At 37.5% G+C, this 57,671-nt stretch carries 53 protein-coding genes and 3 tRNA genes (2 of these 56 cut by a window edge); 23 read left to right on the top strand and 33 right to left on the bottom strand.

Features of this window, described 5'->3' with window-relative positions:
* The 10 genes from P8P68_RS07340 to P8P68_RS07295 form a co-directional block, all read right to left on the bottom strand.
* Positions 1–2,825: the 5' portion of an SIALI-17 repeat-containing surface protein gene (locus tag P8P68_RS07340; RefSeq protein WP_278275832.1), read on the bottom strand. The gene continues 163 nt to the left of window position 1, outside the view; the window shows 2,825 of its 2,988 coding nt (coding positions 1–2,825); the start codon lies at positions 2,823–2,825; the stop codon falls past the left edge of the window.
* 116 nt (positions 2,826–2,941) lie between these two features.
* Positions 2,942–4,063 (bottom strand): CHAP domain-containing protein, encoded by a 1,122-nt coding sequence (locus P8P68_RS07335; RefSeq protein WP_278275831.1) that lies wholly within the window; start codon positions 4,061–4,063, stop codon positions 2,942–2,944.
* Positions 4,064–4,162: 99 nt separating this feature from the next.
* Positions 4,163–4,429, bottom strand: a complete 267-nt coding sequence (locus P8P68_RS07330; RefSeq protein ID WP_001278165.1) for a Veg family protein — start codon at positions 4,427–4,429, stop codon at positions 4,163–4,165.
* Position 4,430: 1 nt separating this feature from the next.
* Positions 4,431–5,783: a replicative DNA helicase gene (gene dnaB / locus P8P68_RS07325; RefSeq protein WP_000852476.1), complete on the bottom strand. Its 1,353-nt coding sequence runs from the start codon at positions 5,781–5,783 to the stop codon at positions 4,431–4,433.
* Positions 5,784–5,826: 43 nt separating this feature from the next.
* Positions 5,827–6,279: a 50S ribosomal protein L9 gene (gene rplI, locus P8P68_RS07320; protein ID WP_000864208.1), complete on the bottom strand. Its 453-nt coding sequence runs from the start codon at positions 6,277–6,279 to the stop codon at positions 5,827–5,829.
* Positions 6,276–8,249, bottom strand: coding sequence for a DHH family phosphoesterase (locus P8P68_RS07315; RefSeq protein WP_278275830.1), 1,974 nt, complete (start codon positions 8,247–8,249; stop codon positions 6,276–6,278). The genes rplI and P8P68_RS07315 overlap by 4 nt, the downstream gene beginning before the upstream one ends.
* A 156-nt stretch (positions 8,250–8,405) precedes the next feature.
* On the bottom strand, positions 8,406–9,584 hold the full coding sequence (locus tag P8P68_RS07310; protein WP_000656057.1) for an acetyl-CoA C-acetyltransferase: 1,179 nt from the start codon (positions 9,582–9,584) through the stop codon (positions 8,406–8,408).
* 81 nt (positions 9,585–9,665) lie between these two features.
* Complete coding sequence (gene raiA, locus P8P68_RS07305; protein WP_000599111.1) at positions 9,666–10,214, bottom strand: ribosome-associated translation inhibitor RaiA; 549 nt, start codon at positions 10,212–10,214, stop codon at positions 9,666–9,668.
* A gap of 79 nt (positions 10,215–10,293) precedes the next feature.
* A complete protein-coding gene (locus P8P68_RS07300; protein ID WP_000995720.1) occupies positions 10,294–10,956 on the bottom strand; it encodes a ComF family protein in 663 nt (220 codons plus the stop codon).
* Entirely contained in the window at positions 10,953–12,251 is a 1,299-nt protein-coding gene (locus P8P68_RS07295; protein WP_278275829.1) for a DEAD/DEAH box helicase, read from the bottom strand. Before P8P68_RS07295 ends, P8P68_RS07300 begins: the two co-directional genes overlap by 4 nt.
* Positions 12,252–12,307: 56 nt before the next feature.
* Between P8P68_RS07295 and P8P68_RS07290 the strand changes: the two genes are divergently transcribed.
* The 3 genes from P8P68_RS07290 (at position 12,308) to cysK (ending at position 14,425) form a co-directional block, all read left to right on the top strand.
* A complete protein-coding gene (locus tag P8P68_RS07290) occupies positions 12,308–12,943 on the top strand; it encodes a YigZ family protein (protein ID WP_278275828.1) in 636 nt (211 codons plus the stop codon).
* 15 nt (positions 12,944–12,958) lie between these two features.
* A complete protein-coding gene (locus P8P68_RS07285; protein WP_278275827.1) occupies positions 12,959–13,402 on the top strand; it encodes a PH domain-containing protein in 444 nt (147 codons plus the stop codon).
* Positions 13,403–13,498: 96 nt separating this feature from the next.
* Complete coding sequence (gene cysK, locus P8P68_RS07280) at positions 13,499–14,425, top strand: cysteine synthase A (RefSeq protein WP_278275826.1); 927 nt, start codon at positions 13,499–13,501, stop codon at positions 14,423–14,425.
* 88 nt (positions 14,426–14,513) lie between these two features.
* On the opposite strand, the gene tsf is transcribed toward cysK, so the two are convergent.
* From tsf to P8P68_RS07215, 13 genes are all read right to left on the bottom strand, one after another.
* Complete coding sequence (gene tsf, locus P8P68_RS07275) at positions 14,514–15,554, bottom strand: translation elongation factor Ts (RefSeq protein WP_278275825.1); 1,041 nt, start codon at positions 15,552–15,554, stop codon at positions 14,514–14,516.
* Between the two features lie 79 nt (positions 15,555–15,633).
* Complete coding sequence (gene rpsB, locus P8P68_RS07270) at positions 15,634–16,413, bottom strand: 30S ribosomal protein S2 (RefSeq protein WP_000268475.1); 780 nt, start codon at positions 16,411–16,413, stop codon at positions 15,634–15,636.
* 278 nt (positions 16,414–16,691) lie between these two features.
* On the bottom strand, positions 16,692–17,903 hold the full coding sequence (locus P8P68_RS07265) for an aminoacyltransferase (protein WP_268705790.1): 1,212 nt from the start codon (positions 17,901–17,903) through the stop codon (positions 16,692–16,694).
* A gap of 205 nt (positions 17,904–18,108) precedes the next feature.
* Positions 18,109–19,320 carry a CHAP domain-containing protein gene (locus P8P68_RS07260; RefSeq protein WP_278275824.1) on the bottom strand — a complete coding sequence of 404 codons (1,212 nt, stop codon included), beginning with the start codon at positions 19,318–19,320 and terminating at the stop codon, positions 18,109–18,111.
* Between the two features lie 93 nt (positions 19,321–19,413).
* Positions 19,414–19,908, bottom strand: a complete 495-nt coding sequence (gene mreD / locus P8P68_RS07255; protein WP_278275823.1) for a rod shape-determining protein MreD — start codon at positions 19,906–19,908, stop codon at positions 19,414–19,416.
* Positions 19,908–20,726: a rod shape-determining protein MreC gene (mreC, locus tag P8P68_RS07250; protein WP_278275822.1), complete on the bottom strand. Its 819-nt coding sequence runs from the start codon at positions 20,724–20,726 to the stop codon at positions 19,908–19,910. Before mreC ends, mreD begins: the two co-directional genes overlap by 1 nt.
* Positions 20,727–20,786: 60 nt before the next feature.
* The gene (locus P8P68_RS07245; protein WP_278275821.1) at positions 20,787–21,581 is read right to left on the bottom strand and encodes an energy-coupling factor transporter transmembrane protein EcfT; all 795 of its coding nucleotides are present in this window, start codon (positions 21,579–21,581) and stop codon (positions 20,787–20,789) included.
* Positions 21,574–22,413, bottom strand: a complete 840-nt coding sequence (locus P8P68_RS07240) for an energy-coupling factor transporter ATPase (RefSeq protein WP_278275820.1) — start codon at positions 22,411–22,413, stop codon at positions 21,574–21,576. The genes P8P68_RS07245 and P8P68_RS07240 overlap by 8 nt, the downstream gene beginning before the upstream one ends.
* Positions 22,398–23,225, bottom strand: a complete 828-nt coding sequence (locus P8P68_RS07235; RefSeq protein ID WP_278275819.1) for an energy-coupling factor ABC transporter ATP-binding protein — start codon at positions 23,223–23,225, stop codon at positions 22,398–22,400. The genes P8P68_RS07240 and P8P68_RS07235 overlap by 16 nt, the downstream gene beginning before the upstream one ends.
* Positions 23,222–23,767, bottom strand: coding sequence for a CDP-diacylglycerol--glycerol-3-phosphate 3-phosphatidyltransferase (gene pgsA / locus P8P68_RS07230; protein WP_000712145.1), 546 nt, complete (start codon positions 23,765–23,767; stop codon positions 23,222–23,224). Before pgsA ends, P8P68_RS07235 begins: the two co-directional genes overlap by 4 nt.
* Before the next feature lie 10 nt (positions 23,768–23,777).
* Entirely contained in the window at positions 23,778–24,599 is an 822-nt protein-coding gene (gene rodZ, locus P8P68_RS07225; protein WP_278275818.1) for a cytoskeleton protein RodZ, read from the bottom strand.
* Positions 24,600–24,635: 36 nt separating this feature from the next.
* Positions 24,636–25,919 carry a pitrilysin family protein gene (locus P8P68_RS07220; RefSeq protein ID WP_278275817.1) on the bottom strand — a complete coding sequence of 428 codons (1,284 nt, stop codon included), beginning with the start codon at positions 25,917–25,919 and terminating at the stop codon, positions 24,636–24,638.
* Positions 25,916–27,166 carry a pitrilysin family protein gene (locus tag P8P68_RS07215; protein ID WP_278275816.1) on the bottom strand — a complete coding sequence of 417 codons (1,251 nt, stop codon included), beginning with the start codon at positions 27,164–27,166 and terminating at the stop codon, positions 25,916–25,918. Before P8P68_RS07215 ends, P8P68_RS07220 begins: the two co-directional genes overlap by 4 nt.
* 158 nt (positions 27,167–27,324) lie before the next feature.
* Here P8P68_RS07215 and yaaA point away from each other — a divergent pair, with 158 nt between their 5' ends.
* Both yaaA and recF read left to right on the top strand, forming a co-directional pair.
* Positions 27,325–27,693, top strand: coding sequence for a S4 domain-containing protein YaaA (gene yaaA, locus P8P68_RS07210; protein WP_000455886.1), 369 nt, complete (start codon positions 27,325–27,327; stop codon positions 27,691–27,693).
* A gap of 2 nt (positions 27,694–27,695) precedes the next feature.
* A complete protein-coding gene (gene recF, locus P8P68_RS07205; RefSeq protein ID WP_278275815.1) occupies positions 27,696–28,787 on the top strand; it encodes a DNA replication/repair protein RecF in 1,092 nt (363 codons plus the stop codon).
* 58 nt (positions 28,788–28,845) lie between these two features.
* Here recF and guaB read toward each other — a convergent pair whose 3' ends face one another.
* Both guaB and trpS read right to left on the bottom strand, forming a co-directional pair.
* The gene (guaB, locus tag P8P68_RS07200) at positions 28,846–30,324 is read right to left on the bottom strand and encodes an IMP dehydrogenase (RefSeq protein ID WP_278275814.1); all 1,479 of its coding nucleotides are present in this window, start codon (positions 30,322–30,324) and stop codon (positions 28,846–28,848) included.
* A gap of 162 nt (positions 30,325–30,486) precedes the next feature.
* Positions 30,487–31,512 carry a tryptophan--tRNA ligase gene (gene trpS / locus P8P68_RS07195; RefSeq protein ID WP_000165481.1) on the bottom strand — a complete coding sequence of 342 codons (1,026 nt, stop codon included), beginning with the start codon at positions 31,510–31,512 and terminating at the stop codon, positions 30,487–30,489.
* Between the two features lie 195 nt (positions 31,513–31,707).
* Between trpS and P8P68_RS07190 the strand changes: the two genes are divergently transcribed.
* Together P8P68_RS07190 and P8P68_RS07185 are read left to right on the top strand one after the other, a co-directional pair.
* Complete coding sequence (locus P8P68_RS07190; protein ID WP_000958796.1) at positions 31,708–33,330, top strand: ATP-binding cassette domain-containing protein; 1,623 nt, start codon at positions 31,708–31,710, stop codon at positions 33,328–33,330.
* A 61-nt stretch (positions 33,331–33,391) separates the two neighbouring features.
* Positions 33,392–35,944, top strand: coding sequence for a YfhO family protein (locus P8P68_RS07185; RefSeq protein ID WP_000834499.1), 2,553 nt, complete (start codon positions 33,392–33,394; stop codon positions 35,942–35,944).
* A gap of 21 nt (positions 35,945–35,965) precedes the next feature.
* Here the strand turns inward: P8P68_RS07185 and P8P68_RS07180 are convergent, their stop codons facing one another.
* A complete protein-coding gene (locus P8P68_RS07180; RefSeq protein ID WP_278275813.1) occupies positions 35,966–38,620 on the bottom strand; it encodes a YhgE/Pip domain-containing protein in 2,655 nt (884 codons plus the stop codon).
* A gap of 128 nt (positions 38,621–38,748) precedes the next feature.
* Between P8P68_RS07180 and P8P68_RS07175 the strand changes: the two genes are divergently transcribed.
* A complete protein-coding gene (locus tag P8P68_RS07175; protein WP_049477913.1) occupies positions 38,749–39,291 on the top strand; it encodes a TetR-like C-terminal domain-containing protein in 543 nt (180 codons plus the stop codon).
* 33 nt (positions 39,292–39,324) lie between these two features.
* Here the strand turns inward: P8P68_RS07175 and P8P68_RS07170 are convergent.
* The 7 genes from P8P68_RS07170 to rlmH all read right to left on the bottom strand — a co-directional run bounded on the left by P8P68_RS07170 (position 39,325) and on the right by rlmH (position 42,502).
* Positions 39,325–39,398 (bottom strand) — tRNA-Asn (locus P8P68_RS07170).
* A gap of 5 nt (positions 39,399–39,403) precedes the next feature.
* Positions 39,404–39,475, bottom strand: a tRNA-Glu gene (locus P8P68_RS07165).
* A 51-nt stretch (positions 39,476–39,526) separates the two neighbouring features.
* Positions 39,527–40,279, bottom strand: a complete 753-nt coding sequence (comE, locus tag P8P68_RS07160; RefSeq protein WP_000866079.1) for a competence system response regulator transcription factor ComE — start codon at positions 40,277–40,279, stop codon at positions 39,527–39,529.
* Positions 40,276–41,595: a competence system sensor histidine kinase ComD gene (gene comD / locus P8P68_RS07155; protein ID WP_049490808.1), complete on the bottom strand. Its 1,320-nt coding sequence runs from the start codon at positions 41,593–41,595 to the stop codon at positions 40,276–40,278. Before comD ends, comE begins: the two co-directional genes overlap by 4 nt.
* A gap of 20 nt (positions 41,596–41,615) precedes the next feature.
* Positions 41,616–41,741: a competence-stimulating peptide ComC gene (gene comC, locus P8P68_RS07150; RefSeq protein ID WP_000799678.1), complete on the bottom strand. Its 126-nt coding sequence runs from the start codon at positions 41,739–41,741 to the stop codon at positions 41,616–41,618.
* A gap of 164 nt (positions 41,742–41,905) precedes the next feature.
* Positions 41,906–41,979, bottom strand: a tRNA-Arg gene (locus P8P68_RS07145).
* A gap of 43 nt (positions 41,980–42,022) precedes the next feature.
* Complete coding sequence (gene rlmH, locus P8P68_RS07140; protein WP_042903084.1) at positions 42,023–42,502, bottom strand: 23S rRNA (pseudouridine(1915)-N(3))-methyltransferase RlmH; 480 nt, start codon at positions 42,500–42,502, stop codon at positions 42,023–42,025.
* Positions 42,503–42,687: 185 nt separating this feature from the next.
* Here rlmH and P8P68_RS07135 point away from each other — a divergent pair, with 185 nt between their 5' ends.
* The 15 genes from P8P68_RS07135 to ftsH form a co-directional block, all read left to right on the top strand.
* A complete protein-coding gene (locus P8P68_RS07135; protein ID WP_042903085.1) occupies positions 42,688–43,884 on the top strand; it encodes a S1C family serine protease in 1,197 nt (398 codons plus the stop codon).
* A 57-nt stretch (positions 43,885–43,941) separates the two neighbouring features.
* The gene (locus P8P68_RS07130; RefSeq protein WP_049478005.1) at positions 43,942–44,700 is read left to right on the top strand and encodes a ParB/RepB/Spo0J family partition protein; all 759 of its coding nucleotides are present in this window, start codon (positions 43,942–43,944) and stop codon (positions 44,698–44,700) included.
* Between the two features lie 216 nt (positions 44,701–44,916).
* Complete coding sequence (gene dnaA / locus P8P68_RS07125) at positions 44,917–46,278, top strand: chromosomal replication initiator protein DnaA (protein ID WP_000660625.1); 1,362 nt, start codon at positions 44,917–44,919, stop codon at positions 46,276–46,278.
* A 158-nt stretch (positions 46,279–46,436) separates the two neighbouring features.
* Positions 46,437–47,573: a DNA polymerase III subunit beta gene (gene dnaN / locus P8P68_RS07120; protein WP_000581146.1), complete on the top strand. Its 1,137-nt coding sequence runs from the start codon at positions 46,437–46,439 to the stop codon at positions 47,571–47,573.
* Positions 47,574–47,637: 64 nt separating this feature from the next.
* Positions 47,638–47,832: a DUF951 family protein gene (locus P8P68_RS07115; RefSeq protein ID WP_000285184.1), complete on the top strand. Its 195-nt coding sequence runs from the start codon at positions 47,638–47,640 to the stop codon at positions 47,830–47,832.
* Positions 47,833–47,916: 84 nt separating this feature from the next.
* Entirely contained in the window at positions 47,917–49,032 is a 1,116-nt protein-coding gene (gene ychF, locus P8P68_RS07110) for a redox-regulated ATPase YchF (protein ID WP_001218702.1), read from the top strand.
* A gap of 72 nt (positions 49,033–49,104) precedes the next feature.
* Positions 49,105–49,674 (top strand): aminoacyl-tRNA hydrolase, encoded by a 570-nt coding sequence (gene pth / locus P8P68_RS07105; RefSeq protein ID WP_278275812.1) that lies wholly within the window; start codon positions 49,105–49,107, stop codon positions 49,672–49,674.
* Positions 49,675–53,178 carry a transcription-repair coupling factor gene (gene mfd, locus P8P68_RS07100; RefSeq protein ID WP_278275811.1) on the top strand — a complete coding sequence of 1,168 codons (3,504 nt, stop codon included), beginning with the start codon at positions 49,675–49,677 and terminating at the stop codon, positions 53,176–53,178.
* 57 nt (positions 53,179–53,235) lie between these two features.
* Positions 53,236–53,502: an RNA-binding S4 domain-containing protein gene (locus tag P8P68_RS07095; protein WP_278275810.1), complete on the top strand. Its 267-nt coding sequence runs from the start codon at positions 53,236–53,238 to the stop codon at positions 53,500–53,502.
* Positions 53,495–53,863 (top strand): septum formation initiator family protein, encoded by a 369-nt coding sequence (locus P8P68_RS07090; protein WP_000041922.1) that lies wholly within the window; start codon positions 53,495–53,497, stop codon positions 53,861–53,863. Before P8P68_RS07095 ends, P8P68_RS07090 begins: the two co-directional genes overlap by 8 nt.
* A gap of 4 nt (positions 53,864–53,867) precedes the next feature.
* Positions 53,868–53,990 (top strand): SP_0009 family protein, encoded by a 123-nt coding sequence (locus P8P68_RS07085; RefSeq protein ID WP_277619921.1) that lies wholly within the window; start codon positions 53,868–53,870, stop codon positions 53,988–53,990.
* Entirely contained in the window at positions 53,983–55,251 is a 1,269-nt protein-coding gene (locus P8P68_RS07080) for a class A beta-lactamase-related serine hydrolase (protein ID WP_278275809.1), read from the top strand. Before P8P68_RS07085 ends, P8P68_RS07080 begins: the two co-directional genes overlap by 8 nt.
* Positions 55,248–56,525, top strand: a complete 1,278-nt coding sequence (tilS, locus tag P8P68_RS07075; RefSeq protein ID WP_278275808.1) for a tRNA lysidine(34) synthetase TilS — start codon at positions 55,248–55,250, stop codon at positions 56,523–56,525. The genes P8P68_RS07080 and tilS overlap by 4 nt, the downstream gene beginning before the upstream one ends.
* A 4-nt stretch (positions 56,526–56,529) precedes the next feature.
* Positions 56,530–57,072, top strand: a complete 543-nt coding sequence (gene hpt / locus P8P68_RS07070) for a hypoxanthine phosphoribosyltransferase (protein WP_268721524.1) — start codon at positions 56,530–56,532, stop codon at positions 57,070–57,072.
* A 15-nt stretch (positions 57,073–57,087) separates the two neighbouring features.
* Positions 57,088–57,671, top strand: partial view of an ATP-dependent zinc metalloprotease FtsH gene (ftsH, locus tag P8P68_RS07065; RefSeq protein ID WP_084937447.1) — the beginning only. It continues 1,375 nt past the right edge of the window; only the first 584 of its 1,959 coding nucleotides appear in the window; its start codon is at positions 57,088–57,090; its stop codon lies beyond the right edge, outside the window.

Below are 57,671 nucleotides of genomic sequence, written 5' to 3'. Positions count from 1 at the left end.
GTAGGGTTTGTAGCCAAAGGAGCTACACTGCCAGTGTATTCCGGAACTTCATTTACTGCAGGTTCAATCTTTTCAGCATAGGCTGGAATAGTAGTCACTGCCGGAGCACCACTTTCTGCATAAACTGGAACATTTGCTACGGTTGGGGCACCGCTTTCTGCATAAGGCAGAGTGTTGTTTACTACTGGTATACCACTTTCTCCGTAAGCTGGAACATTTGCTACGGCTGGGGCGCCACTTTCTGCATAAGGCAGAGTGTTGTTTACTATTGGTGTACCGCTTTCTCCGTAAGCTGGAACATTCGCTACGGCTGGAGCGCCACTTTCTGCATAAGGCAGAGCATTGTTTACTATTGGGGCACCGCTTTCTCCGTAAGCTGGAACGTTCGCTACGACTGGAGCGCCACTTTCTGCATAGGCTGGGAGTTCATTTACAGCAGCTTCTACCGCGTTTGCACCTTGCTTGTATTCTGGCAACTCTGCAGTTGCAGCTTCTACTGCGTTCACCCCACCTTTAAAGTCTTCAATTTCAAGAACAGCTGACATGACACTACTTAGAGTCTTAATAGCATCCTCATAGTCTGCTAAAGCTTGTTGCAAGTCTTTGACTTGACTATTCTTGTCACCAGAAACTTGTAAACTTGATAATTGCGCTTTAATCTTAGCAACTTGCTCTTCTAATTTACTCAGCTCAAGTTTTTTCGCATTACTATTTTCTTCTGCTGCTTCCTTGTCGGCTGCAGCGAGTTTAGCTTGGTCTTGACTTGAGAAATCTTCTTGGCTCTTCACTTCGGCCGGTGTCACCCGATCGCTGTCTTTTGCCAAGAAATCATCTAACAAATCTGACGCATCAATGTCACCTTCTTCGATAGCTTTCAAGATGCCGTCCTTGCCAATCACTTCTTTAGCTGCCTTAATCACCGCTTCCTTATCAGTGATAGTGACATCTTTGTTGATGTCGTCGATGGTCTCTTTTTCAATTTTTTCTAAGGTAGCGATTAAATCTGAGCGAACTTTTGCTGCCTCTTCTGCTGCTTCCTTGTCGGCTGCAGCCAGTTTAGCTTGGTCTTGGCTTGAGAAATCTTCTTGGCTCATCGCTTCGGCCGGTGTCACCTGATCGCTGTCTTCTGCCAAGAAATCATCTAACAAGTCAGATGCTTCAATATCTCCATCTTCGATAGCTTTCAAGATGCCGTCCTTGCCAATCACTTCTTTAGCCGCCTTAATCGCTGCTTCCTTATCAGTGATAGTGGCATCCTTGGTGATGTCGTCGATGGTCTCTTTTTCAATTTTTTCTAGGGTAGCGATTAAATCTGAGCGAACTTTTGCTGCTTCCTCCGCTGCTTCCTTGTCGGCTGTAGCGAGTTTAGCTTGGTCTTGGCTTGAAAGTTGAGATTGAGTTTTTGCTTCGGCTGGTGTTACCTGATCGCTGTCTTCTGCCAAGAAATCTGCCAGTAAGTCGGACGCTTCGATATCGCCTTCTTCGATAGCTTTCAAGATAGCATCCTTGCCAATCACTTCTTTAGCTGCTTTGATCGCCGCGTCCTTATCAGTGATAGTAGCATCTTTGTTGATGTCGTCGATGGTTGATTTTTCGATACCTTCAAGCGTTGAAAGCAATTCGCTGTGAGCTTTTTCTTCCGCTGCTTGCTTAGCTTCTTCCTCTTTCTTGGCTTCCTCAGCCGCTTCCTTGTCCGCTGCAGCGAGTTTTGCTTGGTCTTGACTTGAGAAATCTTCTTGGCTCATCGCTTCGGCTGGTGTTACCTGGTCACTGTCTTCTGCTAAGAAATCATCTAACAAGTCTGAGGCATCAATGTCGCCTTCTTCGATAGCTTTCAAGATGCCGTCCTTGCCAATCACTTCTTTAGCCGCCTTGATCGCTGCTTCCTTATCAGTGATAGTGGCATCCTTGTTGATGTCATCTATGGTTGATTTTTCAATTTTTTCTAAGGTAGCGATTAGATCTGAGCGAACTTTGGCTGCATCAACCTGAGCCTCTTTATCAGCTTCATCTAACTTAGCTTGGTCTTCATCTGTGAATTCTGATACAGGTTCAGCTACTGTTTTATGCTCGCTTGTATCTGCTGGCCAGTCTACAATAACATCACCAATCTCCAAATCCTCATCTGCGATAGCCTTCAAAAGATTTTCTTTACCAATCTCTTCTTTGGCTTCTTTGATGGCCGTTTCTTTATCGGTGATTGAAGCGTCTTTTTTAATATCTTCAATTACAGCATTTTCAAGAGATTCTAGGGCTTGAACCAGAGCATCCGTCGCTTGAGAAACTTGTTCTTTGGCATCTTTTTCAGCCTGGTCTAGTAGAGCCTTCTCCTCAGTAGATAATTTTTTATTAGTTTGAACTTCAGGACCTGTTACCACAGCCTTATCTTCTGCACCTTCTGGCAATTCAGCGATGATATTATCTAAGCTAAGCTCTCCAGACTCAAGAGTATCTGAAATATACATCTTACCGATATATTCCTTCACAGCTTCAGCTGCATCCTCTTTGTCCTCAATCGCTTCCTTATCCTTAATATCACTAATAGCCTGTTCCTCAAGTTCATCCAAAGCCTTCATCAACTCTTCTTTGGTCATTTTAGCTGGATTTGTCGCACCAGGATTAGCTGGACTAGCGTTTTCTGATCCCTTTTCAGTTTGAGCACCGCTCTCCCCTTCTGTTCCAGCTTGTGGTTGTGCAGGAGCAACTGCCTGCTCTTCTGCTTTCCCTTCATCTGCCTTAACTACTGAAGGCTGTGAAACGAGTACACTAGCACCCAATACAGCTGCACTTGCTAAACTTGTTAAAATAACTTTCTTCTTGTCCATTAGACAAAGCCCCTTTTATAGTTTTTAATGTTATTATATTATACTATTCAAAGAACGTCAACTAATTCGATATCCATTTTAAAATTTTATCAACAAGAAGAAAGCTTGTATAATGTTTAAGAAACACTTCCTATTCTTACCCCATCACTGTCTAGTCTGTAGCCATCAATAATCGTATTAACAGCTAAGGCTCCCGAAGCATCGACATAGTAATGTTTACCCGAGACTTGGAACCATTGACTAGCTTTCATCCGACCAGATTCCTCTAAGTAATACCAAGTTCCCTTGTCTTTAACCCATCCCGTCTGCATCTCACCCGAAGCCTTTAGATAATACCAGTGAGAGTCATCCTTAATCCAGCCAGTTGACATGGCCCCATTTTCTTTTAAATGATACCAATTGCCATTAACTTTTTTCCATCCTGTCGCTAGCTTACCATTCTCTCTGTAATACCAACTCCCTCCTTCTTTTTTCCATCCATTCTCTGTATTGCTTAACTCTGCATACTGCACATATCTTCTAGAACCGCTATAAGACAAATAACCGAGCCACTTATAACCGTCCTTTTCAAGAACTTGATCATAACTCACACTCTCACCAGCATAATAGTAGTCAATAACCTGTCCTGTACTCGACGGTTGGTCCATAATCGGCGATTCCCCCGTGAATACTATTGTCCCACTGGACGGAAGCTCTGAGTTACGAGTATTCTCACCTGCACTATGGCTAGTAGATAAATCCTTGAAATGAATAAAACCTGTCATCGAACTAGCCTTGACTTTTCGACGGTTATACTTTTCTCGAACCCCATAGTTATACTCTTCGATTTCAATCGTATCCCCTGATACATTTGATACCCAGGCCACGTGCCCATAATATCCTTCTGTCGACCAAGCAATAGCCCCAACTTCTGGCTTAGTATCCACACGGTAGCCTTCTCGCCTTGCACGATGTCCCCATTCATTCGCATTTCCGTAGGCAGGAGGAATCTCAAAGCCATTTACACTACTCAAACGAAAGGCCGCAAAAGAGGTACACTGGCGAGAATACATCCGCCACTGATCGATTTCAACACTACCATTTTTGTAGTGAAGCGGATAGTCATCTCCACGCGCTACACTGTCGGCCTGAACTGATTCTCCACCAAACAAAAAGGTACTCGTAACGAACAAAGTAGCCAGCCCTACACTCAACTGAGTACATCCACTCTTCTTAACTCCTGATTTTAAAAACGTCATTCATTCTCCTTAATAATATAAATTTTCGAGGTTACCCTCGTTTATACTATTCGGGAGAAAAAGAAAAAAGTGAGCAAAGCTCACTTCATTTTAGGATTCTTAGTCTAGATAGCGAATCAAGTTCTTTTCTGTCAGGATATCTGAGTAGGTGAAGGATTCAACGTAGACATTGGCTTGTTTGTCTCCTTCAACATCCCCAAATTCAACGATAAATAGAGATGGATAAACCTCAATTAGCTTACCCAATCTATTTTTTTGGCGCTTACGGCCATTTTCCAAAGTCATTTCAACGACTTGTCCCTCATGTGCCTTGATTTCTTCTTTGATTTTTTTCATCTTGGCTACATCTGTAAATGCATCTGACATCTTATGCCTCCCTCTTTGAGATACTTGAAAATTTATTGTATTCTTTTTGGAAAATCAATTCCACCGTTCCACGAGCTCCACTACGGTTTTTCTCGATGATAACCTCAACCTTGTTATTTGGAATTCCTTCCTCTTCTTCACCCGCACGATCGTAGTAGTCGTCACGGTATAGAAAAGCTACGATATCCGCATCCTGCTCGATAGAACCCGATTCACGAATATCAGACAAGACTGGTCTCTTATCCTGACGCTGTTCCACTCCACGGGATAACTGACTGAGAGCAATGACTGGAACTTTCAATTCCTTGGCTAGAATTTTTAGCTGACGAGAAATTTCAGAAACTTCTTGTTGACGGTTCTCACGACCAGTCCCTGTAATAAGCTGTAGGTAGTCGATCAAAATCAAGCCTAGATTGCCTGTTTCTTGAGCTAGTTTGCGTGAACGCGAACGAATTTCCGTGATTCGAATCCCTGGCGTATCATCGATATAGATACTCGCGTTAGCTAGGTTCCCTTGAGCAATGGTATACTTTTGCCACTCCTCGTCAGTCAATTGACCCGTACGGATAGAATGAGACTCCACCAAACCTTCTGCTGCCAGCATACGGTCTACTAGGCTTTCTGCACCCATTTCCAGTGAAAAGATGGCAACCGTCTTGTCCAACTTGGTCCCGATGTTCTGAGCAATATTTAAGGCAAAGGCTGTCTTACCAACCGCTGGACGCGCCGCTAGGATAATCAGCTCCTCCTCGTGGAGACCTGTCGTCATATGGTCCAAATCACGATAGCCTGTAGCAATACCTGTGATATCCGTTGTTTGTTGTGACCGAACTTCTAGGTTCCCAAAGTTGATATTCAGAATATCTCGAATATTCTTGAAACCACTACGATTGGCGTTTTCACTGACATCAATGAGTCCCTTTTCTGCTTGAGCGATGATTTCATCTGCAGGCTTAGAAGCTTCATAGGCTTGGTTGACAGACTCTGTCAACTTGGAAATCAAGCGACGAAGCATAGCCTTTTCGGCAACAATTTTAGCATAATACTCCGCATTAGCTGAAGTTGGTACTGAGTTGACAATTTCAACAAGATAAGACAAGCCACCAATATTTTGGAGATCCCCTTGGCTATCCAAAATCGTCCGAACTGTTGTCGCATCAATCGCTTCTCCACGATCCGACAAGTCTACCATCGCTTGGAAAATCAACCGATGAGCATACTTAAAGAAGTCACGAGAATCAATGTATTCTCGGACAAAAACGAGCTTACTCTCATCTATAAAAATAGCTCCCAGAACAGATTGTTCTGCTAAAATATCCTGAGGTTGAACTCGCAGTTCCTCTACTTCTGCCATCCGACTTTCCTTCCTTTTACAATCTTGTCAAGAAGTTGTAAACTTAACCTTCTTTTACACGAAGATTGATGATACTTGTAACATCTTGGTAGATCTTCACTGGTACATCAATCAAACCTACTGCTCGAATTGGTGCTTGCACTTGAATATTGCGTTTGTCAATCTTGATACCAAATTGCTTAAGCAATTCTTCTGCAATCTTCTTGTTGGTGATGGATCCAAATGTACGACCATCTGGTCCAACCTTTTCAACAAACTCTACAACCGTTTCTTCTGCTTCTAGCTTAGCCTTGATGGCTTTTGCTTCAGCAATCATTTCAGCATGAGCCTTTTCTTCTGATTTTTGTTTTCCACGCAACTCACCCACTGCTTGAGCAGTCGCTTCCTTGGCCAAATTCTTTTTAATCAGGAAGTTTTGAGCATAGCCAGTTGGCACTTCCTTAATTTCGCCTTTTTTTCCTTTTCCTTTAACATCTGCTAAAAAGATTACTTTCATTCTTCTTTCTCCTTTTCCTTTAGTTCTTCCAGGATTAGTTGAGTCAATTTTTCTCCTGCTTCCGACAAACTCATATCCTCGATTTGCGCAGCTGCTAGATTAAAGTGACCACCACCACCCAGCTCTTCCATAATGCGTTGCACATTGATTTTACTACGACTTCGAGCCGAGATAGAAATAAATCCTTGTGTATTTTTTGCCAGAACGAAGCTGGCTTCAATGCCAGACATAGCCAGCATAGCATCGGCAGCCTTACTGATAACAACTGTGTCATAAGACATTGAGTCCCTAGCTTGGGCAATCAAGATATCTGAACCTAACTTACGACCTTGTAAAATGAGTTCATTTACCTCACGGTACTCTTCAAAATCTGTCGCAGCAATCTCCTGGATAGCAATACTGTCACTTCCCCGTGTTCTCAGATAGCTAGCCACATCAAAGGTTCGACTCGTCACGCGAGATGTGAAATTCTTGGTATCCAGCATCATACCAGCCATCAAAACACTGGCCTGCATACGACTCAAACGATTTTTCTTAGAATTTTGGAACTGAATCAATTCTGTGACCAGCTCACTGGCACTACTTGCCCCACTTTCAATATAGGTGATGACTGCATTCTCTGGGAAATCCTGATCACGTCTATGATGGTCAATAACAATAGTTTGAGTGAACAAATCATAAAAATCTTTTGACAAGGTCAAAGCCGTCTTGGAATGATCCACCAGAATCAATAATGAACGGTTTGTAACTAACTTCATCGCATCTGTAAGAGATAAAAGCTTCGTGACATCTTCCTTCTTCAAGAACTGAATAGCACGTTCGATATCTGCTGGCATATGGTCTGCATCATAGACAGCATAACTGTTCTCAATAATATTACTTGCAAACAACTGCATACCAACAGCAGAGCCCAAAGCATCCATATCTAGATTTTTATGACCGACTACAAAAACTTGGTCAACACTTCGAATCTTATCAGAAATGGCTGTCATCATGGCTCTGGTACGTGTACGAGTACGTTTGATAGATGCAGCAGTTCCTCCACCAAAGTAGACAGGATTCTTGGTTTCGTTATTTTCCTTGACCACCACCTGGTCACCACCGCGAACTTCTGCTAAGTTCAAGTTGAGCAAGGCAATTTTCCCTATCTCTTCATGGTTTCCATCACCATAAGAAAATCCCATACTTAAAGTTAGGGCTAGCTGCCTCTGTTTTGATTCTTCTCGGAAACTATCAATAACAGAGAATTTATCATTCATCAATTCCTCTAGTACTGTGTAATCTGTGAATACATAAAAACGATCCATCCCCACACGGCGAGAGAACATAGCATACTTACTTGCAAATTCTGAAACAAAATTAGCTACAAAGCTATTGATATGGCTGATATCAGAGTCAGACGTCGCATCCTCCAAATCATCGTAATTATCCACTGAGATGACCCCAATGACTGGACGACTAGTTACCAATTCGACAGTCGCTTCGTACTCCCCAGAAACATCAAAGAAATACAAAACACCCGAAGCCTTGTCCATATGAACAGCATATCGTGTTTCGCCCAAGGTAGCATACGAACCTGGATTCCCAACAGAAGCCTTGATGATGGTTTGAATTAACTCAACATCAATTTCGCCTTCTTCAGTAGTTAAAATCAGCTCAGCATAAGGATTAAACCATTCCACTTCTCCGCTTGATAGGTCTAATTTCAGGACTCCCACCGGCATTTGATCAAGCAAAGTACTCAAGCTATTTTCGGCTTGGTGATTTACATATTGGATTTGTTCAATTTCGCTCTTTTCATACTGTTTTTTTTGCCAAACGAATAAAAGCAAATAAAGCAGTACAAATAAAAACAAAACAGTGATTGTTACAGCAAGATTATGTGAAAAAATAATCAGCAAAGTTAAGATTCCGAAAGTTGCAAGTCCTAGCAAGACTGCAGAAAACGGGATTAAATTATTTTTTTTCATTCTAAACCTCTTGCGCATTATTATATCACAAAAACCCTTAAAAAGCGACCTTTTAAAAGATGCAAGCCTTTCTTTCATGATTGATTTCTCTAACTTCAGACACAAAAAGAGGAGGGAATCATCACCCTCCTACCCACGTGTTCAGATCACTAACACCTAACGTTCCACGATAAGGGCAGTCCCCATCCCTCCTCCGATACAGAGAGTTGCTAAGCCAGTTTTAGCATCACGTTTCATCATCTCATGTAGCAGCGTTACTAGGATACGGCAACCGGAAGCCCCAATTGGGTGACCAAGAGCAATGGCGCCACCATTGACGTTGACAATATCTGTGTTGAAACCAAGTGTTTTACCAACCGCACAAGCCTGGGCAGCAAAGGCTTCATTTGACTCAATCAAGTCGAGATCTTCAACTGTCAAATTGCCTTTTTCAAGAGCCTTGCGAGTCGCATAAATCGGTCCACATCCCATCATCTTAGGATCCAAACCTGCATTTGCATACGAACGAATGTGGGCAATCACTGAAAGTCCTAATTCTTCAGCTTTTTCAGCACTCATCATCAAGACAGCGGCTGCTCCGTCATTGATGCCTGAGGCATTTCCCGCTGTGACAGAACCGTCTTTTTTGAAAACCGGACCTAGCTTAGACAGGCTCTCCAAGCTAGCATCTTTTCTAGGATATTCATCTGTATCAAAAACGATAGGATCGCCTTTGCGTTGAGGAATGACAACTTGCACAATCTCTTCTTTAAAACGACCAGATTCTATAGCTGCAACTGCTCGTTTTTGTGACTCTAAAGCAAGGGCATCTTGCTCTTCTCGACTGATGCCATATTTTTCAGCCACATTCTCAGCTGTAATCCCCATATGGTATTCGTTAAAAGCATCAGACAAACCGTCCTTAATCATGGTATCTACCACTTTTGAATCGCCCATACGGCCGCCCCAACGGAAGCTTGGCATAACGTATGTCGCCTGACTCATGTTTTCTGCACCACCAGCTACGATAATATTTGCATCGCCACACTGAATTGCTTGAGCAGCCAACTGCACTGCCTTCAAACCGGAACCACAAACCTTGTTGATAGTAAAGGCTGGTGTAAATTCAGGGAGTCCTGCATGAATGCTCATTTGACGAGCTACGTTTTGACCTAAACCTGCGCCTAGTACATTCCCCATAATCACTTCGTCTACCTGCTCTGGTTTGACATTGGCTTTTTCCAAAGCACTCTTAACAACCAAAGCTCCCAAATCAACAGCTGAAACATTCTTCAAACTTCCTCCAAAGGAGCCTATTGGAGTTCGCACTGCTGAAACAATCACCACGTCTTTCATAACTGCCCCCGTTTATACCTTTTATAATAATGCAATACAAAAGTGGTTTACACTGGTGTAAACCACTTTAAACATTCTATTTTATGATTCTTTTACTTCTAACAAACCGACTTCACCATCTTCACGGCGATACAAAACATTAGTTGTTTGATCTTCTACATCTACATAGATAAAGAAATCATGCCCCAATAAATCCATTTGAAGAAGGGCTTCTTCTAAATCCATTGGCTTCAAATCAATTTGTTTTGAACGAACGACTTTTGGTTGCACAACATTTGCATCTTCAACCAGAGCATCTGTAAAGAGTTGACTTGTCGCAACTTTATTTTTATTCTTACGTTCGATTTTAGTTTTATTTTTACGAATCTGACGTTCAATTTTATCTGTTACAAGATCGATAGAACCATACATATCTTGAGAAATATCTTCAGCACGAAGAGTGATAGATCCAAGCGGAATTGTTACTTCAACCTTTGCTGTTTTTTCACGGTAAACTTTCAAGTTTACACGTGCATCCAACTCCTGCTCAGGTTGAAAATACTTTTCGATCTTTTCGAGTTTAGAAACTACATAATCACGAATTGCTTCTGTTACTTCTAGGTTTTCACCACGGATACTATATTTAATCATATAAGTACCTTCTTTCTAAACATTTTTGTTTTTCTAACTATATTATAACGCTTTCATTTTCATTTTGCAAATTTTTTCCTCATCTTACAAGGGAAAAAGTTTTAACTTCCAAAGCACCTGCTTCTTCCAAAAGTCGTTTCACTCGATTCACAGTTGCCCCTGTTGTATAGATGTCATCAATCAGCAAAATCTTCTTAGGAAGTGAGATACCATCTTTAATAAAAAATGGAATTTCAGTAGCTAACCTTTCCAAACGACTTTTAGAAGAACTAGCGCTCTCTTCTCTTTTTCCTAATATATCTTTAAAAGAAAAGCCTGCTGCCTCAACCAAACCTTCAACCTGGTTAAATCCCCTCTCAAGCAATCTTCCAGGACTTAGGGGAATCAACACAAATTGATAGTCTCCATACTTTTTCAACTCATTAGCAAGTACAGGAGCAAAAACCTTTCTAAGCAGAAAATCTCCATCAAACTTATATCGACTGAAAAAGTCTTTCATAGCTTGATTATAGGTAAAGATTGCCTTATGATCAACCTGAATTCCTTCTTTACACCAAAGTTTACAATCTTGACACTTAGTTGACATGCCTGTTTTCATACAGTTTGGGCAATAATTCTCACCAATCTTCTCAAAACTAGAAGCACAAGCTGAGCAAAGATAACTGCAGTCATCCTTCAAAAGGAAGAGACTGCTAAAAGTCAGCTCACTCTTTGTAGTCTGGCCACATAGTAAACAGTTCATAATCCCGCCTCCTTGTTCATCTGCTTGATTTCCTTGATTGCCTTCTTGATGGAAGCATTTAACCCATCATGAAAGAAGAGCAACTCACCAGTTGGTCTGTCCATACTACGTCCAACTCGACCACCAATCTGAATCAAGCTAGACTTGGTAAAGAGTCGATGATTAGCTTCTACTACGAAAACATCCACACAAGGGAAGGTGACTCCGCGTTCCAATATTGTTGTACTGATCAGTATTGTTAGTTCTCCATCTCGAAAAGCTTGCACCTGCTCTAATCGATCTACTGTAACAGAGGACACAAAACCAATATTCTCATTCGGGAACTGCTCCTGCAGGATTTCTTTCAACTTCTCACCTTTCTGAATTTCTGATGCAAAAAGCAGTAATGGAAAACCGGTCCTCCTCTGTTTCTCTATATAGGTTTTTAACTTTGGAGATAACTGACTCTTATCTAAATAACAATTAAAATCCGATAACCAAACTGGCTTTGGAATAATCAATGGATTTCCATGAAATCGTCTTGGCAAGCTTAACCTTTTTAATTCTCCAGTGCGAACCTTTTTATCTAACTCATCTGTAGAGGTCGCTGTAAGAAATATCCTTAACCCCTCCTCCTTTACACATTTGTTTACAGCATAGTAAAGAACAGAGTTGTCAACATAAGGAAAGGCATCTACTTCATCCACTATCAGCAAGTCAAAAGCATGATAAAATTTTAACAGCTGATGAGTCGTTGCAACAACTAGTGGTGTTCGAAAATAGGGTTCTGACTCACCATGAATTAGTGCTATCTCACAAGCAAAGTCATTCTGCAGTCGTTTATACAGCTCCAAACACACATCAATTCGAGGGCTGGCTAAACAAACTGCACCACCTTCATTAATCACTTTAGCCACAACTTGATAAATCATCTCTGTCTTTCCCGCTCCTGTTACAGCGTGAACCAAGGTTGGCTCTTGCTTGTCTACCGCTTGAAGAAGTCCCTCTGAAACTTTTTCTTGAAAAGGTGTTAACTGACCACGCCATTTGAGGACGTCTTGCTTAGGAAAATCCTCCTGCGGAAAATAGTATAAAGCTTGATCACTCCTGACCCTCTTCATCAATAAACACTCCCTACAATAGTAAGCACCTACAGGTAAATGCCATTCTTCTAGAATACTACTATTACAACGTTGACAAAACAGTTTCCCTTTCTCTTTTCTCATTGCCGGCAGTTTCACCGCCATCTGACGTTCTTCTTTCGTTAATTCTTTCTCAGTAAACAAGCGACCGAGGTAATTTGGATTTACTTTCATACTTCTTTATTCGTAAAAATATAGCGCTTTAGGTAATTTTTTAGTACAATTAAATCATGGAATTTAGAACAATTAAAGAGGACGGGCAAGTCCAAGAAGAAATCAAAAAGTCCCGCTTTATCTGTCACGCAAAGCGTGTCTATAGTGAAGCAGAAGCTCGTGACTTTATCACTGCTATCAAAAAAGAACACTACAAAGCCACCCATAACTGCTCTGCTTTTATTGTAGGGGAACGCAGTGAAATCAAGCGTACGAGTGATGATGGTGAGCCTAGTGGTACTGCTGGAGTCCCTATGCTTGGCGTCTTAGAAAATCATAATCTTACGAATGTCTGCGTAGTAGTTACTCGTTACTTTGGTGGAATTAAGTTAGGCGCTGGCGGTTTGATTCGCGCTTACGCAGGAAGTGTAGCCTTGGCTGTCAAAGAAATAGGCATTATTGAAATCAAAGAGCAAGCTGGCATAGCCATTCAGATGTCTTACGCTCAGTATCAAGAATATAGCAATTTTCTTAGAGAACATAAACTCACGGAAATCGAGACAAACTTTACAGATCAAATCGATACCATAATTTATGTTGATAAGGAAGAGAAAGAAAATATCAAGTCTGCTCTTGTAGAGTTTTTTAATGGAAAGGTTACTTTAACGGATCAAGGTTTACGAGAAGTTGAAGTTCCTGTAAACTTAGTGTAAATAAAGGAGAAATACATGGCATTTGGGAAATTTATTCAAGGACTTGCTGGTAACTTCAGTGAGCAAAACAAAGGAGTTCTTATCAAAGAATATGGTCAATACCTACTAGAGAATGAAGAAATCCAAAGTGGATATAAGCTCATTCGTGACGCAATCATCTTTACAAATATTCGTATCATCTTTACAGATAAGCAAGGCGCTACTGGTCGCAAAATGTCTGTTAAATCACTCTTTTTGATGAACATTGTCAACGTTGAAATGGAAACTGCAGGAGCAGGTATAGACGATAGTGAGATTACGATCACTTATTTAGAGAATGTCTTTCTAAAAGCACATAATGAGCATTTTAGTTACCACAAATTTGAATTTCCTAAGAAAACGGATATTCTTCCCCTTTACTCCTATTTACTAGAACTTGCTTATCACAATCGATTGAAAATTAATGGCTTAGACCTTTGATATAAAAAAATCCTATCGCTTCGATAGGATTTCTATATTTTACAAATAGCCTAGAGCACGTTATACTAGTATCATCTTATACAAAGAGGTATATCTATGACTATTTACAATAATATTACTGAACTAATCGGACAAACACCAATTGTTAAACTCAACAATATTGTTCCAGAGGGTGCTGCAGACGTCTATGTTAAACTAGAGGCCTTTAACCCAGGATCTTCAGTCAAAGACCGTATTGCCCTTAGCATGATTGAAAAGGCTGAGCAGGATGGCATTCTAAAACCCGGTGCTACTATTGTTGAAGCAACAAGTGGAAATACTGGAATCGGTCTTTCATGGGTTGGTGCTGCTAAAGGATATAAAGTTGTTATCGTCATGCCAGAAACGATGAGTGTGGAACGACGTAAGATTATCCAAGCCTATGGCGCTGAACTCGTCCTTACACCTGGTAGCGAAGGTATGAAAGGTGCGATTGCCAAAGCCCAAGAAATCGCAGCCGAACGCGATGGTTTTCTGCCTCTCCAGTTTAACAATCCAGCTAATCCTGAAGTACACGAAAGAACAACAGGAGCTGAAATACTGGCTGCTTTCGGTTCTGATGGGCTAGATGCTTTTGTAGGTGGTGTTGGTACTGGTGGAACGATTTCGGGCGTTTCTCATGCACTTAAAGCTGCAAATTCCAACATTCAAATTTTTGCTGTTGAAGCTGATGAATCTGCTATTCTGTCTGGCGAAAAACCAGGACCTCATAAAATTCAAGGTATCTCCGCTGGATTTATTCCTGAAACACTTGATACAGAAGCCTATGACGGTATCGTCCGTGTAACATCAGATGATGCTCTTGCACTTGGTCGTGAGATTGGCGGAAAAGAAGGCTTCCTTGTTGGTATTTCTTCAGCTGCAGCGATTTACGGGGCAATTGAGGTTGCCAAGAAATTAGGTGCAGGTAAAAAAGTCCTTGCGCTTGCACCAGATAACGGAGAACGTTACCTATCTACAGCACTCTATGAATTCGAAGTCTAGTCTCCTAAATACACAAAGCCCTTGTTAAAGGGCTTTTTAAATTTTTAATAAAAGAAAAAGGAAGCAAACTTGCTTCCTCTTTTTATTATTAGTTATTCAAGGCTGCTGCCATTGTAGCTGCAACTTCTGCTTCGAAGTCGTTCGCAGCTTTTTCGATACCTTCACCAACTTCAAAGCGAGCGAACTCAACTACTGAAGCGTTAACTGATTCAAGGTATGCTTCAACTGTCTTACTATCGTCCATGATGTAGACTTGTGCAAGAAGTGTGTACGCTTGGTCAACCTTAGTGTTGTCAAGCATGAAGCGATCCATTTTACCTGGGATGATTTTGTCCCAGATTTTTTCTGGTTTGCCTTCTGCAGCCAACTCAGCTTTGATGTCAGCTTCTGCTTGAGCAATCACTTCATCAGTCAATTGTGCCTTTGATCCATACTTCAAGTGTGGAAGGGCTGGTTTACCAACCATTGCACGGCTTTCGTTGTCTTGATCAATTACGTGGTTCAATTGAGCCAACTCATCTTTAACAAATTGCTCATCCAATTCTTTGTAAGAAAGAACTGTTGGTTTCATCGCAGCAATGTGCATTGAGATTTGTTTAGCAAGAGCTTCGTCTCCACCTTCAATAACAGAGATAACACCGATACGGCCACCATTGTGTTGGTAAGCTCCAAAGTGTTGTGCATCTGTTTTTTCAATCAAAGCAAAACGACGGAATGAGATTTTTTCTCCGATAGTTGCTGTTGCAGATACATACGCTGCTTCAAGAGTTTCACCTGAAGGCATTGTCAAAGCGAGAGCTTCTTCATTGTTAGCTGGTTTTCCTTCAGCAATTACTTTAGCTGTAGCATTTACCAAGTCAACGAATTGAGCGTTTTTCGCAACGAAGTCAGTTTCAGCGTTTACTTCAACTACTGCTGCAACGTTACCGTTAACATAAACACCAGTCAAACCTTCTGCAGCAACGCGGTCAGCTTTCTTAGCTGCTTTCGCCATACCTTTTTCACGAAGCAATTCAATCGCTTTTTCGATGTCACCGTCTGTTTCTACAAGCGCTTTTTTAGCGTCCATAACACCGGCACCAGATTTTTCACGCAACTCTTTTACAAGTTTAGCTGTAATTTCTGCCATTTTGATTCTCCTATATTTTTTAAAAAATAGGAGAGCTGGGCTACGCCCCGCCCTCCTAGGTAATTACTATTTATATGAATTAAGCGTTGTCGCCTTCTACAACTTCAACGATTTCTTCGATTGAGTCTGCTTGAGCTTCTGAAGCTGCAAATTCTGCTTCAACTGCTGCTGCATCTTCACCTTGACGTCCTTCGATGATAGCGTCAGCCAATTTAGCTGTGATCAATTTAACTGCGCGGATAGCGTCATCGTTAGCTGGGATGATTACATCGATATCATCTGGATCAGTGTTTGTGTCAACCATCGCTACAACTGGGATTCCCAATTTTTTAGCTTCTTTAACAGCGATTTGCTCTTTATGTGGGTCAACTACGTACATTACATCTGGGATACGAGGCATGTCTTCGATACCACCCAAGAATTTTTCAAGACGTGCACGTTGTTTGTTAAGAAGTGCAACTTCTTTCTTAGGAAGAACGTCGAAGATTCCTTCTTCTTCCATACGTTTGATTTCTTTCAAACGAGCAATACGTTTTTGGATAGTTCCCCAGTTAGTAAGAGTTCCACCCAACCAACGGTGGTTGATGTAGTATTGACCTGAACGTTCTGCTTCTTCTTTAACAGCGTCAGCAGCTTGTTTCTTAGTACCAACAAACAATACAACTGCATCGTTAGCTGCTGCATCACGCATAAAGTCGTAAGCTTGGTCAGCGTATTTTACAGTTTGTTGCAAGTCGATAACGTGGATTCCGTTACGCTCAGTGAAGATGTACTTAGCCATCTTAGGGTTCCAGCGACGAGTTTGGTGACCAAAGTGTACACCAGCCTCAAGAAGTTGTTTCATTGAAATTACTGCCATGAGTATTTCTCCTTTTTGTTTTTTCCTCTCCTCGATTTCAACTTGCAAAACGACCCGAGGGCAACAGTTTCACAATTCATCAAGAATGAGTATTATCGTTTACACGATAAGTTTCATTCTATCATAATTGGAGCTTTATTTCAAGTGATTTTGTTATTTTTTCTTATTAAATTACTAGTTGAAAGCTCTAAATTTAAAACATCTCAACATATACTGCTGAGATGTTCTGATAGCTAATTTTTTTAAATTTAATGTAGTGGCAAAATAATTAGTTTATCCTATCTACTTCGAAGTTTCTTACGAATTTTATAAGCTAGATTAAACAAGAAATATAATGAACTAGTTGGATAATTAAACTCACCAGCAAATTCTTCGATAGTAGGATTAAACTTGGATTTAAAGTTAATTAACCCACCCTCTAAGTTGTTTTCAATTCCACCCATATTATGAGTCTCAGCCCCTCGTTCAAAAGAATGTTGAGCTGTCTCAAACCATGTAGGAATAGCAGGTTGATAGTGTCTAAATTCTTCATTCATTCCAGCATATAAGTTTTCAGAAGTTTTCCCAAATTCGATAGTTAAAGTACCAGACAATGGGACAACACTATCTCCTCTATCAATATAGCTCTTAAGAAAAGAAATTTCTTCTTCTAATCGATTTCTCTCTTGCTGATTATCTTTTACTTTACCTTCTTTCGTTTTATCTGTAAACTTCTGCGCTGTTTTTAGATTCTTTTCGAATTGCTTCTCAACTTCTTTCAATCTATTAGGTAGATCTAAGTAGCTCAGTGTGATAAAGGAGTGGCTAGGATAAGTAGTCAGTAACTTTTGATAGTAATCTTTGTCTCGTAAACTAATGTTCTTACGAGACTCTGTTTTCTTCATTAAAAATGAAAATTCATCTAATAAATCGAGTCCACCAAATTTTACTTCCAATCCTTTATTTCTTGCAGTTCGGATGGCCTGTCTAGTAGACTTAGAAAGTTGATCCAGTGAAAAATTTTCTTTATGAATATTAGCTTGAAAACGTGGTTGTATATTTTCTGCCATATCCTTTGTTAAGCCTGTCCAATGAACTTTATTTTTTTTCAGTTCTTCAACAATTTCTAAAGTCATAGAATTTTGGACAGTTTCTTGGCCAATAAGACCTCTACTGATAAATAGACTTGGGTCAAATTTAACCATTATTGCATGGCTTTTTTTAGCAAGTTTTTTCAACGTTAAAAGAACAAATTTCAGAAGTTCTTTATCTTCATAATCAATTACTGGACCTCGTGGAATGTAGAACATAGAAAGTCCTAATGGTAGCGGCTGAATTAAGATATTTGCTACTCCAACTAATTGATTGTCTTTATAAAAGCCAACTCTCTCATTCCCCCAAGTATTCTTTATCTTGTACCAATCACTACTCTGCAATAAATTTCCTTGAGGATGATTTTCTAAAAATAAATCCCACTCTTTAACATCAACATTTATTTTATACGTAAACATAACTCCAACACCGACTCCCTTAGAAAACATTCTTTATTAACATGCTACACTCGTACTAAATCCCTACGTTTCATTTTACTTTAACCAAACAATTATAAGAATAGAATAGAAGTTCAAGTAATTATATAATGCAATTTATTTTTCAGCACTATACAAAGAGTGAGATTAATAAAATCTCACCCTAAATTTAGTAATAATCAGTATATTAGTTTGGATAAATGTATCTTACAGTACCTCTTGATGCTGTCGGATTAAACCATCCACGATAATTTCCGATTGGTTGAGTTCCACTGCCATCATAGTTACACTCAGAAACTTGAATACGAGTTGATGATTCAACTGCTGTAACAACTGCTACGTGACCGTATCCTCCATCATCCCATGAAGCAATTGCGCCAACTTGTGGTGTAGAACCTGTACGGAAACCTGCAGCCGCTGCACTAGCTGCCCACTGACCACCATTACCCCAATAATCACCGGCCCATGGAGCCAAGGTCTTAGCACCCCATGTACATTGACCTACAGGATAACTTGAAGCATTTGAGCTATATGTTGGACGAGTTCTAGTTACAGTTGGAGCAGGTGCTGGAGTGTAGCTTGAATCATCATCTGATGAAGAGCTTGAAGCTGCTTGCACTTGATCTGAAAGTGTTGTATTTCCAGAAGCAACAACTGATTGTTGTTGGCTTGTTTGACGTGCTTTATAAGCTGCCTCTGCCTCAGCTGCTGCTTTCGCTTCTGCCTCAGCTGTTGCTTTTTGTTCCAACAATGTTGCTTTCTCACCTTCTGCAGTTGCTTTCTCAGCAGCAAGGTTCAACTCAGCAACTTTCAACTCAGCTTGCTTTGTTGTCAATGTTTGTGCATCGTCAGCAAGAGTTTGTTGGTTGGCAATTACGGTATTGATAGCTTCGTTATTCGCAACTTGTTTTTCAGCAATTGATTTTTTATCAGCCTTTTGTTGTTCCAACATTTTATTGTTAGCTGATACAATCTCGCTCATAGCTGCAACACGTGAAATAGCTTCAGTAATTGATTTTGAGTTTACAATTGTGTTGATGTAGCTAGTTGCAGCACCATTTGTTTGTGCGCTACGTGCTTGTTTTTCCAATGAGTCATTACGAGCAACAATGTTCTTAGAAAGCTCTGTAATTTCTCCTTCAAGTTTCTTAGACTCAGCTTGAAGTGTTTCATTTTCAGCTTGCAAGCTTGCTTGTTGTGTTTGAATAGCTGTAACTTGCGTTTGGATTTCATCTACTTCTTTTTGAGCTTCTTTTTGTTTAGCTGACAAGTCACTAATTTTACTATCTTGAGCAGCAATTTTTTCATCAGTTGTTTCAGCATGAACAGTTGTTAATACCTCCGCTTGTGAAACCAATACTGTACTTAACAAAAGTGACGCTAAGATTTTTTTCTTCATATTATGTAGATACTCCTTCTATTTAAGACATTACTAGTATACCAAAAAAAGACATAATAAATATTACGCCTTTGTTACATTTATATTTCTTTCTCATAGATAAAATTTTTCAAAAATATATTGGAAAATCGCCATCCATAAGAAGTTCAGAATCATTGATGGGACAAGACTATAGACAATGAAGACTGGCATGGAATCTACCGTCAATCCCACAACCAAAGCAAGAAGATAACTCCCCATATCAAACAGAAAACTGATTACAATAATGGTCAACATCCTTGTCCAACGATTCGTCAATATCACGCTGTTAAACTTATGGAGCGAAGCACCAATCACGATAAACAAAAGCGTGGCAATTCCAATCAAGTGGAAAAAATAAATATCGTAAACCAAACCCACTATACAACAATAGGCTAGATAGAGATACTCTGACACCTCGATTGTCTCAAATAAGAGAAACAAGAAAAGAAAATGACTGGCCAAATGAAAGTGGGGGAAGAAGGATTCCACCAATTGACCAATATGAGCATCAATTAGAACGACAACAGGGAGTAAAAAGAAAATACCAACTTGTTTAAACAGTCTCATTACGAATTCCCCACTAACTCTACCACATGAAGATCTTTGGTGTCAGCATTCAACTTTACTGTTACCTCTCGTGTTAGATAGTCACTGCTGTGTGTTGTGGCAACAACCTCGCCAACAGGAATATCCTTAACATTGAAGTTTCCGAGCCCCCCTGTCGTCACCTTGTCTCCCGCGCTAATGTCGCTATTACTATTTAATTGACTAATTTTAAGCAGTTCGGTTTCCTTGTCATAACCAACGATGATTCCATAAATTTCAGTAGAACCATGCAGGATTTTAACGGAAATTTTGTCGGAATTTTCAGTATTTGTCAATAAGTTGACCGTTGTTGAATGCTCCTCTACTTTTGAAACACTACCAATCAAGCCACCGTTTGCAATGGCCAACATGTTTTCAGAAACTCCTTTTGAACTTCCCGCATCAATTGTCAACTCTTGCTTCCAAGACACAGGAGCTCGCTTAATCACATCTGCTGCTAGGGTTTTTGTAGCCTGTAATTTTGACTTCATCTCTAGAAGCTGACGTAGTTGTTCATTTTCTGTTTTTAAACGTTCTGATTGATTAGACTCCACCTCTAGTTGATAGAGTTGTTTTTTTAGACTTTCGTTTTCATTGTAAGTCTGCGTCAAATGTCCCAAATCCGATTTGAAAGCATCAAACCACTGAAAGGGTTTTTGAACAATTCTATCCACTAAGGAAATGCCATCTCCTAATTTTGTCACAATAGCACTTGAATAGGTTGTCACTAATAGTACAGAAACTGCTAGAACTGTGACAAAAACAATGATTAGATATTTTGATTTTTTAAAACGGTTCATATTCCTACCTTTTTACTAAAGATCTACTACTGTGATTTTTTTATAAATCTTACAAATCCACTAAGATTTTAAGAAAAATAAGAGACATCCCAGCACCAGAATCACAAGAATCGCCAGTGTATCCTTTTGACACCATCTCAACTGTCTATACTGGCTTCTACCCTTTCCTCCCTGATAACCACGCGCTTCCATGGCTATTGCCAATAAATCTGCACGCTTTAAGCTCGTCGCAAAAAGAGGAATTAAAATCGGAATCATAGCCTTTACTTTTTGAACGATACTACCTTCGCCAAAGTCAACTCCACGAGCCTTCTGAGCATTCATAATTCTCGTCGTGTCATCCATCAAGGTTGGAACAAAACGCAAACTCATTGATAACATGAGACCAATTTCATGAACGGGAACTTTCACGCGTTTCAGAGGAGCTAAAAGAGATTCAACTGCAGCTGCCAGACTCAAAGGCATGGTCGTTAACGTTAGCAAAGTTGAAAAGAAAATAATCAATACAAAACGACAGAAAATAATCCCAGCTTGTTGCAAAGCATAATCCGTTATTTTTATAAAAGAAAACTCAAATAAGACATTTCCGCTTGAAATGAAAAAGAGTTGAAATAGAGTCGTAAAAGCAATCAAGAAAAACATGGATTTTAATCCCTGAACAAAAAATGAGAGGGAAACACCCGACAAAGCGATAAATATACCTGTCGCTACAAAAAGAATGAGATTGGCCAGGGGATTATTGGCCCAAAATACAATCAAAATCAACAGGATCATAGCGAGCAATTTACTACGGGGATCCAAGCGATGAATGATGGAATCTCCTGGTATATAACGCCCTAAAATCATACTATCCATTTAGCGACTCCTTAAACTCCTCTATCTTGATTGGCAGTTTTTTAAAAGCTACACCTCTATCTGCCAAACGTTTACAAAAGGCTGTTATTTTAGGCACACCTAACTGCACCTTTTCCATAGAGGCTACATCTTGGAAAACATCACTCGGTTTGCCACTTTTGACTAAACGCCCCTTTTCCATAACATAGACCTGATCAGCATACGTAGCTACATCATCCATCAAATGCGTTACCAGGACGATTGTCATTCCAGCAAGGTGAAGTTTTTTAAACAGAGTCATCAATTCTTTTCTGCCCAAAGGATCTAATCCAGCTGTTGGCTCATCCAAAACCAAGACAGTAGGCTCCATGGCTAGAATACCTGCTATAGCCACACGTCTCATTTGGCCACCAGAAAGTTCAAAAGGACTGCGCTCAAAGAGTGACTCATCAATCCCTACCAAGGCTAACTTTTCACGCGCAATTTTCTGGGCTTCTTCCTCAGAAACTCCAAAATTTTGCGGTCCAAACGCAACATCTTTCAAAACAGTCTCTTCAAAAATCTGATTTTCAGCAAATTGAAAAACTAGACCGACTTGCTTTCGAATCTGTCGAATTTCTTTATTTGTTGATGTAGGGGTAATGACGGTATCGAAAACTCGAACAGAACCCTTACTTGGAACCAATAGGCCATTTAAAAGCTGTAAGATGGTCGATTTTCCACTACCTGTATGTCCTATCAAAGCTGTATAGGAACCGTCCTCAATCGCCAAGGAAACATCAGTCAAGGCTGATGAAGATAGGGGTGTCCCCTCTTGATAGGTAAAGCTCACATTTTCTAGAGTAATTCCCATAACTTGTCCTCTAGCTCTCCTTCTGTCAAATAGCCATCCGGCAACTGATAGCCAGTCTCTCTCAAAGATTCTTTCAATTGATTCGTAAAGGGATCATCTAAGCCTATCTGGTCAAGGTCATCCCGAGAAAAAAGTTCTCTGGGGCTACTGGTTGACTCCACTTGGCCTTTTTTCATGACCAATACACGGTCACTCATCGCAACTTCTTCCAAGTCATGCGTAATAGAAACAATTGTCATCTGATAGTCTTTTCGAATCTCTTGAACTGTCTGAATCAGTTCTCTGCGCCCCTCGGGATCCAACATACTTGTAGCCTCATCCAGAATCAAAATAGCAGGTTTCAAGGCAACAACTCCTGCAATGGCCACCCGTTGTTTTTGTCCACCAGATAAGCGGGCTGGTTCTCTCTTCTTAAAGTCTAGCATACCTACTAACTCCAAAGATTCAGCCACTCTCTTCTTCATTTCTTCACGAGGAAGTCCCTGATTTTCTAGACCAAAGGCAACATCATCTTCAACAGTTGCACCTACAAATTGATTGTCTGGATTTTGAAAAACCATACCAATTTGACGACGCAAGTCCCAAACATTCTCAGGAGACAGCAATTGGCCATCTATCCAGATTTCTCCAGATTCCGCTTCAAGCAAGCCATCAATCAAACGAATAGTTGTTGACTTCCCACTCCCATTATGACCTACGATTGAGAGCCACTCTCCACGTTTCACGTGAAACGTAACGCTGTTAACATCATAATACTCTTGATCTTCTTTGTATCGAAAAGACAGATCTTTTACTTCAATAATCGATTTCATTTCGAACCAAATGTCCCTTTGAATAGATGAGCGCTACCCTTGAAATAATCATAACCAGAGTAGATAGTGAAAAACAAAGCGATATAAAGCAACAGTTGCCCAATTAAATTCCAATGTAAGAGCAAAAAGATAATGGCAAACATTTGACTAAAGGTCTTGATTTTCCCAGGCATCGCTGCCGCCAGAACTGTTCCACCCGTCTCAACGAGCAACAGACGAAGGCCTGTCACAGCGAGTTCACGACAGATGATAATAGCAACAACCCAAGCTGGAGCCATACCCAACTCAATCAACATGATAAAAGCTGACATAACCAACAACTTATCCGCCATTGGATCTGCAAACTTTCCAAAGTTGCTAACCACATTCCATTTACGAGCAAGGTAACCATCAAGATAATCTGTCACACTAGCAACTGCAAAGATAATCGCTGCCAGCAGGTGACTGCCTTGTGAATCGTCCAAAGTCAAAATAAGAATAAAGAGAGGTATAAAGAGAATTCTACCAATTGTTAATACATTAGGGATTTGTTCTTTTTTCATTGGTTCTTCCTTAATCTGTAGTAAATGTAAGTGTTACAGTTCCAGTCTGAGTTGTCAGCTTCGAGGTATCGATTGTTTGATTGTCCACAGTTAAAGTAACTCCCTTCACTACACCCAAAGTAATCGTCACAGGTTCTTTCGTTGAAACTGTTGTTTTTGCGTTTTTATTGTCTGATGACAAGGTCACCCCACCTTCAAGGTCACTTCCTGAAACACTTACCCAGCTAGTTGCATCCGAAACAGTCAGCTGAACCGTGGCTGTTTCCTTACTCGTTTTATAGCGGGCTTCAATGCGGTTTCCTTCACCTGAAACGGTAATAGTTGATTCCGCAGTAGAAGATGAGCTTGATACCTGACTACTAAAAGATGAATTAGATGAGGTTGTTGAACTAGTTGAGTTCACAACACTATAGTTAGCTGAAGAAGGACTTGGCTGAGTTTGGATGTAGTTCCAAACATAGTAAGTCACAAAAATTAAAATTGATAAAGCAAATAGCACAAAATAAAATAAAGGGAGATAAGAAGTTTTTTTCTTATTTGATCGTCTACGACCAGACAAGTCTTCTTCATCAACATCGACCTCTTCATAGGTGATCATACTACCTGAATCATAGGCATCCAAGACAATTCTTTCATCTAACTCTACTGCCCAAGCATATTTTCTTAAAAAAGAACGAGCGTAAAAGGTACTAGGAAGTTGATCGAAATCATCCGCCTCCATTGCTTCTAGAAAATTCAACTGAATTTCAGTTTTTTCCTGCAATTCTTCTATACTCAATCCCCGGTTAATTCTAGCTAAACGCAGAACCTCGCCAATTGTTTTTTTTCTCATACTTACCATTCCTTCTTTCTAGTGTTCTTGCCTTATTTAGGCTGGAAAAATTGTAAAATCAACTAGATCACCATCATCAATCAAACGATGTCCAGCTTCAAGAACATCTTCCAAAGTAATTTCCTGTAAAATTTTCGGAAAATCAAAAATTGTTTCTCCGAGATCCATAGGATCGTATTGAGTTGCAATAAATTCCAAGGAGTTCATACTACTGAAAAATTCTCCAAACATCTCACTCTTAACAAGATCGAGATGCTCCTCAGTAATATCTGCATCACTACTAAACTGACGAATCGCTTTCCGAAATTGGTGCGACAAAGAAACAGGTTCCTTGGTATCCATCGTCAATATCACAAAATGAAAGCGACTATTTACCTCAACCTCTAGTGACAATGACGCATCTAACTTCCCTGTCTCGTATAATCTTTGAAAACGATCCGAGGTCCAGCCAAACATCATCGTAAATAGCAATTTCAATAAAATGTTGTAACGATAAGACTCCTCTTCCGTTATTTGACCAGTTCCTCTAATAGCAACAGCAAGTTTTGGTAAAGAAACTTCCATCCGAAGACTATCTGTTTGCTTCACAGGTTGCAAAGGTAGTTGCTCTTTTGAAACTGTAAACTGCTCTAAAATCTTATTTTCCTTTTTCGAAAAGTATTCCTCAATGAGCTCCACATCAATATTTCCAACTAAAAATAGAGACATGTTGACAGGTTTGTAAAAGTCTGTAAAGTTCTCTTTTAAATTTGAAACTTGAATCTCAGAAATTGATTTTTCACTCCCAACAATATCTGTTGCTAAAGAAGTACCAGGATAAAGATTGGCTAATGTTGCAAAAAACAAACGCGAATCTGGATCATCTTGATACATTTCTCGTTCTTGCTGGATAATATCTTGTTCCCTCAAAACAGACTCTTCTGTAAAATGAGCATCTCCAACTAACTCATCAAGCAAATCTAAATTATCTAATAAATGGTCAATTGTTGAAAAAAGATAGCTGGTCTTAGTAAAGCTTGTAAAGGCATTACTGTCCGCACCTAATCGAGTAAAAGCAGCCATTATATCCTCAGAGTTTGCTCTTTCAAACAATTTATGTTCAAGAAAATGTGCAATTCCTGCTGGATGATGACGTAAACCTTTTTCCAAACTTGTATAAGTTGCATCTACAGAGCCAAATTGAACCGTTACAACCCCGTAAACCTCATTGAAATCTTGCTTAGGGAGTAAAGAAATTGTCAACCCATTTGACAATTGTGTTTTGTACACTCTTTCCTTTACAGCAGAATAGTATTTTTCTTCAAAAGTAACCCTTGTCATTCTACTCCTTCCATAAAGTAAATCGCTTGTAACTTCAAACTGTGGGCAGCTTTACATACAGCTTCTTTATCGACACTCTCTAATTTTTCCAACAACCGGTCAATGTCAAAAGTCGCTTTTCCAAATAGTGCAGTTAAATAGATTCTTTCAACTAGGGTATGCTGACTATCTTGAGCAATCAATAAAGATCTTCGAATCATCTCCTTAGTTTGATTAAGCTCAAAATCTGTAAAGTTGCCCTTTTTCAAATCCATCAACTGATGATTCATCATTTTTCTAGCTTGATTCCGATTTCCTCTATCGATGCCTGCATACATTCTTAACAAGCCACTAAACAGATCCAACTGACTAGAGACCGTATAGGCTATCCCAGCATTCTCACGAACGTTTGTAAAGAGTTTCGAATGTGCAAATTCCCCCAACAAACCATTCATAACAAGCATAGGCAGATGCTGATCATCACCATATTTTACAGGAGAATGATAGCCCATTTCCAAAATAGATTGTCCAACATTTCTCTGAACCATTCCTTCTTGTAAAACATTCGAATAAGACTGATGGTACTGGATGCTAACATCGCTCTTTCTAGCTGTAAAGGGCAATGATTTCAGTGATTCTGTAATTTCTACTTCATTAAAATCACCTAAGAAAAAGAAATCAATTTGATCATTTTTCAGAGCATCTTGAAAACAAGTGTAGCTACTTTCTGGAGACTCATTTGAAATGCAATTTCGTAAATCACTGTATCTCAATTGAAGACGCTCATCATGGAAGAACAAGCCGTCTAACTCCTTATGAGCAAAATAAAATGAATCATCCATATCAGTAGCTAAGCTAGCCAATAATTGCTTTTTTTCAATTTCAAACAAGTTTGGCTCAAAAGCTCCATCTAAAACTAAGGGGGCAAATAAAGTCTTTTCTACCAATTCCAAAATTCGAGAAGTCAAGACATTTTTTTTACTCAAAAACTCATCTCGTACATAGGTAAAGGTTAAGTCAAGAATATGTGCCTGTCCTCTACGATAAGCACTCGTAGAAATATCTGCTCCGTACAAACTTGCTAAATATTTACGAAAAGCTTGAGAAGTTGGGTAAGCTTTATTGGCAGTCTCCAACATACTCGCACTTAACATGCGTCCTGCTACTGTCTCAAGAGATAAGGAAGCAGTAAAACGAACAGTGATTTTATTTGTTTTAAACTTTTTGGATTGAACAAAATGTGCTGAAATTCCAGGCACTAACTCCATACCTTACCTCCTTACATATAGAGTTCTATTATATCACGAAAAGGAAAATATTTCTTATTCTCTTTACCGCTTTTAAAATAAAAATCGTTTTCATTTCCAGTGATTTCGCTCACTTAATTCTAAGAAATATGGTATAATACCTTAGATTGAGGTGAATTATGGAATACAAATTATTTGAAGAATTTATTACGCTCCAAGCCCTCCTAAAAGAGCTTGGAATTATACAAAGCGGTGGTGCTATTAAATCCTTTTTGATGGAACATCAAGTTTACTTTAATGGTGAATTAGAAACTAGACGTGGGAAAAAAATTCGTGTTGGAGATGCGATTGACATCCCTGATTTAAAGATTGACATCACCTTGACACAACCAAGTTTAAAAGAGCAAGAAGAATACCAAGCAGATAAGATTGAAAAAGAGCGGATTGCTAAACTTGTCAAAGAGATGAACAAGGGTGTAAAGAAAGAAAAACAAAAAACTGCTTTATCACCTAAAACCAAACAAGCTCCACGTTTTCCAGGAAGATAATCATGTGGCTCCAACATTTAACAATAAAAACCTTTCGAAACTACAAAGAGACGAAAATTGATTTCAATCCAAAATTAAACGTCTTTTTAGGTCAAAATGCACAAGGAAAGACCAACATTCTAGAAGCAATCTATTTCTTGGCCTTAACACGTAGCCATCGGACTCGGACAGATAAAAATCTCATTCATTTTGATGAAGAACAACTCCATCTTTCTGGCTTGATTCAGAAAAAAACAGGCTCTATCCCTCTAGAAATTGATTTAACACCAAAAGGGCGTGTGACTAAAGTCAATCACTTAAAGCAAGCTCGCCTCTCAGACTACATCGGACATATGAATGTGGTTCTCTTCGCACCTGAGGATCTCCAGTTAATTAAAGGAGCACCCTCTGTCCGTCGAAAGTTTATAGATATCGAACTGGGACAAATTAAACCAATCTACTTGTCAGACTTGTCAAACTATAACCATATACTCAAGCAAAGAAACACTTACCTAAAATCCAGTCAAAAGATTGACGAAACATTTCTGTCGGTCTTAGATGATCAATTAGTAGAGTATGGTTGTCGTGTCATAAAACATCGGATAAAATTCATCAAAGACCTAGAGAAATTTGGTCAAAAAAAGCACTTAGAAATTTCAAATCAGTCAGAAGAGTTGTCAATATCTTATCAATCAACTGTCAACTTCACTAATGAAGAAGTCTTAATGGATTCTTTTAAAATGGCTTTAGAAAAAAGTAGATCAAGAGATTTATTTAAAAAGAATACTGGTGTTGGCCCTCATCGAGATGACATTGCTTTCTATATCAACGGTATGGATGCTAGTTTTGGAAGTCAAGGGCAACATCGTAGTCTTGTGCTTTCTATCAAACTAGCAGAGATTGAACTAATGGAAAGCATTACTAACGAGTCTCCAATACTCTTGCTTGACGATGTTATGAGCGAACTTGACAACACACGACAACTAAAATTACTAAAAACTATTTCTCAATCTATCCAAACCTTCATCACAACAACAAGTTTAGATCACTTACAAAACTTGCCAGAAAATCTTAGCATTTTCAACATCCAAAACGGTAAAATATCTGTAAATTAAAATTGACACCTTTGTAAACAAAAAGAACTCCTGAATTTCAGGAGTTCTTTTTTACTTCTTACATAGAGTAGTTTGGCGCTTCATTAGTGATTTGTACATCATGAGGATGGCTTTCTTTGAGACCAGCCCCAGACATTTCAATAAATTGAGCCTTGTCGTGCAATTCTTTAAGGTTAGCTGCACCACAGTAACCCATACCAGAGCGAATGCCACCAATCATTTGGAAGACAATATCAGCTGCTGCGCCTTTATAGGCAACACGACCTTCAATTCCTTCTGGAACGAGTTTGTTTGCTTCATTGATAGAACCTTGGAAGTAACGATCACTTGAACCTTTCTTCATTGCAGCGATTGATCCCATACCACGGTAAGTCTTAAACTTACGTCCTTGGAAAATTTCAGTTTCACCTGGTGCTTCATCTGTTCCAGCAAACATTGATCCAAGCATAACTGCATTTCCACCTGCAGCAAGGGCTTTTACAATATCTCCAGAATACTTGATTCCACCATCAGCAATAATCGTTTTTCCATATTCGCGCGCAACTGCTGCCGCATCATAAATTGCTGTCACTTGTGGGACACCTACACCTGCAATCACACGAGTAGTACAGATAGAACCTGGTCCAATCCCGACTTTGACAACATCCACACCCGCATCATAAAGAGCACGCGCACCTTCTGCAGTTGCAATATTACCAGCAATCAAAGTGCGATCTGGGAAGTGAGCACGAATTTCAGCAATTTTACGTAGAACCCCAGCAGAGTGACCATGTGCAGTATCAATAACAATTGCGTCAGCCCCTGCTTCAAAGAGAGCCTCTGCACGTTCAAATGTATCTGAAGTGACACCCACCGCACCAGCAACTAGAAGACGACCAAATTCATCTTTGGCAGCATTTGGAAACTCAATAACTTTTTCAATATCCTTAATAGTAATCAAGCCAGAAAGACGACCTTCTTCGTCAACCAAAGGAAGTTTTTCAATACGGTGTTCTTGAAGAATATGTTCAGCTGTTGCAAGATCTGTACCAACAGGGGCAGTGACAAGATTTTCACTGGTCATATGGTTTGAGATTGGTTGATTGTAATCTGAAATGAAGCGAAGATCTCGGTTTGTTAGAATACCAACCAATTTACGATTTTCAAGTGTTTCTACAACTGGAACACCACTGATACGGTAACGTCCCATCAGTTCGTCTGCCTCAGCAATGGTATGTTCTGGAGTCAAGAAGAATGGATCAATAATAACACCATTTTCAGAACGTTTTACCTTGCGAACTTCGTCTGCTTGTTGCGCAATTGACATGTTTTTATGGATTACTCCAAGACCACCTGCACGAGCAATAGCAATGGCCATTTGGCTTTCTGTGACTGTGTCCATCGCGGCTGTAATAATTGGGATATTTAAAGTCAGATTATCTGCCAATTTTGTTGTTAAATCTGCATCATTAGGCAACACATGACTTTCTGCTGGAATTAGCAATACATCATCAAAGGTAAAACCTTTTTTTAAAAATTTAGTATCCCAATTAGACATTGAAGTTTCCTCTTTTCTTTCTTTTTGAGCTTGACTCTTTTTGTATTGTATCTATCATACCATTCTATGAAAATTTGTCAATTATATTTATGGTAGAAATCATAAAAAAACTATCCCTGTGATCCTATGGAAGAGATAGTTTTACGATTCATATTTTATCTATTATTTAAAATAATTTAGTCCCATTGCTCCCTTAACTTCAGATAGAGTTTGCCCCGCAACCTCACGCGCTTTCTCACTACCTTTTTGAAGCATATTGTACACTTCTCCCATATCCTTAGCAAATTCGATACGGCGCTCACGAATAGGGCCAAGTTCCCGTTCTAATATTTCAAGTAGATAACGTTTCGTCTTCACATCACCAAGACCACCACGTTGATAATGTTCTTTCATATCTGCAATGTCTTGAGCATCTTCTGGACGACCAAACACATCTAGATAATGGAAAACCATATTTCCTTCAATCTTACCTGGATCCTCAACCCGAATATGGTCTGGATCAGTATACATGCTCATGACTTTTTTACGCAACGTATCCGCATCATCAGCTAGATAAATACCATTATTAAGGGATTTAGACATTTTAGCATTTCCATCTAAACCAGGCAAACGTCCTGCTCTCTCATTTTCTGGATAAATACCTTCCGGTTCCACCAAGACATCACAGTTATATGCGTTGTTAAAAGAACGAACAATCTCGCGAGTCTGCTCAATCATTGGTTTCTGATCTGTCCCAACAGGAACATAATTAGCCTTGAAGGCAGTAATATCTGCTGCTTGCGCAATCGGATAAACCAAAAATCCTGTCGGAATACTTTCTCCAAACCCTTTTTGAGCAATCTCTGTTTTTACTGTCGGATTTCGTTCCAAACGAGCTAGTGACACCAAATTCATATAGTACATAGATAGTTCAGCCAACTCTGGGATTTGGCTTTGAATAAAGATAGTTGACTTACTTGGATCTAATCCAACTGCTAGGTAATCTAAGGCAACATTCCCAATCGATTCTACAATCGTTTGAGGATCTTTGGCGTGATCTGTCAATGCTTGTTGGTCCGCCAAAAAAACAAACATCTCATACTTGTCTTCTTCCTGAAGTAATACTCTGTTTCTAAGGCTCCCAACATAATGTCCAATATGCAGTTTTCCTGTTGGGCGATCTCCTGTTAAAATAATGGGTTTTGTCATTTTTTTCTCCTTCGAAATGGTCTCTTCAATTATAGCATTTTTTTGTTAAAATAACAGAAAATTATTAAAATCAAACAACTAACTCATTGTAAATAAACCTGTAAACTTAATTGACACAAAAATGACAAACAAAAATTTGAATATTTCTCTCTTTTCTAGTAGAATAAATATATTACATATTATAGGAGAAAAACATTGCTTACAGTATCTGATGTTTCACTACGTTTTAGTGATCGCAAACTTTTTGATGATGTCAATATCAAATTTACAGAAGGAAATACATACGGATTAATTGGTGCTAATGGTGCTGGGAAGTCTACATTCTTAAAAATCTTAGCTGGTGATATCGAGCCAACAACTGGTCACATCTCTCTTGGTCCAGATGAACGTCTCTCTGTTCTCCGTCAAAATCATTTTGACTATGAAGATGAGCGAGTTATTGATGTCGTCATTATGGGAAATGAAAAACTTTACAACATCATGAAAGAAAAAGATGCCATTTACATGAAGGAAGATTTTTCCGATGAAGATGGTGTTCGTGCAGCTGAACTTGAAGGTGAATTTGCTGAACTTGGAGGTTGGGAATCAGAAAGTGAAGCATCTCAATTACTTCAAAACCTAAACATTCCAGAAGAATTGCACTATCAAAACATGAGCGAATTGTCTAATGGTGAAAAAGTGAAGGTTCTCCTTGCTAAAGCCTTATTTGGTAAACCTGATGTTCTTCTTTTGGACGAGCCAACCAATGGTTTAGATATCCAATCGATTACTTGGCTAGAAGACTTCTTGATTGACTTTGATAACACCGTTATCGTTGTATCCCATGACCGTCACTTCTTAAACAAAGTATGTACTCATATGGCCGACCTTGACTTTGGAAAAATCAAACTCTATGTCGGAAACTACGACTTTTGGAAGGAATCTTCTGAGCTTGCTGCTAAATTGCTAGCAGACCGTAATGCCAAGGCAGAAGAAAAAATTAAGCAATTGCAAGAATTCGTTGCTCGCTTCTCTGCCAACGCTTCTAAGTCAAGACAAGCAACGTCTCGTAAAAAAATGCTTGACAAGATTGAATTAGAAGAGATTGTTCCTTCTAGTCGTAAATACCCATTTATCAACTTTAAAGCAGAACGTGAGATTGGTAATGATCTCTTGACAGTAGAAAATCTAACTGTAAAGATTGATGGCGAAACTATCCTAGACAATATTAGTTTCATCTTGCGTCCAGGTGATAAGACAGCTCTTATTGGACAAAATGACATCCAAACGACTGCATTAATTCGTGCAATTATGGGTGACATCGACTATGAAGGAACTGTCAAGTGGGGAGTTACTACTAGCCGTTCTTACTTGCCAAAAGACAACTCGGCTGATTTTGCAGGAGGAGAGTCAATCCTTGACTGGCTGCGTCAATTTGCAAGTAAAGAAGAAGATGACAATACCTTCCTACGTGGTTTCCTTGGTCGTATGCTCTTTTCTGGAGATGAGGTTAACAAAACTGTAAACGTCTTGTCAGGGGGAGAAAAAGTACGTGTCATGCTTTCAAAACTCATGCTCTTGAAATCAAATGTCCTTGTACTTGATGATCCAACAAATCACTTGGACTTGGAATCTATCTCAAGCTTGAACGATGGATTGAAAAACTTTAAAGAATCAATCATCTTTGCTAGTCATGATCACGAGTTCATTCAAACTTTAGCAAACCATATTATTGTTTTGTCTAAGAATGGCGTCATTGATCGTATCGATGAAACCTATGATGAATTCCTAGAAAATGCAGAAGTACAAGCAAAAGTTAAAGAACTTTGGAAAGATTAAATAAGACTTCAAAACTCAGTTGGGGTAACCAACTGAGTTTTCTATCATTCTACGAGGTAACATGAAATCATTTTTTAAAACATATTGGACCTATTTTGTTTCCTTCATCATTCCTTTAGTAATTATGACTGGAGTATACCTAACTCAAGGTATCTACTGGAATAGCGATATATCTCCACTATTAGGAGACGGTTTCCATCAATACGTTATTTTTGATGTGGCTTTACGAAATATTTTACATGGAAATGGTAGTTTGTTTTACACCTTTACAAGTGGCCTCGGACTGAATTTCTATGCTCTATCTAGTTATTACTTGGGTAGTTTTCTCTCACCTCTGGTTTACTTTTTTAATCTGTCGAATATGCCAGATGCTGTTTATCTGACCACTCTATTAAAATTTGGATTTATTGGTCTATCAACCTTCTTTAGTCTAAATAGATTATTTAAAGATATCCCAAAATTTTTAAAACTTGCCTTATCTACTTCCTATGCTTTAATGAGCTTCACTGTCAGTCAGTTAGAGATTAAAACCTGGCTAGATGTTTTTATCTTGATTCCTTTAATTATAACTGGTTTACACCTACTTATAACACAAAAGAAGCGCCTACTATACTTTACAAGTTTGTCAATCTTATTTATTCAAAATTATTATTTTGGGTATATGACAGCATTGTTTCTTATTTTCTGGTATCTCTGCCAAATTTCTTGGGACTTTAAAACTCGAAAATCATCTTTTATAGATTTTATTATCACTTCCTTTTTAGCAGGAATGGCTAGTTTGATTATGACCCTTCCTACACTGTTTGATTTACAAACTCATGGGGAGAAGTTAACTGCCATCACAAAATTAAAAACAGAAAGTAGCTGGTATCTAGATATTTTCGCAAAACAATTCATTGGATCTTTTGATACAACTAAGTATGGATCCATACCAATGATTTTTGTTGGATTGCTTCCTTTTATTTTAACCATTCTATTTTTCACAATAAAATCCATAAGGTTTCACGTGAAACTTATCTATGCAATTTTTTTTACTTTTTTAATAACAGGCTTTTACATAGAGGCACTTGATTTATTTTGGCAAGGGATGCATACCCCGAATATGTTTTTGCATCGCTATGCTTGGATTTTTTCCACTCTGTTAATTTATACTGCAGCAGAAGTCTTAAATCGTCTGAAAGAACTGAAGCTATGGAATCTATTTGTCTCACTTTTTCTTGTACTAACAGGATTTTTGGCCACTGTCTATTTTAAATCACACTATTCTTTTTTAACTGATTTGAATATCCTACTCACTCTTGAATTTCTACTAGTTTATGCTCTTTTACTTCTTGCAGTCATTAGAAAATTTATCTCTGTAAATCTATTTGCAATTCTTTTGTCTTTATTTATAACAGTTGAGATAAGCTTAAATGCTTCATCTCAAATAGAAGGAATAGCTAAAGAATGGGCCTTTGCTTCTCGTAGCGCCTATAATAGAGATATCACTGCTATGGAATCCATTCTAAACCAAATTGACAATCCATTTACACGTACTGAAAAACTGCAAATTCAGACTGGGAATGACAGTATGAAATTTAACTACAATGGAATCTCTCAATTTTCGTCTGTACGAAATCGCTCAGCTAGCACTAGTTTGGATAAACTGGGATTCAAATCCTCTGGAACCAACCTCAATCTCCGTTATGTAAATAACAGTCTTTTAGCAGACAGTTTATTTGGAATCCAGTACAATATTTCTGAAACTTCACTTGATAAGTATGGCTTTCAAGAGATTTATCAAAAGGATCATTTAACCTTATATAAAAATCAACTCTCTTTACCCATTGCCTTTGCCACTCAATCTATTTACAAAGATGTAAACTTTAACAATCACACTTTAGATAATCAGGCTTTATTTATAAACCAGCTTGCTAATCTCAACTTAGATTACTTCTCCCAAATAGCATCTGATAAAACAGATACTTCAGATGGTTTAACGAGCATCACAGGTTCTGCGAATGAAGATGCAAAGATTGATTATCAAATTGAGGTTCCTCAAAATAGCCAAGTCTATCTCTCTTTTTCAAATCTTCATTTTACGAATGATAAACAAAAGAAAGTTGACATCATTGTCAACGGTGAAAAAAAGACTTTTACAAATGACAATGCATTTAATTTCTTTAATTTGGGTTATACTGAAGAACAAAAAACTTTCAATATCAGTGTTAGTTTCCCTGGAAATTCTCAGGTGTCATTTGAATCTCCAACCTTCTATCGTTTAGATACTCAGGCTCTTACTGAGGCAATTCAAAAGATTAAAGAACAACCTGTAGAAGTATCCACCTCTAAAAATAAAGTATTTGCTACATATGAAGTAAAACAAGATACTTCTATTTTCTTCACTATTCCTTATGACAAAGGTTGGTCTGCATTCCAAGATGGGAAAAAACTTGAAATCAAGCAGGCTCAGACTGGTTTTATGAAAGTTGATGTTCCAAAGGGAAAAGGCACCATTACACTTTCCTTTATACCCAATGGTTTTGTTATTGGAGCAGCCTGCTCACTAACTGCCCTTCTTCTTTTTGGGATCTATAATCACAGACGAAATTTATCTAAGACAGAAAAAGATTGACCAATTCCTTGGCCAATCTTTTTAATCTTCTTCCATTTTCTTAGGTTGATAAGCTAGCATACCTAAAGCAGTAAAGAAAGCTAGAGTTATAATAAGGAAAATCACTTGATGATGAATATTTCCTGTCATAGAGATTGTTTGTCGTAAACCTGATACAGAGTAACTCATTGGTAACCAAGGATTGACACCTTTAAAGAAATCATTTGTCAAAGCAAGGGGATAGGTCCCTGCACTTGATGCTAACTGTAATAAAAGTAAAATAAGAGAGAAGAAAGCTCCTATACGGTTATTCCAAGTTGTTAAAGCTGTCACCATAGACATGAAAGCTAAACTTGTGATTACAATTAGAATCAAGGTCCTCATCTCATGGTTCGCAGTCAATCCAATAAGATGGACACCTCCATAAACTAAAACACCTGCTAAGACAGCTATAATCCCATTTATTTCAGAACGAGACTTCAACCAAGCCCAACGGCTCTCTGGATGACGTCCAGAAGGCAACTTAGCAAAAATCATATTGGTAGATATAGCAGCAACAAAAAGAGCAACTGATATCATATAAGGAGCCATGGCAATCCCATTCACAGGAACTTGGTCGTTATCTGTTTTTGAAAGAACTAGAGGTTCAGATAATGTTTCTGCATTTTTAGATTCTGTCGAAGCTGATTTAAGTTGAGTATTTGCATTACCTAATCCTTGTCCTAATGAATCAACTCCTGTCTGTAAATCTTCAAGACTAGAGGTTAAGGTTGTTCCACCATCTGCTAGTTTTCCAGCACCATCTGCAATCTTCATAGCGCCACTTCCTAGTTGAGATGCTGCAGAAAGTAACTGTGTTGATTTGTCTGTTAATTGGCCAGAGCCAAATTGTAATGTAGTAATACCTGCTATCAGCTCTGGACTCTTATTATTCAATTGAGCAGAACCAGATGACAAACTTTCTATACCTGATACTAATTCTGGAGTTTTTCCAGCTAGCGCATCTACTCCAGCTGTCAAGGTTGATGTATTTTCTGTCAACTTACTTGATCCAGAAACTAATTTATCTAGACTAGTTGTTAAACTTGCATTCTTTTCACTTAGTTGATTAGCACCTATAGAAATAGTATCCAGTCCTTTAGTATAGTTTACAACACCTTTTTCAATTGACTGACTTCCAGGAACTAACTGATTATTTACAGAAGTTTGTAATGTTGTAAATCCATTTGACAAGGTTGTCAAGGAGCTAGATGCTGCAGGTAAGAGTTGATTTGCTTTCGTCTGCACATCAGATAGATTAGATACTTGTTGTTCTGAATTCTCTATACTTTCTTTTAATCCTCCTACTGTCGTTAAAATTGTTTTTGCTGACTCAATAGTAGAATTAGAATTTTTAGAAATAGCTTCTGTCAGTTCTTTCTTTTGTTCCTCTGTAAGCGATTGATAAGTAGCTGTTGATTGAAGGTTAGCAATAGTTTTCTCTTGTTCTGTCTGACTTTTAGTCACAATATCCTGTGCAAGAGTTGTTAGATTTGGCAAAGCTTCTGAAAATTTACTTTTCAGTTGAGTGTCATCTGATATTGTAAGAGCTTGTAGTGTTTTATTTAGTTCTCCTAAGCTTGTTGCCAATTGCGCTATTTCTTCACTTTGTTGAGATGAGGACTCTAATTGACTTGAAATTTCTTTAATACCAGTATTTAATTGCTCCATTCCATCTCTTAGTGTATCTGATTGATTGGATAATTGACTTGTTCCGTTAGAAAGTTCTTTCACACTACTTGTATAAGCATTTACACCAACTGAAAATTGATTGAGACCTGTATCCAGTTGTGAAACGCCACCTGTATAGGACTTTATACCTGTATTTAGCTGATTTACACCTGTCACCAACTCAGGAGTTTTTGAAGCTAATTGACCAAGTCCAGTGTCAACTTGTGAGACAGCATTTGTATAACTTTGTAAACCACTATTAAAAGTTCCTAAACCAATATGTAATTGCTCTATAGCAGACACATAGCTAGATAAGCCTTTTGTAAATTGATCCGCTCCATTTGAAAAAGTTACAGTTGAATTAGCTAGAGTATTAAGATTTGTCGTCAACGTTTGACTTCCCGTCACCAACTGATCGGCTCCATTAGCCAATTGTTCACTTCCTTCAGCCGCCTTATTTATTCCAGACTTCAAATCATTCATTTTTTGAAATAAAGCCTTAGTGTATGTTTCAGTAATATTAGTAGAGACAGTTTGTTTTAATTGTGTCATTGCAGAATCACTCATTTTACTTGCAATAAAGCTATGCCCACTTGACGTCTGATAATCAATTTGCATCTGTTCAGAATGATTCGTTAGGATAGAAGTAGCTTTTTCAGATAAGTCACTTGGTAAAGTCACTACCATGTAGTAGTCACCATCTTCTAGTCCTTTTTCCCCTTCCTCTTCATTAACAAAGTGAAAATCTAAAGCCTTATTTTCTTTTAAATTAGACACCATGTCTTCACCAATTCTCATTGTCTGTCCATTATAAGAAGCTTCCTTATCTTTATTGACAACTGCCACAGGTAACTCCGATACTTGACCATATGGATCCCACATGGACGATAAAAATATAATGTTGTATAAAGCTGGAATAAGAGAAATCCCTATCATTACAATGATAAAGGTCGGTTTTTTAAATATTGCTTTCCATTCTTTAAACATGCTTCCTCCTTTTTTACACATATTGTCTAAAATTTTGATATAATAGATTATACATCAAAAAATCTAAATTACAAGGTGAAAAATACTTTTTTAGACATATAGTCTATTTTTGTGTACGAGGAGAAATTATGAAAGAAAGTAACAAACGTTTAAAAACAAAACGAATTATCGAAAATGCTATGGTTCAATTATTGATGGACCAACCCTTTGATCAAATTTCTACTGTCAAGTTAGCAGAAAAAGCCGGAATTAGTCGTTCTAGCTTTTACACTCACTACAAGGATAAGTATGATATGATTGAACTCTACCAAAGTAAGCTATTCCATACCTTTGAGTATATTTTCCAAAAACATGCTCATCACAAAAGAGATGCTATTTTAGAAGTATTTGAATATTTAGAGTCTGAGCCACTCTTGGCTGCACTCTTATCTGAAAATGGAACAAAAGAAATCCAAAATTTCTTGAGAAATAAGCTTCACATTATGCTTAGTACCGACCTTCAGAAACGTTTTATGAAATTACAACTCACTCCAATTGAATTAGAATACAGTAGCATTTATCTAACAAATGCCCTATTTGGTGTTTGCCAGACTTGGATTGCTCACGGAAAAAAAGAAAGTCCGCAAGAAATGACAGACTTCCTTATGAAAATGTTAGGTGATGTCAGATAAAAAAGAACACCAATGGTGTTCTTTTTTATCTGACTCCGCCAGTAGGACTCGAACCTACGACATCATGATTAACAGTCATGCGCTACTACCAACTGAGCTATGGCGGATAAAATAGTCCGTACGGGATTCGAACCCGTGTTACCGCCGTGAAAAGGCGGTGTCTTAACCCCTTGACCAACGGACCATCTATCTGTAGCAGATATAACCATTATATCAATTTCTTACTAATTGTCAATCACTTTTTAGATTTTTTCTCTAGAATATCTTTTAGTTTGCGGACTTTTAAACGAGTAATTGGACAACGATGATCTTCATAAAAGACAACTTCTAAATTCTTTCGATCAATTTCTCTCACATTTCCCACATTGACAAGGAAAGATTTATGGGAGCAATAAAATCGCTGGGTATGTTTGTCCTTTTCCTGAATATCTGTCATAGTTCCATAGAATTCTTTTGCAAAATTCTTACCAATAATCCGAAGTTTATGAGAAACTCCTGTGGTTTCGATATACAAAATGTCATGGTAAGGAATTTTCAAATCATTTCCTTTATAGTTGTAATCAAAATAGTCTACAACATCTTCGTTTTCAAGCAGCATGCTCTTAGTGTAAAAAATACTCTGCTCAATGCGTTTTTTGAACAATTCATCATTGATATCTTTATCAACAAAATCTAGGGCTGATACCTGGTATTTGTACGTTAAGGTAGCAAATTCAGATCGACTAGTAATAAAGACAATAATAGCATAAGGATTGTGATGACGGATAAATTGAGCCACTTCAAAGCCTTTTTTCTCGATTCCATGAATATCGATATCTAGGAAATAAAGTTGGTTTACTTCATCATTTTCGATATATTCCTTAAACTCACGAACTTTTCCTGTTGTCTTATATGAAATAGGAATATTCGATTCTTCCGAGATTTCATTTAATATTCTCTCTAGTCTCACTTGATGTTCAATAACATCTTCTAAAATTAATACTTTCATTCGAATTCCCTCTTAAATCTAATAATTTGTCTAAATGTGTTGTCTTCCATCTCTGTTTCTAAAATAATGTTGTCATACTTATCTAAAATCTCTTTGACATTATTAAGTCCTAAACCTCTATTTCTTCCCTTGGTAGAAAAACCTAAGGCAAATAGATCCTCTGAAGGCGTCATAGTGATTTTGCATGAATTCTGGATAACTATAACTGTTTCAAAATCCATTTTAATGACTGCAACTTCCATTTGTTTCAAGTAACTATCTGCAGCACCTTCAACGGCATTGTTTAATAAAATGCTCATGATACGAACAAGATCAAGTAAATCTATTGACAGTCTAGTAATGATATCCTTTACTTCCAATGTAAACTCTACATCATTTTTTCGTGCATAGACAATCGATTGAGCAATTAAACTCCGTAAAGCAGAGTCTTCTATATTATTTAAATCAAAGTAAGTATATTTTTCTGACCTCAATTTCTGATTTGCTTTTACTAGGACTTCATTGTAAACCCTGTTAATTTCTTGTAAATCACCACTGTCAATCGCCATTTGCATGCTGACAAGCATCCCTGCATAGTCATGACGAAAACCTCGAATTTCATTATACAACTCCACAATTTCATCAGTATAAGTCTGTAAATGCTTTTGTTCAAATTTCTTTTGTTTTAGAGCAATCTCTTTTTCAATTTGAACCTTGTGAGAATTCATTGCAAAGAAAATCAATAACAAGCAAATAAAAACAATGGTTGATAAAATACTTCCGAAACTATTTAAATGATGAGTTGTACTTACTATATCTGAAATAAATAATAAGATATGCAAACCAAAGAAAGCAACTATTACTTTTTTTAAAAAAGGATACAGATAATCTTTATCAAAATATTTAATATCCAGATGAAAATAACGAATTATTATTAGAATAGAAAAATAAGTCATCAACAATACTACTAAAAGAAATGTACTTTTATAATGTAATACTACTTCATCTCCTGTTATAGAAGATAAGGTTACGGATATAAAAGTATGAGTACTGTGATATAATAAAGACAGTAGTAAACTGATAAAAATAGCTTTGTATTTTTCAGACTTCTTTAACTTTCTTAAATAAAGGTACACAACCAAAGGAAATAAAAATTTAGACAAAGCAAAACTATTAGAAAATACTAGTGTAATAATTTCTTCAAGTATAAAAACTGAGATACATGTGTAACAGAAAAAAACAATTTGTTCTTTTCTATTTATTTTACAAATCCATTCATAACTTTTGCTAATGATGAGAAAATAAAAAATAGCTATCCCTAATCCAAATAAATCCATTACTCTCTACCTTTATTTCATTACTTTCTTCTTGGAAAAATAAGATTACGAATTGTTTCTGAAATTCTCCAATCTCCACCCCGAATCTCCTGCAATTCTGCCTCTGTTACCTCTTTAAATTGTTCCAACTTTACTGTATTTTTCATAATGAAATCTCCTGTATTATTTTTTCTTGTAAGTTAACTTACACACCTATTATACAAAATGAAGACCATGTAAGAAAAAATTCTTCCCAACTGTACATTTTTGCACCTGAAACGCACTTTTTTAAGAAAAAAGCTGGGATAAATCCCAGCTTCGCATCTAAAATTGATCCCAGCAGGATTCGAACCTGCGACCGTTCGCTTAGAAGGCGAATGCTCTATCCAGCTGAGCTATGAGACCTAACATGACCATTCTATCAAAAAACAAGAGCTAAGTCAATCTTCTATTTGTGGTAAGGAGAACCCTGTTGAATTGTAAAAGCACGGTAAATTTGTTCAACTAAAACCAATCTCATTAACTGATGTGGTAATGTCAGACGTCCAAAACTGACAGAAAGATTGGCCCTATTTTTTACAACAGGAGCTAGACCCAAACTTCCTCCAATGATAAAAGTAAGCGTTGAGTATCCTTTGATAGAAGCTTGCTCTAGTTGCTTACTAAATTCCTCTGAGGAGAATGTTTTTCCTTCAATGGCTAGTACAACGACAAAGTCTCTTTCTCCAACCTTAGAAAGAATTCTTTCACCTTCTGTTTCCAAGATTTTTTGATTTTCTAATTCACTGGCTTTGTCAGGTGTCTTCTCATCAGTGAGCTCAATCATTTCTAATTTGGCGAAACGTGAAATTCGTTTGGTATATTCAGCAATTCCATCTTTAAGGTATTTTTCTTTTAATTTTCCTACTGTTACAATTTTTATTTTCATTCTTCTATTCTATCATATCCACACTTCATTTCACATCTTATACACAAAAAAATCATTCAAAATTACTAGTGAATTCACAGAATAAAGCGAGTTATCCACAACTTGTGTAAAACTTTAAGCTTTTAAGTTTGGATTAAGTTAATAGGTTTATAATCTGAGTAAATAAATAACAAACGGAGGCGTTTATGAAACACTTACAAAAATTTTACAAAAAAGGAGTTAAAGTTCTAATAATCATTCTAATCGGATTTTTAAGTGGTGCCTTAGGAAGTTTCGTAACATTACAACTTTATCAAAAACAAGGAAATCAAGCTACAAATAATAATTCTGGCACTGTCACTCAAACATCCTATAAGAATGAAAATTCAACCACTCAAGCAGTAAATAAAGTTAAGGATGCTGTTGTCTCAATCATTACTTATTCTTCTTCTAGCAGTAGACAAAGTAGTGTATTTAATGCTGACGAAACTAATTCTGATTCAGACAATCAACAAATCGCAAGTGAGGGATCAGGTGTTATCTATAAAAAGGATGATAAAGATGCCTATCTTGTAACTAATACTCACGTTATCAATGGAGCTTCAAAAGTTGATATCCGCTTAGCAGATGGTACCAAGGTTCCTGGTGAAATTGTCGGATCTGATACCTTCTCTGATATTGCTGTCGTTAAAATTTCTTCCGAAAAAGTTACAACAGTCGCAGAATTTGGAGATTCAAGTCAACTTAGTGTTGGAGAAACAGCGATTGCTATTGGTAGTCCTTTAGGTTCAGAATATGCCAATACAGTTACACAGGGGATTATTTCAAGTCTTAATCGAAATGTTTCTCTAAAATCTGAAGATGGTCAAGCTATTTCAACAAAAGCCATTCAAACAGATACAGCCATTAACCCTGGTAACTCTGGTGGTCCACTTGTAAACATTCAAGGACAAGTAATTGGGATTACATCAAGTAAAATTGCAAGTAATGGTGGAACATCTGTAGAAGGTCTTGGTTTTGCAATTCCTTCAAACGATGCACAAAATATCATTAAACAGCTTGAAAGTAATGGTAAAGTGACTCGTCCAGCTCTTGGAATTCAAATGGTCAATCTGTCAAATGTTGGAGCTAGTGATCTTAGAAAACTTAACATTCCAAGTGGCCTCACTTCAGGTGTAGTTGTTCGATCTGTTCAAAACAATATGCCAGCAAATGGACATCTTCAAAAATACGATGTCATTACCAAAGTTGACGATAAAGAGATTGCTTCATCAACAGACCTACAACACGCTCTTTACAATCATGCTATTGGAGATACTATCAAAGTAACCTACTACCGTAATGGTAAGGAGGAAACAACCTCAATTAAACTAGATAAGAATTCTAGTGATTTAGAGTCTTAATTGACATCAGTGTAAAGAAAACTTTACAGAAAGTAAAAGATATGTTAGTGTAGAATCATGGAAAAATTTGAAATGATTTCTATCTCTGAAATACAAAAGAATCCTTACCAACCTCGGAAAGAATTTGATGCAGATAAAATAAAGGAATTAGCTCAGTCAATCAAAGAAAATGGGCTCATCCAACCAATCATCGTTCGTCAATCTCCTGTAATTGGTTATGAAATCCTTGCAGGAGAGAGACGATATCGGGCTTCTCTCTTAGCTGGTCTTACTTCTATTCCAGCCGTTGTAAAGCACCTCTCAGATCAGGAAATGATGATCCAATCTATCATTGAGAATTTGCAGAGAGAAAATTTAAATCCTGTTGAAGAAGCACGCGCCTACGAATCTTTAGTAGAAAAAGGATTTACTCACACTGAGATAGCGGATAAAATGGGGAAATCTCGTCCTTATATCACTAATTTTATTCGTTTGCTTTCCCTACCAGAATATATCTTAACTGAAGTAGAAAATGGAAAAATTTCTCAAGCGCATGCACGTTCACTAGTTGGTTTAGACAAAGAGCAGCAAGACTATTTCTTTCAACTAATTAAAAATGAAGACATCTCTGTGAGAAAGTTGGAAGCACTACTGACAGAAAAAAAACACAAGAAGCAAAAAAAAAGTGATTCTTTCATCAAAGATGAAGAAGATAAATTAAAAAAACTACTAGGTTTAAGTGTAGAAATTAAACTTTCTAAAAAAGATACAGGAAAGATTATTATCTCCTTTTCAAGTCAAGAAGAATACGATAGAATTATTAACAGCCTGAAATAAGGCTGTTCTTTTATTTTCTTAACCCACAAATTTATCCACTAATTTTTTTATCAAAAACCTTATTGAATCAAGGAAAGAGCTATTTATCCCCAACCTGTGGATAAATACTACTAACATTGTGGATTCTTTTCCACAATCTGTGGAAAATTCCTACTATCTATGGTAAAATAATTCTAGCACTAAACTACTAAAATCATAGTAAAGGAGGAAAAATAGTTGAAAGAAAAGCAATTTTGGAATCGTATTTTAGAATTTGCTCAAGAAAGATTGACACGATCTATGTATGATTTCTATGCTACACCTGCTGAACTCATCAAAGTAGAAGAAAACACAGCTACTATATTTCTACCGAGATCAGAGATGGAAATGGTGTGGGAAAAGCAATTAAAAGATATTATCATTGCTGCTGGTTTTGAAATTTATGATTCTGAAATCAAACCTCACTATATTTTCACTAAACCTCAGAGTACAGAATCTCCTCAAGTAAATGATACGAATAGTGTCTCTACTTACGATTACACACCTGCACTACCAACGATTCCCTATTCCGAAACAGGGTTAAAAGAAAAATATACCTTTGATAACTTTATTCAAGGTGATGGGAATGTTTGGGCGGTATCTGCTGCACTAGCGGTATCTGAAGATTTAGCTCTGACCTATAATCCTCTTTTCATCTATGGAGGACCTGGTCTTGGAAAGACTCACTTGCTCAATGCGATTGGAAATGAGATTTTGAAAAATATTCCTGATGCGCGTGTCAAGTACATTCCTGCCGAAAGCTTTATCAATGACTTTCTTGAACACTTGCGACTTGGGGAAATGGAAAAGTTCAAAAAAACTTACCGTAGCCTTGATCTCTTATTGATCGATGATATCCAATCTCTCAGTGGCAAAAAAGTCGCAACTCAGGAAGAATTTTTCAATACCTTCAATGCTCTTCATGATAAGCAGAAACAGATTGTCCTAACCAGTGATCGTAGTCCCAAACACCTAGAAGGCCTTGAGGAGAGGCTTGTCACGCGCTTTAGCTGGGGATTGACGCAAAATATCACCCCTCCTGACTTTGAGACACGTATTGCCATTCTTCAAAGTAAAACAGAGCATTTGGATTACCATTTCCAAAGTGATACTCTGGAATACTTGGCTGGCCAATTTGATTCAAATGTTCGAGAATTAGAAGGAGCAATCAACGATATCACTTTAATTGCCAGAGTGAAGAAGATTAAGGATATTACTATTGATATTGCTGCGGAAGCTATTAGAGCACGTAAGCAAGACGCCCGCCAGATACTTGTTATTCCAATTGAGAAAATCCAAACTGAAGTTGGTAATTTTTATGGAGTGAGTGTCAAAGAAATGAAGGGGACGAGACGAGTTCAAAACATCGTTTTAGCGCGTCAAGTTGCCATGTACCTAGCTAGAGAACTGACAGATAACAGTCTTCCAAAAATCGGAAAAGAATTTGGCGGAAAGGATCACACCACCGTTATTCACGCCCATGCTAAAATCAAATCATTGATTGACGAAGACGATAATTTACGTTTAGAAATAGAAGCAATCAAAAAGAAAATCAAGTAGCTTGTGGATAAGTTTTCCTTTCTTATCTTTTTTATCCACATTTTTTAAACAAGCTTAGAAGCTTAAGTTTACTAAATAGCACTCAGTTTTCCACAGAATTCACACACTCTATTATTACTATTAACTTTCTAATACTAAAAATAAATAAAGGAGAATCCATGATTCATTTTTCAATTAATAAAAATTTATTTCTACAAGCCTTAAATACCACAAAACGAGCAATAAGCTCTAAAAATGCTATTCCAATTTTATCAACAATCAAAATTGACGTTACCAATGAAGGAATTACTTTAATTGGCTCAAACGGTCAAATTTCTATTGAAAATTTCATTTCTCAAAAGAATGAAGATGCTGGTCTCTTGATCACTTCTCTGGGTTCGATTCTTCTAGAAGCTTCTTTCTTTATCAATGTTGTATCTAGTCTTCCAGATGTAACGCTTGATTTTAAAGAGATTGAACAAAAACAAATTGTCTTAACAAGTGGCAAATCAGAAATTACTCTAAAAGGAAAAGATAGCGAACAGTACCCACGAATCCAAGAAATTTCAGCTAGCACACCTTTGGTTCTTGAAACCAAACTACTCAAGAAAATTATCAATGAAACAGCATTTGCTGCAAGTACGCAAGAAAGTCGTCCAATTTTGACTGGTGTCCATTTTGTTTTGAGCCAACACAAGGAACTAAAAACAGTTGCGACAGACTCTCATCGTCTTAGCCAGAAGAAATTGACTCTTGAAAAAAATGGAGATGATTTCGATGTGGTAATTCCTAGTCGTTCTCTCCGCGAATTTTCAGCGGTATTTACAGATGATATTGAAACTGTAGAGATTTTCTTTGCAAATAATCAAATCCTCTTTAGAAGCGAAAATATTAGCTTCTACACTCGTCTCCTAGAAGGGAACTATCCTGATACGGATCGTTTGATTCCAACAGACTTTAACACTACAATTACTTTTGATGTGGTTAATTTGCGTCAATCTATGGAGCGTGCACGTCTCTTATCAAGTGCGACTCAAAATGGTACTGTGAAGCTTGAAATTAAAGGTGGAGTTGTTAGCGCCCATGTTCACTCTCCAGAAGTTGGTAAAGTAAACGAAGAAATCGATACGGAACAGGTGACTGGTGATGATTTAACTATTAGTTTCAACCCAACTTACTTGATTGATTCTCTCAAGGCTTTAAATAGCGAAAAGGTAACTATTAGCTTTATCTCAGCTGTTCGTCCATTTACTCTTGTGCCAGCAGATACTGACGAAGACTTCATGCAGCTCATCACACCAGTTCGTACAAATTAAGTTAAAGAGGTTGAGCCTGGCTCGCCTCTTTTATGATATAATCAAAAAAGAAAAGGAGAGTAGTATGTATCAAGTTGGAAATTTTGTTGAGATGAAAAAACCACATGCTTGCACAATTAAATCAACAGGAAAAAAAGCTAATCGTTGGGAAATTACACGCGTAGGGGCAGATATCAAAATAAAGTGTAGCAATTGTGACCACCTTGTCATGATGAGTCGCTATGATTTTGAACGAAAAATGAATAAGATTATTGACTAAGAACCCTTAGTTAGAGGGTTAGCAAGTTTTCCCTTTTTGTGTTATAATGTTAGGGATTGAAATGAGAACGGAGAATGAGAAACTATGGCTTTAACAGCAGGTATCGTTGGTTTGCCAAACGTTGGTAAATCAACCCTTTTTAATGCAATTACAAAAGCAGGAGCAGAGGCGGCAAACTACCCATTTGCGACTATTGATCCAAACGTTGGGATGGTGGAAGTTCCAGATGAACGCCTACAAAAACTAACAGAAATGATTACTCCTAAAAAGACAGTTCCAACAACCTTTGAGTTTACAGATATTGCAGGGATTGTAAAAGGAGCTTCAAAAGGAGAAGGTCTAGGGAATAAATTCTTGGCCAATATCCGTGAAGTAGACGCGATTGTTCACGTAGTTCGTGCTTTTGATGATGAAAATGTGATGCGCGAGCAAGGACGTGAAGACGCCTTTGTGGATCCACTTGCAGATATTGATACCATTAACCTAGAATTGATTCTTGCTGACTTAGAATCAGTTAATAAACGCTATGCGCGTGTAGAAAAGATGGCACGTACGCAAAAAGATAAAGAATCAGTAGCAGAATTTAATGTTCTTCAAAAGATTAAACCAGTCCTTGAAGATGGAAAATCAGCTCGCACCATCGAATTTACAGATGAAGAACAAAAGGTTGTAAAAGGTCTCTTCCTTTTGACCACTAAACCAGTTCTTTATGTTGCTAATGTGGATGAGGATGTAGTTTCAGATCCAGATTCTATCGAATATGTGAAGCAAATTCGTGAATTCGCAGCGACAGAAAATGCTGAGGTAGTAGTTATTTCCGCGCGTGCTGAGGAAGAAATTTCTGAGTTAGACGATGAGGATAAGCAAGAGTTTCTTGAAGCACTTGGTTTGACTGAGTCAGGCGTTGACAAGTTGACTCGTGCAGCTTACCACTTGCTTGGGCTTGGAACTTACTTTACAGCTGGTGAAAAAGAAGTTCGCGCTTGGACCTTTAAACGTGGTATGAAAGCTCCTCAAGCAGCTGGTATTATTCACTCAGACTTTGAAAAAGGCTTTATTCGTGCAGTAACCATGTCATATGAGGATCTAGTGAAATATGGATCTGAAAAGGCTGTAAAAGAAGCTGGGCGCTTGCGTGAAGAAGGAAAAGAATATATCGTTCAAGATGGCGATATCATGGAATTCCGCTTTAACGTTTAATAACATTTAATAAATAGTGTCAATTAGGTTGGAAAAAAATTCCAACCCTTTTGGCTTTTGAAAGGAAAATAAATGACTAAATTACTTGTTGGATTGGGAAATCCAGGGGATAAATATTTTGAAACCAAGCACAACGTTGGATTTATGTTGATTGACCAAATCGCCAAAAAACAAAATGTAACCTTTACACATGACAAGATATTTCAAGCTGATCTAGCATCTTTTTTCCTCAATGGAGAAAAAATTTATCTTGTCAAACCAACAACATTTATGAATGAAAGTGGAAAAGCAGTTCATGCTTTATTGACTTACTATGGTTTAGATATTGAAGATTTACTCGTTATTTACGACGATCTTGACATGGAAGTTGGAAAAATTCGTTTAAGAGCAAAAGGCTCAGCAGGTGGCCATAATGGCATCAAGTCTATTATTCAACATATTGGAACCCAAGTATTTAACCGTGTTAAAATAGGTATTGGAAGACCTAAAAAAAGCATGTCAGTTGTTCATCATGTTTTAAGTAAGTTTGATCAGGATGACTATGTGGGTATTTTACAGTCTATTGACAAGGTTGACGATGCTGTAAACTACTATTTACAAGAGAAAAACTTTGAGAAAACAATGCAGAGGTATAATGGTTAAATGGTGACTTTATTAGATTTATTCTCAGAAAATAATCAGATTAAAAAATGGCATCAAAATCTGATAGATAAGAAAAGACAACTAATACTAGGTCTGTCAACTTCTACCAAGGCTCTTGCAATTGCAAGTAGTCTAAAAAAAGAAAATAAGATTGTATTATTGACATCGACTTATGGAGAAGCAGAACGAATTATCAGTGATCTTCTTTCTATCTTAGGAGAGGAATTAGTCTATCCATTTTTGGTAGATGACTCTCCTATGGTAGAGTTTTTGATGTCTTCACAAGAAAAAATCATTTCGCGGGTTGAAGCCTTGCGTTTTTTGAGTGATCCGTCTAAGAAAGGGATTTTAGTTTGTAATATCGCAGCAAGTCGCTTGATTTTACCTTCTCCAACTGGGTTTAAAGAAAGTATTATAAGGATTGCAGTTGGCGAAGAATATGACCAACATGACCTTCTTCACAAATTAAAGGAAATTGGATATCGAAAAGTTACTCAAGTACAGATCCAAGGGGAATTTAGTATTCGAGGAGATATTTTAGATATTTTTGAGATGTCTCAGTTAGAACCTTTCCGAATCGAGTTTTTTGGTGATGAAGTAGATGGAATTCGGACTTTTGAAGTAGAAACACAACTATCAAAAGAAAATCAGACAGAACTCACTATCTTTCCAGCTAGTGATATACTTTTGAGAGAAAAGGATTATCAACGAGGTCAGTCAGCTTTAGAAAAGCAAATTTCGAAGACTCTATCGCCGATTTTGAAATCCTATCTAGAAGAAATTTTGTCAAGTTTTCATCAAAAACAAGTACATTCAGATAGTCGAAAGTTTTTATCTTTATGTTATGATAAAACATGGACTATATTTGATTATATTGAAAAAGATACACCAGTATTCTTTGATGATTATCAAAAATTGATGAATCAGTATGAAGCCTTTGAAAGAGAATTAGCGCAATACTTTACAGAAGATTTACAGAATGGTAAAGCATTTTCTGACATGCAGTATTTTGCAGATACAGAGCAAACCTATAAAAAACAAAGTCCAGTTACCTTTTTCTCAAATCTGCAAAAGGGTTTAGGAAATCTCAAGTTTGACCACATTTATCAATTTAATCAATACCCTATGCAGGAGTTTTTCAATCAGTTTTCTTTTCTTAAAGAAGAAATTAAGCGATACAAAAAAATGAACTACACCATTATTCTGCAGTCTAGCAATTCAATGGGAAGTAAAACATTGGAGGATGTTTTAGAGGAATATCAGATTAAATTGGATTCTAGAGATAAGTCAAGTATCTGTAAAAAATCTGTAAACTTGATTGAGGGTAATCTAAGACATGGTTTTCATTTTGTGGATGAGAAAATTCTCTTGATTACTGAACATGAGATTTTTCAAAAGAAATTAAAACGTCGTTTTAGAAGACAACATACATCAAATGCAGAGCGTTTAAAAGATTATAATGAACTTGAAAAAGGGGACTACGTTGTTCACCATATCCATGGAATTGGTCAATATCTAGGAATCGAAACAATTGAAATCCAAGGCATTCACCGTGATTATGTCAGTGTACAGTATCAAAATGGTGACCAAATCTCCATCCCAGTAGAGCAGATTCAATTACTGTCCAAATATGTTTCAAGTGATGGTAAAGCGCCAAAACTTAATAAATTAAATGATGGTCATTTTAAAAAGGCCAAGCAAAAAGTTAAGAACCAGGTAGAGGATATAGCTGACGATTTAATCAAACTCTATTCTGAACGTAGTCAGTTGAAGGGTTTTTCTTTTTCAGCTGATGATGATGATCAACATGCTTTTGATGATGCCTTCCCTTATGTTGAAACGGATGATCAACTTCGTAGTATTGAGGAAATCAAGAGAGATATGCAGGATTCTCATCCCATGGATCGACTTCTAGTTGGAGATGTTGGTTTTGGGAAGACTGAAGTTGCAATGCGTGCAGCCTTTAAGGCGGTCAATGATCATAAACAAGTTGTCGTTCTAGTTCCGACGACGGTTTTAGCGCAACAACACTATACAAATTTTAAAGAGAGATTCCAAAATTTTGCAGTTAATATTGATGTGTTGAGTCGCTTTAGAAGTAAAAAAGAGCAGGCAGAAACACTTGAAAAACTAAAGAATGGTCAAGTCGATATTTTGATTGGAACGCATCGTGTTTTGTCAAAAGATGTTGTGTTTTCAGATTTGGGATTGATGATTATTGATGAGGAACAACGATTCGGTGTTAAGCATAAGGAAACTTTGAAAGAACTGAAAAAACAAGTAGATGTTCTAACCTTGACAGCAACGCCAATCCCTCGTACTCTCCACATGTCTATGCTGGGAATTCGAGATTTGTCTGTTATTGAAACTCCTCCAACCAATCGCTATCCTGTTCAAACCTATGTATTAGAGAAGAATGATAGTGTCATTCGTGATGCTGTCTTGCGTGAAATGGAGCGTGGAGGTCAAGTTTACTATCTTTACAATAAAGTTGACACGATTGACCAGAAGGTTTCAGAATTACAGGAGTTGATTCCAGAGGCTTCGATTGGGTATGTTCATGGACAAATGAGTGAAATTCAGTTAGAAAATACTCTACTTGACTTTATTGAAGGTCAGTATGATATTTTGGTGACGACTACTATTATTGAGACAGGGGTAGATATTCCAAATGCCAATACCTTATTTATTGAAAATGCAGACCACATGGGCTTGTCAACCTTGTATCAATTAAGAGGAAGAGTCGGTCGTAGCAATCGTATTGCTTATGCCTATCTCATGTATCGTCCAGAAAAATCAATCAGTGAAGTCTCTGAGAAGAGATTAGAAGCGATTAAGGGATTTACAGAATTAGGCTCAGGATTTAAGATTGCGATGCGAGATCTTTCGATTCGGGGAGCAGGAAATCTCCTAGGAAAGTCCCAGTCTGGTTTCATTGATTCTGTTGGTTTTGAATTGTATTCGCAGTTACTAGAGGAAGCTATTGCTAAACGGAACGGCAATGGGAATAAAAGAAGCAAAGGAAATGCTGAGTTGATTTTACAAATTGACGCCTATCTTCCTGACACTTATATTTCTGACCAACGACATAAGATTGAAATTTACAAGAAAATTCGTCAAATTGACAATCGTGTCAACTATGAAGAACTACAAGAAGAATTGATGGATCGCTTTGGAGAATACCCAGACGTAGTGGCCTATCTTTTAGAGATTGGTTTGGTCAAGTCATATTTTGACAAGGTATTTGTAGAACGTGTGGAAAGAAAAGAAAATAAGATTACAGTTCAATTTGAAAAAGTCACTCAACGACTATTCTTGGCTCAAGATTATTTTAAAGCCTTATCCGCAACGAACTTAAAAGCATCCATAGCTGAGAATAAAGGATTAATGGAAGTTATATTTGATGTCCGAAACAAGAAGGATTATGAAATTTTAGAAGGTTTGCTGATTTTTGGAGAAAGTTTATTAGAGATAAAAGAATCAAAGGAAGCAAATCCCATTTAACATTTTTCTTCTATAAAAAGGATAAAAATGGTACAATAATAATTTGAGGTAATAAAAATGAGATTAGACAAATATTTAAAAGTATCACGAATTATTAAGCGCCGCACAGTCGCAAAAGAAGTAGCAGATAAAGGTAGAATCAAGGTGAATGGAATCGTGGCCAAAAGTTCAACGGATTTGAAAGTTGATGACCAAGTTGAAATTCGCTTTGGAAATAAGTTGTTGCTTGTTAAAGTACTAGAGATGAAAGATAGTACAAAAAAAGAAGATGCAGCAGGCATGTATGAAATTCTCAGTGAAACACGGGTAGAAGAAAATGTCTAAAAATATTGTACAGATGAATAATTCTTTTATTCAAAATGAACATCAACGTCGTCGTTACCTGATGAAGGAGAGACAAAAACGAAATCGTTTTATGGGTTGGGTCCTTATTTTGATGATCTTGTTGTTTATTTTACCAACTTATAACTTGGCCCAAAGCTATGATCAGTTACTGCAACGACGTCAGCAATTAACAGAGTTGAAAGAGCAGTACCAAACTCTTAGTGATGAAAAGGATAAGGAATCCGCCTTTGCTGCAAAGTTGAAAGATGAAGACTATGTAGCAAAGTATGCACGCGCCAAGTACTATTACTCAAAGAAACGAGAAGCAATTTACACAATTCCTGATTTGCTTCCGAGGTAATGTCATGGAAAATTTATTGGAAGTTGTTGAGCAATTTTTAAGTTTATCAGATGAAAAATTAGAGAAATTGGCAACTAAAAACCATTTATTACGATTACAAGAAGAAAGAGAAGAGAAGAATGCGTAAGTTCTTAGTAGTTTTATTGCTACCTGCTTTTATCATAACCTCAAGAGTAGTTAGCACAGAAAAACAGCTTCCTTACTCTTCACAAGAAATTTATTATCTAACCGAGTCTGATTATGGATTCTACTATAAAGAAACTCTGGAATCCCCAATGGTATATGGAGAAACAGCTGTCTATGCTAATGAGGATCTTGTCAAGGAGTCTGGTAAATTGACTCCTGGAACCACTTTTAAAATAGTAGAATGGCGTTTGAATAGACAAGGTGTTCCTGTTTTTAAATTAGATAATCACCAGTTTATCCTTGCAGATAAGCGGTTGGTCTATGATCAAAGTCAAGTTCAAACTCAAAATAGACAAGTATGGTTGGAGCAGGGGTTTGTTATCTATAACAGCCCTTATGACACTAAAGAAATTTCTTCATCCCTCTCTCCCTATCAACGCGTAACGGTGGATAGAGCTCTCTTTGCTGAGGGACAAGAATTTCTTCATATCAATCAAGTTGGGTGGGTATCAAAAGAGTTCACCTCAGAAGAAGACAATCGCATCCAGAAGGTTCAAGAAGTTTTATCAAACAACTATCAGAATGAAAATTATTCTATTTATGTTAAACAACTGAGTACAGGTAAAGAGGCTGGGGTGAATGAAGACAGCAAACTTTATGCAGCTAGCATCTTGAAACTAGCCTACCTTTATTACGCTCAAGATAAGATAAATCAAGGGGAATATACGCTAGACAGTAGCTTCAAGTATATCCCAGAAGTAAATAGTTTCCCTGGGTCCTATAAACCAGAGGGTAGTGGCAGCTTACCTAAAAAAGAAGATAACAAAGAATACAGTCTTCAACAGTTAATTACCAAGGTAACAAAAGAGTCTGACAATGTTGCTCATAATATTTTAGGTTATTACGTGACCAATCAATCTGACGGAGCTTTTAAAGAAAAAATGTCCACTATTATGGGTGAAGATTGGGATGTGAATGATAAACTGACTTCTTCAAAAATGGCTGGAAAGGTCATGGAAGCTATTTATAATCAGAATGGTTTTGTCCTAGAGTCTCTAGGTAAGACTGATTTTGACAACCAAAGAATCGCAAAAGGTGTTTCGGTTAAGGTAGCTCATAAAATTGGAGATGCCGATGAGTTTAAACATGACACTGCCATTGTCTATACGGACTCTCCTTTTGTTCTTTCTATTTTTACCAAAAATTCTGATTATGACACCATTACTAAGATAACTAAGGATGTCTATGAGGTTCTAAAATGAGGGACCAGGATTTTTTAAATCATTTTCTCCGAAAAGAGTATTTCAAAAAACATTCGAAAGTATTATTAGCTCTGTCTGGTGGACTGGATTCGATGTTTTTATACCATCTCTTGTCTACTTATCAAAATGAGTTGGGAATTGAGTTGATTGTAGCACATGTCAATCACAAGCAGAGAAGTGAGTCTGACTGGGAGGAAAATGAACTAAGGAAGTTAGCTGATGCAGCTGAACTTCCTATTTATATCACAAGCTTTTCAGGAGACTTTTCAGAAGCGCGTGCTCGAGAGTTTCGTTATGATTTTTTTAGGAAAATCATGAAAGAGGTTGGAGCGACTGCCTTGGTTACTGCCCACCATGCAGATGATCAAGTTGAAACGATTTTGATGCGCTTGATTCGAGGAAGTCGGTTACGCCATTTAACAGGGATAAAAGAAAGTCAAGTAGTTGATGATATTGAAATCATCCGTCCTTTGTTGCAATTTCATAAAAAGGATTTTTTACCAATTTTTCATTTCGAAGATCAAACAAATCTGGAAAATACCTATTTTCGCAATCGTATTCGGAATAGGTATTTACCAGAACTTGAAAAAGAAAATCCTCGTCTTAAATCCGCCCTTTTAGATTTAGGAAGGGAAATTTCAGATTACCAAGCAACAATAACGGAGCTTTCGAAACAAATTGATGTGGAAGATTTGAATGAGCTATTTTCATACTCTCAACAAACTCAAGGAATATTGCTCCAGAACTATCTTAATCAATTTCCAGACTTAAATCTGACAAAGGCTCAGTTTGCTGAAGTTCGACAGATTTTAACAACGAAAAGCCAGTATCGTCACTCATTGAAAAATGGTTATGAATTGATAAAAGAGTATCAGAATTTTCGAGTTTGCAAAATCAGTCCACAGGCTGATGAAAAGGAAGATGAACTTGTGTTACACTATCAAAATCAAGTTCGATATATGGGCTATTTATTTTCCTTTGGTATCCCTATTGAAGGGGATTTTGTTCAAAAAGTAACGGTTTCACGGGAAACATCTGTACATATTAGATGTCGAAAACCTGGCGACGTTATTATCCTAAATGGTCATCGAAAGAAACTGAGACGCTTATTTATAGATTTGAAAATCCCTATTGAAAAACGAAAAACAATCCCTATTATTGAGCAATTTGGAGAAATTGTCTCAATTTCAGGAATTGCGACCAGTGATTTGAGTAAAAACACGAAAAATGATATAATGAACACTGTACTTTATATAGAAAAAATAGATAGGTAAAAAGATGTTAGAACACGATATTAAAAAAATCCTCGTTTCACATGATGAAATTACAGAAGCAGCTAAAAAGCTAGGTGCGCAACTAACAAAAGAATATGAGGGGAACAATCCAATTCTTATTGGAATTCTGAAAGGATCGATTCCTTTTATGGCTGAATTGGTCAAACATATTGATACGCATATCGAGATGGACTTCATGATGGTATCTAGTTACCATGGTGGAACAGCAAGTAGTGGTGTCATCAATATCAAGCAAGACGTGACTCAAGATATCAAAGGAAGACATGTTTTATTTGTAGAGGATATCATTGATACAGGTCAAACTTTGAAGAGTTTGAGAGATATGTTTATTGCAAGAGAAGCAGCTTCTGTTAAAATCGCGACTTTGTTGGACAAACCAGAGGGACGCGTTGTTGAAATTGAAGCGGATTACACTTGCTTTACTATTCCAAATGAGTTTGTAGTAGGTTATGGTTTGGACTATAAAGAAAATTATCGTAACCTTCCTTATGTCGGAGTTTTGAAAGAAGAAGTTTATTCAAATTAGAAAGATCTATCTTTAATGAAAAAACAAAATAATGGTTTAGTTAGAAATCCATTTCTATACTTGTTAATTATCTTCTTCCTAGTGACAGGATTCCAGTATTTTTACTCTGGAAATACTGCTGGGCGAAGCGAAAAAATTAACTATACAGAATTGGTAAAAGAAATTACAGCAGACAATGTAAAAGAATTAACCTATCAGCCAAATGGCAGCATCATTGAAGTGTCTGGTGTTTATAAAAATCCTAAGACTAGTAAAGAAGAAACAGGAATTCAATTTTTCACTCCTACAGCTACAACAGTAGAAAGATTCTCAAGTACTATTCTTCCGTCTGATTCAACAGTTTCAGAATTGCAAAAACTTGCTTCTGAACATCAGGCAGAAGTAACAGTCAAACATGAGAGTTCAAGCGGTATGTGGATCAATATCCTTGTCTCTGTTGTGCCATTTGCTATTCTTTTCTTCTTCCTATTCTCTATGATGGGAAATATGGGAGGGAATAGTGGCCGAAATCCAATGAGTTTTGGACGTAGCAAGGCCAAAGCTGCAAACAAAGAAGATATCAAGGTACGATTCTCAGATGTTGCTGGTGCCGAGGAAGA

Origin of the sequence: Streptococcus sp. D7B5 (assembly GCF_029691405.1) — a bacterium.
In the GTDB taxonomy this organism is placed as follows: Bacteria; Bacillota; Bacilli; order Lactobacillales; family Streptococcaceae; genus Streptococcus.
Note: the sequence above shows the minus strand (reverse complement) of the source record. Positions and strands in the feature narration are given on the sequence as shown.

Coding starts and splice junctions, on each gene's coding strand:
- ychF (WP_001218702.1), top strand. CDS start 47,917: ATGGCTTTAACAGCAGGTATCGTTGGTTTGCCAAACGTTGGTAAATCA.
- yaaA (WP_000455886.1), top strand. CDS start 27,325: ATGGAATACAAATTATTTGAAGAATTTATTACGCTCCAAGCCCTCCTA.
- rplI (WP_000864208.1), bottom strand. CDS start 6,279: ATGAAAGTAATCTTTTTAGCAGATGTTAAAGGAAAAGGAAAAAAAGGC.
- P8P68_RS07220 (WP_278275817.1), bottom strand. CDS start 25,919: ATGACAAGGGTTACTTTTGAAGAAAAATACTATTCTGCTGTAAAGGAA.
- recF (WP_278275815.1), top strand. CDS start 27,696: ATGTGGCTCCAACATTTAACAATAAAAACCTTTCGAAACTACAAAGAG.
- mfd (WP_278275811.1), top strand. CDS start 49,675: ATGGTGACTTTATTAGATTTATTCTCAGAAAATAATCAGATTAAAAAA.
- tsf (WP_278275825.1), bottom strand. CDS start 15,554: ATGGCAGAAATTACAGCTAAACTTGTAAAAGAGTTGCGTGAAAAATCT.
- P8P68_RS07300 (WP_000995720.1), bottom strand. CDS start 10,956: ATGAACTGTTTACTATGTGGCCAGACTACAAAGAGTGAGCTGACTTTT.
- guaB (WP_278275814.1), bottom strand. CDS start 30,324: ATGTCTAATTGGGATACTAAATTTTTAAAAAAAGGTTTTACCTTTGAT.
- P8P68_RS07315 (WP_278275830.1), bottom strand. CDS start 8,249: ATGAAAAAAAATAATTTAATCCCGTTTTCTGCAGTCTTGCTAGGACTT.
- P8P68_RS07295 (WP_278275829.1), bottom strand. CDS start 12,251: ATGAAAGTAAATCCAAATTACCTCGGTCGCTTGTTTACTGAGAAAGAA.
- comE (WP_000866079.1), bottom strand. CDS start 40,279: ATGAAAGTATTAATTTTAGAAGATGTTATTGAACATCAAGTGAGACTA.
- P8P68_RS07085 (WP_277619921.1), top strand. CDS start 53,868: ATGGAAAATTTATTGGAAGTTGTTGAGCAATTTTTAAGTTTATCAGAT.
- P8P68_RS07175 (WP_049477913.1), top strand. CDS start 38,749: ATGAAAGAAAGTAACAAACGTTTAAAAACAAAACGAATTATCGAAAAT.
- P8P68_RS07290 (WP_278275828.1), top strand. CDS start 12,308: ATGGAATTTAGAACAATTAAAGAGGACGGGCAAGTCCAAGAAGAAATC.
- trpS (WP_000165481.1), bottom strand. CDS start 31,512: ATGACAAAACCCATTATTTTAACAGGAGATCGCCCAACAGGAAAACTG.
- P8P68_RS07335 (WP_278275831.1), bottom strand. CDS start 4,063: ATGACGTTTTTAAAATCAGGAGTTAAGAAGAGTGGATGTACTCAGTTG.
- P8P68_RS07260 (WP_278275824.1), bottom strand. CDS start 19,320: ATGAAGAAAAAAATCTTAGCGTCACTTTTGTTAAGTACAGTATTGGTT.
- rodZ (WP_278275818.1), bottom strand. CDS start 24,599: ATGAGAAAAAAAACAATTGGCGAGGTTCTGCGTTTAGCTAGAATTAAC.
- rlmH (WP_042903084.1), bottom strand. CDS start 42,502: ATGAAAATAAAAATTGTAACAGTAGGAAAATTAAAAGAAAAATACCTT.
- P8P68_RS07080 (WP_278275809.1), top strand. CDS start 53,983: ATGCGTAAGTTCTTAGTAGTTTTATTGCTACCTGCTTTTATCATAACC.
- P8P68_RS07330 (WP_001278165.1), bottom strand. CDS start 4,429: ATGTCAGATGCATTTACAGATGTAGCCAAGATGAAAAAAATCAAAGAA.
- P8P68_RS07090 (WP_000041922.1), top strand. CDS start 53,495: ATGTCTAAAAATATTGTACAGATGAATAATTCTTTTATTCAAAATGAA.
- pth (WP_278275812.1), top strand. CDS start 49,105: ATGACTAAATTACTTGTTGGATTGGGAAATCCAGGGGATAAATATTTT.
- dnaN (WP_000581146.1), top strand. CDS start 46,437: ATGATTCATTTTTCAATTAATAAAAATTTATTTCTACAAGCCTTAAAT.
- mreC (WP_278275822.1), bottom strand. CDS start 20,726: ATGAACCGTTTTAAAAAATCAAAATATCTAATCATTGTTTTTGTCACA.
- P8P68_RS07185 (WP_000834499.1), top strand. CDS start 33,392: ATGAAATCATTTTTTAAAACATATTGGACCTATTTTGTTTCCTTCATC.
- P8P68_RS07265 (WP_268705790.1), bottom strand. CDS start 17,903: ATGTTTACGTATAAAATAAATGTTGATGTTAAAGAGTGGGATTTATTT.
- P8P68_RS07215 (WP_278275816.1), bottom strand. CDS start 27,166: ATGGAGTTAGTGCCTGGAATTTCAGCACATTTTGTTCAATCCAAAAAG.
- P8P68_RS07235 (WP_278275819.1), bottom strand. CDS start 23,225: ATGAAATCGATTATTGAAGTAAAAGATCTGTCTTTTCGATACAAAGAA.
- P8P68_RS07285 (WP_278275827.1), top strand. CDS start 12,959: ATGGCATTTGGGAAATTTATTCAAGGACTTGCTGGTAACTTCAGTGAG.
- hpt (WP_268721524.1), top strand. CDS start 56,530: ATGTTAGAACACGATATTAAAAAAATCCTCGTTTCACATGATGAAATT.
- tilS (WP_278275808.1), top strand. CDS start 55,248: ATGAGGGACCAGGATTTTTTAAATCATTTTCTCCGAAAAGAGTATTTC.
- P8P68_RS07130 (WP_049478005.1), top strand. CDS start 43,942: ATGGAAAAATTTGAAATGATTTCTATCTCTGAAATACAAAAGAATCCT.
- P8P68_RS07180 (WP_278275813.1), bottom strand. CDS start 38,620: ATGTTTAAAGAATGGAAAGCAATATTTAAAAAACCGACCTTTATCATT.
- rpsB (WP_000268475.1), bottom strand. CDS start 16,413: ATGGCAGTAATTTCAATGAAACAACTTCTTGAGGCTGGTGTACACTTT.
- P8P68_RS07240 (WP_278275820.1), bottom strand. CDS start 22,413: ATGGGAATTACTCTAGAAAATGTGAGCTTTACCTATCAAGAGGGGACA.
- dnaB (WP_000852476.1), bottom strand. CDS start 5,783: ATGGCAGAAGTAGAGGAACTGCGAGTTCAACCTCAGGATATTTTAGCA.
- P8P68_RS07135 (WP_042903085.1), top strand. CDS start 42,688: ATGAAACACTTACAAAAATTTTACAAAAAAGGAGTTAAAGTTCTAATA.
- cysK (WP_278275826.1), top strand. CDS start 13,499: ATGACTATTTACAATAATATTACTGAACTAATCGGACAAACACCAATT.
- P8P68_RS07115 (WP_000285184.1), top strand. CDS start 47,638: ATGTATCAAGTTGGAAATTTTGTTGAGATGAAAAAACCACATGCTTGC.
- P8P68_RS07245 (WP_278275821.1), bottom strand. CDS start 21,581: ATGGATAGTATGATTTTAGGGCGTTATATACCAGGAGATTCCATCATT.
- P8P68_RS07310 (WP_000656057.1), bottom strand. CDS start 9,584: ATGAAAGACGTGGTGATTGTTTCAGCAGTGCGAACTCCAATAGGCTCC.
- raiA (WP_000599111.1), bottom strand. CDS start 10,214: ATGATTAAATATAGTATCCGTGGTGAAAACCTAGAAGTAACAGAAGCA.
- mreD (WP_278275823.1), bottom strand. CDS start 19,908: ATGAGACTGTTTAAACAAGTTGGTATTTTCTTTTTACTCCCTGTTGTC.
- comC (WP_000799678.1), bottom strand. CDS start 41,741: ATGAAAAATACAGTAAAGTTGGAACAATTTAAAGAGGTAACAGAGGCA.
- pgsA (WP_000712145.1), bottom strand. CDS start 23,767: ATGAAAAAAGAACAAATCCCTAATGTATTAACAATTGGTAGAATTCTC.
- comD (WP_049490808.1), bottom strand. CDS start 41,595: ATGGATTTATTTGGATTAGGGATAGCTATTTTTTATTTTCTCATCATT.
- P8P68_RS07095 (WP_278275810.1), top strand. CDS start 53,236: ATGAGATTAGACAAATATTTAAAAGTATCACGAATTATTAAGCGCCGC.